Source organism: Pseudomonas orientalis (genome assembly GCF_022807995.1).
In the GTDB taxonomy this organism is placed as follows: Bacteria; Pseudomonadota; Gammaproteobacteria; order Pseudomonadales; family Pseudomonadaceae; genus Aquipseudomonas; species Aquipseudomonas orientalis_B.
Genome location: NZ_CP094351.1, coordinates 3,582,300 through 3,639,970, shown reverse-complemented (window position 1 = coordinate 3,639,970; position 57,671 = coordinate 3,582,300). Strand labels below are relative to the sequence as shown.

46 protein-coding genes and 4 tRNA genes (2 of these 50 cut by a window edge) are annotated in these 57,671 nt (G+C 61.0%); 23 read left to right on the top strand and 27 right to left on the bottom strand.

Annotation, left to right across the window (positions count from 1 at the left end; all coding sequences use genetic code 11):
- From MRY17_RS16085 to MRY17_RS16075, 3 genes are all read left to right on the top strand, one after another.
- On the top strand, positions 1-671 hold the 3' end of the coding sequence (locus MRY17_RS16085; protein WP_243352477.1) for a DASS family sodium-coupled anion symporter. The gene continues 808 nt to the left of window position 1, outside the view; the window shows 671 of its 1,479 coding nt (coding positions 809-1,479); its start codon lies off the left edge, out of view; its stop codon occupies positions 669-671.
- 658 nt (positions 672-1,329) lie between these two features.
- A complete protein-coding gene (locus tag MRY17_RS16080) occupies positions 1,330-2,976 on the top strand; it encodes an MFS transporter (RefSeq protein ID WP_243352476.1) in 1,647 nt (548 codons plus the stop codon).
- Positions 2,973-4,118, top strand: a complete 1,146-nt coding sequence (locus MRY17_RS16075) for an HlyD family secretion protein (RefSeq protein ID WP_057721668.1) — start codon at positions 2,973-2,975, stop codon at positions 4,116-4,118. The genes MRY17_RS16080 and MRY17_RS16075 overlap by 4 nt, the downstream gene beginning before the upstream one ends.
- Positions 4,119-4,178: 60 nt before the next feature.
- Here MRY17_RS16075 and MRY17_RS16070 read toward each other — a convergent pair whose 3' ends face one another.
- The 9 genes from MRY17_RS16070 to copC all read right to left on the bottom strand — a co-directional run bounded on the left by MRY17_RS16070 (position 4,179) and on the right by copC (position 12,908).
- Positions 4,179-5,084 carry an aldose 1-epimerase gene (locus MRY17_RS16070; RefSeq protein ID WP_243352475.1) on the bottom strand — a complete coding sequence of 302 codons (906 nt, stop codon included), beginning with the start codon at positions 5,082-5,084 and terminating at the stop codon, positions 4,179-4,181.
- 102 nt (positions 5,085-5,186) lie between these two features.
- Positions 5,187-6,467, bottom strand: a complete 1,281-nt coding sequence (locus tag MRY17_RS16065) for a TRAP transporter large permease (RefSeq protein WP_243352474.1) — start codon at positions 6,465-6,467, stop codon at positions 5,187-5,189.
- A gap of 1 nt (position 6,468) precedes the next feature.
- A complete protein-coding gene (locus tag MRY17_RS16060) occupies positions 6,469-6,996 on the bottom strand; it encodes a TRAP transporter small permease (protein ID WP_124424148.1) in 528 nt (175 codons plus the stop codon).
- Between the two features lie 71 nt (positions 6,997-7,067).
- The gene (locus tag MRY17_RS16055) at positions 7,068-8,030 is read right to left on the bottom strand and encodes a TRAP transporter substrate-binding protein (protein ID WP_191951961.1); all 963 of its coding nucleotides are present in this window, start codon (positions 8,028-8,030) and stop codon (positions 7,068-7,070) included.
- Between the two features lie 51 nt (positions 8,031-8,081).
- Positions 8,082-8,957 carry an SMP-30/gluconolactonase/LRE family protein gene (locus MRY17_RS16050; RefSeq protein WP_181284239.1) on the bottom strand — a complete coding sequence of 292 codons (876 nt, stop codon included), beginning with the start codon at positions 8,955-8,957 and terminating at the stop codon, positions 8,082-8,084.
- Between the two features lie 30 nt (positions 8,958-8,987).
- Entirely contained in the window at positions 8,988-9,803 is an 816-nt protein-coding gene (locus tag MRY17_RS16045; RefSeq protein WP_181284240.1) for an NAD-dependent epimerase/dehydratase family protein, read from the bottom strand.
- 347 nt (positions 9,804-10,150) lie between these two features.
- Positions 10,151-11,413, bottom strand: coding sequence for an OprD family porin (locus tag MRY17_RS16040; RefSeq protein ID WP_181284241.1), 1,263 nt, complete (start codon positions 11,411-11,413; stop codon positions 10,151-10,153).
- A 268-nt stretch (positions 11,414-11,681) separates the two neighbouring features.
- The gene (copD, locus tag MRY17_RS16035; protein WP_243352473.1) at positions 11,682-12,539 is read right to left on the bottom strand and encodes a copper homeostasis membrane protein CopD; all 858 of its coding nucleotides are present in this window, start codon (positions 12,537-12,539) and stop codon (positions 11,682-11,684) included.
- A 3-nt stretch (positions 12,540-12,542) separates the two neighbouring features.
- On the bottom strand, positions 12,543-12,908 hold the full coding sequence (gene copC, locus MRY17_RS16030) for a copper homeostasis periplasmic binding protein CopC (RefSeq protein ID WP_191951959.1): 366 nt from the start codon (positions 12,906-12,908) through the stop codon (positions 12,543-12,545).
- Between the two features lie 116 nt (positions 12,909-13,024).
- Between copC and MRY17_RS16025 the strand changes: the two genes are divergently transcribed.
- On the top strand, positions 13,025-13,645 hold the full coding sequence (locus MRY17_RS16025) for a TetR/AcrR family transcriptional regulator (protein WP_191951958.1): 621 nt from the start codon (positions 13,025-13,027) through the stop codon (positions 13,643-13,645).
- A 277-nt stretch (positions 13,646-13,922) separates the two neighbouring features.
- Here MRY17_RS16025 and preA read toward each other — a convergent pair whose 3' ends face one another.
- From preA to hydA, 3 genes are all read right to left on the bottom strand, one after another.
- Positions 13,923-15,197 carry an NAD-dependent dihydropyrimidine dehydrogenase subunit PreA gene (gene preA / locus MRY17_RS16020; protein WP_181285090.1) on the bottom strand — a complete coding sequence of 425 codons (1,275 nt, stop codon included), beginning with the start codon at positions 15,195-15,197 and terminating at the stop codon, positions 13,923-13,925.
- Entirely contained in the window at positions 15,197-16,564 is a 1,368-nt protein-coding gene (locus tag MRY17_RS16015) for an NAD(P)-dependent oxidoreductase (protein ID WP_243352472.1), read from the bottom strand. Before MRY17_RS16015 ends, preA begins: the two co-directional genes overlap by 1 nt.
- A 158-nt stretch (positions 16,565-16,722) precedes the next feature.
- On the bottom strand, positions 16,723-18,162 hold the full coding sequence (gene hydA / locus MRY17_RS16010; protein WP_243352471.1) for a dihydropyrimidinase: 1,440 nt from the start codon (positions 18,160-18,162) through the stop codon (positions 16,723-16,725).
- A 602-nt stretch (positions 18,163-18,764) separates the two neighbouring features.
- On the opposite strand from hydA, the gene MRY17_RS16005 reads away from it, so the two are divergent.
- Both MRY17_RS16005 and MRY17_RS16000 read left to right on the top strand, forming a co-directional pair.
- The gene (locus MRY17_RS16005) at positions 18,765-20,252 is read left to right on the top strand and encodes an NCS1 family nucleobase:cation symporter-1 (RefSeq protein WP_191956727.1); all 1,488 of its coding nucleotides are present in this window, start codon (positions 18,765-18,767) and stop codon (positions 20,250-20,252) included.
- Between the two features lie 160 nt (positions 20,253-20,412).
- Positions 20,413-21,696 (top strand): Zn-dependent hydrolase, encoded by a 1,284-nt coding sequence (locus tag MRY17_RS16000; RefSeq protein WP_181285086.1) that lies wholly within the window; start codon positions 20,413-20,415, stop codon positions 21,694-21,696.
- 122 nt (positions 21,697-21,818) lie between these two features.
- On the opposite strand, the gene MRY17_RS15995 is transcribed toward MRY17_RS16000, so the two are convergent.
- From MRY17_RS15995 to MRY17_RS15980, 4 genes are all read right to left on the bottom strand, one after another.
- Positions 21,819-22,277 carry an REP-associated tyrosine transposase gene (locus MRY17_RS15995; protein ID WP_243352470.1) on the bottom strand — a complete coding sequence of 153 codons (459 nt, stop codon included), beginning with the start codon at positions 22,275-22,277 and terminating at the stop codon, positions 21,819-21,821.
- Between the two features lie 205 nt (positions 22,278-22,482).
- Positions 22,483-23,901 carry an efflux transporter outer membrane subunit gene (locus MRY17_RS15990; RefSeq protein WP_243352469.1) on the bottom strand — a complete coding sequence of 473 codons (1,419 nt, stop codon included), beginning with the start codon at positions 23,899-23,901 and terminating at the stop codon, positions 22,483-22,485.
- Positions 23,885-25,054: an efflux RND transporter periplasmic adaptor subunit gene (locus MRY17_RS15985; RefSeq protein WP_243352468.1), complete on the bottom strand. Its 1,170-nt coding sequence runs from the start codon at positions 25,052-25,054 to the stop codon at positions 23,885-23,887. Before MRY17_RS15985 ends, MRY17_RS15990 begins: the two co-directional genes overlap by 17 nt.
- Positions 25,044-28,265, bottom strand: a complete 3,222-nt coding sequence (locus MRY17_RS15980) for an efflux RND transporter permease subunit (RefSeq protein WP_243352467.1) — start codon at positions 28,263-28,265, stop codon at positions 25,044-25,046. Before MRY17_RS15980 ends, MRY17_RS15985 begins: the two co-directional genes overlap by 11 nt.
- Positions 28,266-28,470: 205 nt before the next feature.
- On the opposite strand from MRY17_RS15980, the gene MRY17_RS15975 reads away from it, so the two are divergent.
- A complete protein-coding gene (locus MRY17_RS15975) occupies positions 28,471-28,881 on the top strand; it encodes a hypothetical protein (protein ID WP_181285152.1) in 411 nt (136 codons plus the stop codon).
- Here the strand turns inward: MRY17_RS15975 and MRY17_RS15970 are convergent.
- On the bottom strand, positions 28,878-29,039 hold the full coding sequence (locus MRY17_RS15970) for a hypothetical protein (RefSeq protein ID WP_164485100.1): 162 nt from the start codon (positions 29,037-29,039) through the stop codon (positions 28,878-28,880). The two genes, MRY17_RS15975 and MRY17_RS15970, sit on opposite strands and share 4 nt — an antisense overlap.
- A 212-nt stretch (positions 29,040-29,251) precedes the next feature.
- Between MRY17_RS15970 and MRY17_RS15965 the strand changes: the two genes are divergently transcribed.
- On the top strand, positions 29,252-29,914 hold the full coding sequence (locus MRY17_RS15965; protein WP_191951950.1) for a peptidase C39 family protein: 663 nt from the start codon (positions 29,252-29,254) through the stop codon (positions 29,912-29,914).
- Positions 29,915-30,029: 115 nt separating this feature from the next.
- Here the strand turns inward: MRY17_RS15965 and pbpG are convergent, their stop codons facing one another.
- Positions 30,030-30,953 (bottom strand): D-alanyl-D-alanine endopeptidase, encoded by a 924-nt coding sequence (pbpG, locus tag MRY17_RS15960; RefSeq protein WP_243352466.1) that lies wholly within the window; start codon positions 30,951-30,953, stop codon positions 30,030-30,032.
- A gap of 207 nt (positions 30,954-31,160) precedes the next feature.
- On the bottom strand, positions 31,161-32,015 hold the full coding sequence (gene folD, locus MRY17_RS15955) for a bifunctional methylenetetrahydrofolate dehydrogenase/methenyltetrahydrofolate cyclohydrolase FolD (protein ID WP_181285154.1): 855 nt from the start codon (positions 32,013-32,015) through the stop codon (positions 31,161-31,163).
- Between the two features lie 274 nt (positions 32,016-32,289).
- On the opposite strand from folD, the gene MRY17_RS15950 reads away from it, so the two are divergent.
- The 10 genes from MRY17_RS15950 to MRY17_RS15905 all read left to right on the top strand — a co-directional run bounded on the left by MRY17_RS15950 (position 32,290) and on the right by MRY17_RS15905 (position 41,716).
- A tRNA-Arg gene (locus MRY17_RS15950) sits at positions 32,290-32,366 on the top strand.
- Between the two features lie 32 nt (positions 32,367-32,398).
- Positions 32,399-32,474 (top strand) — tRNA-His (locus MRY17_RS15945).
- A gap of 57 nt (positions 32,475-32,531) precedes the next feature.
- Positions 32,532-32,616, top strand: a tRNA-Leu gene (locus MRY17_RS15940).
- Positions 32,617-32,693: 77 nt separating this feature from the next.
- Positions 32,694-32,769: transfer RNA gene (locus MRY17_RS15935), tRNA-His, on the top strand.
- 398 nt (positions 32,770-33,167) lie between these two features.
- A complete protein-coding gene (gene tig, locus MRY17_RS15930) occupies positions 33,168-34,478 on the top strand; it encodes a trigger factor (RefSeq protein ID WP_124358986.1) in 1,311 nt (436 codons plus the stop codon).
- Between the two features lie 91 nt (positions 34,479-34,569).
- Positions 34,570-35,205 (top strand): ATP-dependent Clp endopeptidase proteolytic subunit ClpP, encoded by a 636-nt coding sequence (clpP, locus tag MRY17_RS15925; RefSeq protein ID WP_003174822.1) that lies wholly within the window; start codon positions 34,570-34,572, stop codon positions 35,203-35,205.
- Positions 35,206-35,317: 112 nt separating this feature from the next.
- The gene (gene clpX, locus MRY17_RS15920; RefSeq protein ID WP_017136464.1) at positions 35,318-36,601 is read left to right on the top strand and encodes an ATP-dependent Clp protease ATP-binding subunit ClpX; all 1,284 of its coding nucleotides are present in this window, start codon (positions 35,318-35,320) and stop codon (positions 36,599-36,601) included.
- Positions 36,602-36,792: 191 nt separating this feature from the next.
- The gene (lon, locus tag MRY17_RS15915) at positions 36,793-39,189 is read left to right on the top strand and encodes an endopeptidase La (RefSeq protein ID WP_191951948.1); all 2,397 of its coding nucleotides are present in this window, start codon (positions 36,793-36,795) and stop codon (positions 39,187-39,189) included.
- Between the two features lie 148 nt (positions 39,190-39,337).
- Positions 39,338-39,610, top strand: a complete 273-nt coding sequence (locus tag MRY17_RS15910) for an HU family DNA-binding protein (RefSeq protein WP_003174819.1) — start codon at positions 39,338-39,340, stop codon at positions 39,608-39,610.
- A 231-nt stretch (positions 39,611-39,841) separates the two neighbouring features.
- A complete protein-coding gene (locus MRY17_RS15905; RefSeq protein WP_181282967.1) occupies positions 39,842-41,716 on the top strand; it encodes a SurA N-terminal domain-containing protein in 1,875 nt (624 codons plus the stop codon).
- Between the two features lie 113 nt (positions 41,717-41,829).
- Here the strand turns inward: MRY17_RS15905 and nhaA are convergent, their stop codons facing one another.
- Positions 41,830-43,173 (bottom strand): Na+/H+ antiporter NhaA, encoded by a 1,344-nt coding sequence (gene nhaA, locus MRY17_RS15900; protein WP_243352465.1) that lies wholly within the window; start codon positions 43,171-43,173, stop codon positions 41,830-41,832.
- Positions 43,174-43,408: 235 nt separating this feature from the next.
- Between nhaA and MRY17_RS15895 the strand changes: the two genes are divergently transcribed.
- Positions 43,409-44,248: a DUF2242 domain-containing protein gene (locus MRY17_RS15895; protein WP_243352464.1), complete on the top strand. Its 840-nt coding sequence runs from the start codon at positions 43,409-43,411 to the stop codon at positions 44,246-44,248.
- Position 44,249: 1 nt separating this feature from the next.
- On the opposite strand, the gene aceE is transcribed toward MRY17_RS15895, so the two are convergent.
- The gene (gene aceE / locus MRY17_RS15890) at positions 44,250-46,910 is read right to left on the bottom strand and encodes a pyruvate dehydrogenase (acetyl-transferring), homodimeric type (RefSeq protein WP_243352463.1); all 2,661 of its coding nucleotides are present in this window, start codon (positions 46,908-46,910) and stop codon (positions 44,250-44,252) included.
- A gap of 144 nt (positions 46,911-47,054) precedes the next feature.
- Between aceE and MRY17_RS15885 the strand changes: the two genes are divergently transcribed.
- A complete protein-coding gene (locus MRY17_RS15885) occupies positions 47,055-47,531 on the top strand; it encodes a MarR family winged helix-turn-helix transcriptional regulator (RefSeq protein ID WP_181282963.1) in 477 nt (158 codons plus the stop codon).
- Positions 47,532-47,546: 15 nt separating this feature from the next.
- Here MRY17_RS15885 and MRY17_RS15880 read toward each other — a convergent pair whose 3' ends face one another.
- From MRY17_RS15880 to MRY17_RS15870, 3 genes are all read right to left on the bottom strand, one after another.
- Positions 47,547-48,554 carry a transketolase-like TK C-terminal-containing protein gene (locus tag MRY17_RS15880; protein ID WP_243352462.1) on the bottom strand — a complete coding sequence of 336 codons (1,008 nt, stop codon included), beginning with the start codon at positions 48,552-48,554 and terminating at the stop codon, positions 47,547-47,549.
- A 333-nt stretch (positions 48,555-48,887) separates the two neighbouring features.
- Entirely contained in the window at positions 48,888-49,922 is a 1,035-nt protein-coding gene (locus tag MRY17_RS15875) for an AraC family transcriptional regulator (protein WP_181282961.1), read from the bottom strand.
- A gap of 4 nt (positions 49,923-49,926) precedes the next feature.
- A complete protein-coding gene (locus MRY17_RS15870) occupies positions 49,927-51,057 on the bottom strand; it encodes a carbon-nitrogen hydrolase family protein (RefSeq protein WP_243352461.1) in 1,131 nt (376 codons plus the stop codon).
- A 211-nt stretch (positions 51,058-51,268) separates the two neighbouring features.
- On the opposite strand from MRY17_RS15870, the gene MRY17_RS15865 reads away from it, so the two are divergent.
- Entirely contained in the window at positions 51,269-53,308 is a 2,040-nt protein-coding gene (locus tag MRY17_RS15865) for an NADPH-dependent 2,4-dienoyl-CoA reductase (RefSeq protein ID WP_243352460.1), read from the top strand.
- 57 nt (positions 53,309-53,365) lie between these two features.
- A complete protein-coding gene (locus tag MRY17_RS15860) occupies positions 53,366-54,277 on the top strand; it encodes a 1-aminocyclopropane-1-carboxylate deaminase/D-cysteine desulfhydrase (protein ID WP_243352459.1) in 912 nt (303 codons plus the stop codon).
- 176 nt (positions 54,278-54,453) lie between these two features.
- Here MRY17_RS15860 and MRY17_RS15855 read toward each other — a convergent pair whose 3' ends face one another.
- From MRY17_RS15855 to MRY17_RS15845, 3 genes are all read right to left on the bottom strand, one after another.
- The gene (locus MRY17_RS15855) at positions 54,454-55,047 is read right to left on the bottom strand and encodes a cytochrome b (RefSeq protein WP_243352458.1); all 594 of its coding nucleotides are present in this window, start codon (positions 55,045-55,047) and stop codon (positions 54,454-54,456) included.
- 112 nt (positions 55,048-55,159) lie between these two features.
- Entirely contained in the window at positions 55,160-55,987 is an 828-nt protein-coding gene (phnX, locus tag MRY17_RS15850) for a phosphonoacetaldehyde hydrolase (RefSeq protein WP_243352457.1), read from the bottom strand.
- 26 nt (positions 55,988-56,013) lie between these two features.
- Positions 56,014-57,123 (bottom strand): 2-aminoethylphosphonate--pyruvate transaminase, encoded by a 1,110-nt coding sequence (locus tag MRY17_RS15845; RefSeq protein ID WP_243352456.1) that lies wholly within the window; start codon positions 57,121-57,123, stop codon positions 56,014-56,016.
- A 111-nt stretch (positions 57,124-57,234) separates the two neighbouring features.
- Here MRY17_RS15845 and MRY17_RS15840 point away from each other — a divergent pair, with 111 nt between their 5' ends.
- A protein-coding gene (locus MRY17_RS15840; RefSeq protein WP_191951940.1) for a LysR substrate-binding domain-containing protein crosses the window boundary here: on the top strand, positions 57,235-57,671 show its 5' portion. 421 nt of this gene lie beyond the right edge of the window; the window shows 437 of its 858 coding nt (coding positions 1-437); the start codon lies at positions 57,235-57,237; its stop codon lies beyond the right edge, outside the window.

Genomic DNA, 57,671 nt, shown 5'->3' with positions numbered 1-57,671 from the left:
CGGTGGCGCAGTCGCTGGTGGAAATCGGGCCGATGACCGGGCCGCAGAAGCGGCTGTTGAGCGTGTCGGTCCTGTTGCTGCTGGCCTGGGCGACAGAAGGCCGGCTGCACAGTTTCGACACGACCTCCACGACCTATGCGGGGTTGGTATTCCTGCTGCTGCCGGGCATTGGCGTAATGACCTGGAAGGATGTGCAGTCGCGGATCCCGTGGGGCACGGTCATCGTGTTCGGCGTGGGTATCAGCCTGGGCACGGCGTTGCTGACGACCCAGGCCGGACAGTGGCTGGGCTCTACTGTTGTGGCCCACACGGGGCTGGATCAGGTGGGACCGTTGGGGGTGTTTGCAATTCTTGGCGCGTTCCTGATCCTGATTCACCTGGGGTTCGCCAGCGCCACGGCGCTGACCTCGGCGTTGCTGCCGATCCTGATTGCGGTGCTGCAGACCTTGCCGGGGGATTTCAGCCGGTTGGGCATGACCATGCTGCTGGGGTTTGTGATGAGCTACGGGTTTATCCTGCCGATCAATGCGCCGCAGAATATGGTGTGCCTGGGGACGGGAACGTTCACGGCGCGGCAGTTTGCCAAGGTGGGGGTTTTGGTGACGTTGATCGGGTATGGGTTGATGCTGGTGTTTGCGGCGACGTATTGGAGTTGGTTGGGATGGGTCTGACCGTGCATTCCATGTGGGAGCTGGCTTGCCTGCGATGGCGGCCTTCGAGCCGACTATATCCTGGGGCTGGAATGAGTACATATCCGTTATTCAGGTAACGGCTACTTATGGTTCCGCTCTTACAGCGGCTCACTTTTGGAAGGACCGGAATGCCGGCCCAGCCAAAAGTAAGCAAAAGGTCCTCGCCCCAACACTCGGTGCCTCGCCTAGGCTCGGCATGCCGTAACGAAGGCTTTGGAGCGTGGGCCGCCGCAATGGGCCATCCTTGGCCCAGTGCGGCTAACCCGGCGTCCTGCCGGGTTACCCACGCTCCAAAGCCTGCGTTCGGCCAGCGTGTTTGACGGGGCGCCCCAGATCAAAAGCAAAAGCAAAGCGCGGCGGCCTTGGAGCCGACCGGAATTGTCTGTTTTGATCGTTACCACGCTCTGCGTGGTAACGCATCCCGTGACGCTCTGCGTCACCTGTGCGCATTGAGTTGTCGGCGGGACGCGGAGCGTCCCAGGCGGCATTACCACGCGGAGCGTGGGAACGATCAAAGCCCCCTCTCACAGTTTTGACCGTGCACGCTTGATAGCTGGCGAGATGAACGTACCTCAGGTTACTGTTCTCTAAGTCATGGCTTCACCGGCCTTACGCGTCGGCTCATCAAGGTCACCGAATGGATAAATACACCCCACATACATGGCAACCCCACGAGCGGCCGAGCTTGCCTGGTTCGCCGTCGACGCCGCTGCACCCCACCCCCAAGCGCTGGCTGTTCGCGCTGGTCGGCGTGCTGGTGGCGATCACGGGCGGGTTGGGCAACGCCCTGGTCATCGCCAACCTGCAATACCTGCAAGGCGCCCTGGGCGCGACCACGGCGGAAATGGCTTGGCTGCCCGCTGCCTATGTGATGACCAACGTGTGCATGAACCTGCTGCTGGTGAAATTTCGCCAGCAGTTCGGCCTGCGGGCGTTTACCGAGGTGTTCCTGGTGTTGTATGCGCTGGTGACCTTCGGCCACTTGTTCGTCAATGATCTCAACTCGGCCATCGCCGTGCGGGCGGCCCACGGCATGGTGGGGGCGGCGCTGAGTTCGTTGGGCTTGTACTACATGATCCAGGCGTTCCCGGCCAAGTGGCGCTTGAAAGCCCTGGTGCTGGGGCTGGGCACTGCGCAGCTGGCGTTACCGCTGGCGCGGCTGTTCTCCGAGGATTTGCTGCAAATCGCCGAATGGCGCGGGCTGTACCTGTTCGAGCTGGGCCTGGCGCTGATCTGCCTGGGCTGTGTGTTCCTGCTCAAGTTGCCGCCCGGCGACCGGTTCAAGACCTTTGAAAAACTCGATTTCCTCACCTTTGCGATCCTGGCCACCGGCGTCGCCTTGCTCTGCGCGGTGTTGTCCCTGGGGCGCATCGACTGGTGGCTGGAGGCGCCCTGGATCGGCATCGCCTCGGCCTGTTCGCTGGTGCTGATCATGGCCGGCCTGGCCATCGAACATAACCGCGCCAACCCGATGCTGATGACCCGCTGGCTGGGCAGCGGCACTATGATTCGCCTGGCCCTGGCGGTGATCCTGATTCGCATGGTGCTGTCCGAACAATCCACCGGTGCGGTGGGTTTCATGCAGATGCTGAACATGAGTTACCAGCAGATGCATACGCTGTACGTGGTGATGCTGGCCGGGGCGATTGCCGGGCTGGTGGTCAGCGCCTTGACGATCAATCCGGCGCACTTGCTGATGCCACTGATCATCTCACTGGCGCTGATGGCGACGGGGTCGGTGATGGACAGTTTTTCCAGCAACCTGACGCGACCGCAGAACCTGTATATCAGCCAGTTCCTGCTAGGCTTCGGCGGTACCTTCTTTCTCGGGCCGACCATGGTGCTCGGCACCAGGAATGTATTGACCAACCCGCGCAACCTGGTGAGCTTTTCGGTGATGTTCGGGATTTGCCAGAACCTCGGCGGCCTGATCGGCGCGGCGTTGCTCGGCACGTTCCAGATCGTGCGCGAGAAGTATCACTCGAGCATGATCACCGAGCATCTGACCTTGCTCGACCCCCGTGTCGCGGCGCGGGTACAGAGTGGCGGCTCGGCTTATGGCGGCATCGTTGCCGACCCGGAGTTGCGCAACCTGATGGGCATTCGCAGCCTGGCCACGGCGGCCACCCGTGAGGCGAACGTCATGGCGTACAACGATGTCTTCATGTTGATTGCGATCATCGCGATCCTGACCATGATCTGGATCTTTATCCGCAGCCTGTGGCTGATGAGCACCACCAAAGCAGCAACCCCTCCCGTTCAACCTGTCGGCGCCTCTTCATGACCGAACCCACGACCACGACCACCAACGCCATCGCTTCCACGCCCGAGGGCACCACGCCGCCGGGCGCCGCCGTGACCGAACCGCGTTCATTGCGAGTACGCCTCCTTTCGTCCCTGGGCTTTGCCGCGGTTGCCATTGTCGGCGTGCTGATCGTGCTGTACGCGTGGCAACTGCCGCCGTTCAGCAGCGCCGTGGAAACCACCGAGAATGCTTTGGTGCGTGGGCAGGTGACGATCATCGGCCCGCAGCTCAGCGGCTATGTATTCGAAGTGCCGGTGCAGGATTTCCAGTATGTGAAAGCCGGCGACCTGCTGGTGCGTCTCGATGACCGCATCTACAAGCAGCGCCTGGACCAGGCCTTGGCGCAACTGGCGGTGCAGAAGGCTTCGCTGGCCAATGTGGTGCAGCAACGCAACAGCGCCGAAGCGACCATCAAGTTGCGCCAGGCTGCGCTGGTCGACAGCCAGGCTCAGGCGCGCAAAAGCACCGCCGACCTGCGCCGCAATGAAGAGCTGATCAGCGACGGTTCAGTGTCCAGGCGTGAGCTGGACGTCACCCGCGCTGCCAATGCCCAGACCGTCGCCGCCGTGGCCCAGGCCCAGGCCAGCCTGGAAATCGCGCGGCAGGACCTGCAAACGGTGATCGTCAATCGCGGCTCCCTGGAGGCGGCAGTGGCCAGTGCGGAGGCTGCGGTGGAATTGGCCCGGATCGACCTGTCCAACACCCGCATCACCGCGCCCCGGGATGGCCAGTTGGGGCAGATTGGCGTGCGCCTGGGGGCCTACGTCAACTCCGGCGCGCAGTTGATGGCGCTGGTGCCCAAGCAGTTGTGGGTGATCGCCAATATGAAAGAAACCCAGATGGACAATGTGCAGGTCGGCCAGCCAGTGACCTTCACCGTGGATGCGCTGAACCACCGCAGGTTTCACGGCACGGTGCAGCATATTTCTCCGGCGACCGGGTCGGAGTTCAGCCTGTTGCAGGCGGACAACGCCACCGGCAATTTCGTGAAGATCGCCCAGCGCGTGCCGGTGCGGATCACTGTCGACCCTGACCAGGCCGAAAGTGAACGGTTGCGACCGGGGTTGTCTGTGGTGGTGAGTATCGACACCGCCGGGCGCCTTAAAAATTCACCCCCCTGACCCTGACACAACAGGGAGCAAAATGTGGGAGGGGGCTTGCCCCCGATAGCGGTGTTTCAGTCAAAGATGCTCAGACTGACCCACTGCAATCGGGGGCAAGCCCCCTCCCACATTTGGAGTGTATTTCAGGTTGAAATTGAGGTGAATTGACTGACCTTGTTCCAGCAGCTTCAAGCCCGGTCTTCCCGGCAAGTGATGGGCATTTACCGGATGGCTTACCGGCTCGATGCAGAAAAATTCCAACCCCGGCGGGCAATACAACAGGAAGTAATCGGCGCCGGTAGCCTGGCATTCGAGGCTGTACCCAAGCTGCGGCTGCTCGATCAGGCAGTGCCCATCCCAGCCAACGAATCCATTGTCCACCAGGCTTTGCGGCAGCTTTCTGGTGTGGCTGAAATCCCAATCCTGCGACACCGCCGTCAATTGCGTTGGCAGCTTGGCCGCATCGCTCATCCACACCTGCGATGCCTGGGCCTGCAATCGCGTATCCGGACGACGCGGGAAGTACGGATGCAACCCCAGCCCATGCCACGCGGCTTTTTCGGCCAGATGAGTCACGCGCAATTCAATCGCCAGCACGCCATCGCGCAAGCGAAACCGTTGCTCGGCGCGGTACGCGAACGGTGTATCGCAAAGCAAGTGCAACACCACTTCATCTACGGTTTGGCTGCTCACCTGCCACGCCTGTTTCCAGGCCGAGCCGTGAATCGGCAGCGGGTCAGTGAGGCTGTTGGGCTTGAGGGCCAGCCAGCCGTCGGGGTTGTCGAAGCCTCCCTCGGCGACACGGTTGGACCAGGGCGCCAGTGGGTAGCAGCCCAATTTGCCCGGGAGACCGGTAGTGATCGCCTGCTCATCGCTATGGCGCAGCAGCGGCTGGCCGGTGGCGCGTACCGTCCAGTTCACGATGGCGCCGCCGATGGCCGGGGCGAGCACCAGATGGGTGAAGGGGTCCGAAAGCTCAATCACGATTGGCCTGCCCTAAGGAAATGGTAAATACCGCGCTGCTCAAAATGTGGGAGGGGGCTTGCCCCCTCCCACATTCAAGCATCCTTGTTCTTGAGATTGGGTTTACAGCACCACGCTTGGCAACCACAGCGACAGTGCCGGGATGTAGGTCACCGCAATCAGCACCAGAAACAGCACCGCATAAAACGGCAGCAGCGCCTTCACGGTCTTCTCGATGCTGACCTTGCCCACCGCCGCGCCCACGAACAATACCGCGCCCACCGGCGGGGTGATCAGGCCTATCCCGAGGTTCACCAGCATGATCATGCCGAAGTGCACCGGGTCGACGCCGATGCCGAGGATCACCGGCAGCAGGATCGGCGTGAGGATCAGGATCAGCGGCGCCATGTCCATCACGGTGCCGAGCAACAGCAGCATGACGTTGATGCACATCAGGATCACGTAGCGGTTGTCCGACAGGGTCAGGAACAGCGTGGTGATCTTCGCCGGGATTTGCATCAGGGTCATGATGTAGCCGAAGCTGGCGGCGAAGGCGATCAGGATCATCACGATGGAAATGGTGCGCACCGTGCGGTGCATCAGCTTGGGCAGCTCGCGCCATTTGTAGTCGCGGTAGATGAACATGGTCACGAAAAACGCCCACAGCACCGCAATCGCGGCCGACTCGGTGGCGGTGAAGATACCCGACAGGATGCCGCCGAGGATGATCACCATGGCCATCAGGCCCCATAGCGCATCGGCGGCGATCTTCAGCGCCTGCTTCAAGGGAATGACTTCGCCTTTGGGGTAGTCGCGTTTTTTCGCGAAGATCAGGCACAGCACCATCAGGCACGCGCTCATCAACAGGCCTGGCACCACGCCAGCCATGAACAGCGAGGCGATGGAAACGGTGCCGCCCGCCGCCAGGGAGTAGAGCACCGAATTATGGCTCGGTGGCGTCAGCAGCGCCTGCACCGAGCCGCTGACCGTCACCGCCGTTGCGAACTCACGGGGATAACCCCGGCGCTCCATCTCCGGAATCAGCACCGAACCGACCGACGCGGTATCGGCCACCGACGACCCGGAGATCGCGCCGAAAAAGGTCGAGGCCATGATGTTGACCAGGGACAGACCGCCACGCACAAAGCCCACCAGCACCCCGGCAAACGCCACCAGCCGCCGCGACATGCCGCCCTCGGCCATGATCGCGCCGGCCAATACGAAGAACGGAATCGCCATCAGCGAAAACTTGTTCACCCCGCCGGCCACCTGGATCATCAGGGCCTGGAACGGGATGTCGATCCACCACGCGCCGATCAGCGCCGACAAGCCCAGGGCGTAGGCCACCGGCATGCCGATCAGGATCAAGGCGATAAAACTGCCCAACAGAATCAATGCGTCCATATCAGGCGGCCCCTTCGCTTTCTTCAACCAGGTCAAAGCGCACCACGCGCCGGTTGCTCTGGTCGCCCAGCAGCAGTTTTTCCACCACGAAGATCAGGGTCAGCAAGCCGCCAATCGGGATCGGCATATAGGTGATGCCGACGCGCAGGGTAGGGATGGCGCTCATGAACTGGTTCCAGGTGGACAGGCACAATTTGGTGCCCCAGATCGTCATGAACAGGCAGATGGTGCCCATCAGCAGTTGCGAAACAATGCCGACGACGCGGCGTTGGGTGGCAGGCAGGCGGTCGGTGACCATGGCCACCGACATATGCGCACCGGCGCGGTAGCTGGCGGCGGCGCCGATGAAGGTGAACACCAGCATCAGCAGGATGGCGGTGGGCTCCGGCCAGCTTGAGCCGGTGCCGAGGATGTAGCGGGCGAAAATGCCCCAGGGAATGATCAGTGCGACCCCGAGGACCGAGAGGCCGGCGACCCAGATGCAGGTCATGTAGATGCGGTCATTGATGCGCAGCAGTAGATTCTTCATGGCGTTCACCGTAACCGGGCGCGGCTCGCTGAAGCAGCGGACCGCGCCGGGCCTTGTCTGGGAGGGGGGCGTTACTGAACGGCGTCGATACGCTTGATGATGTCGGCGTAAGGCGCACCGTACTTGGCGCGAACCTGTGCGGTGGCGTCATAGAAGGGTTTTTTGTCGACAGTGATGAACTCGACCCCGGCCTTCTTGAGTTTTTCTTCACTGCTGGCGGACTTGGCGTCCCACAATACGCGCTCGTCAGCCTGGGCGGCCTTGGCGGCTTTTTTGACCATGTCCTGCTGCGCGGGGGTGAGCTTGTTCCAGGTGATCTTCGACATCACGATGGGCTCGGGCAGGATCAGATGCTCGGTGAGGGTGTAGTACTTGGCGTTCTGGTAGTGGTTGTGCTCGAGCAGCGTCGGCGGGTTGTTTTCCGCGCCGTCGATCACACCGGTCTGCAAGGCGCTGAAAATTTCGCCGGTGTCCATGGCGATGCCATTGGCGCCCATAGCGTTGAAGGCATCAATGAACAGCGGGTTGCCCTGCACGCGAATCTTCATGCCCTTGAGGTCTTCGATCTTGCGCACCGGTTTCTTGGTGTAGAGGTTGCGCGTGCCACCGTCCATCCAGGCCAGTGCGACCAGGCCGAACTCGGAGTGGGTGATCTTGGCGAGGATTTCATCGCCGATTTCGCCGTCGATGACCTTGCGCATGTGCGCCTGGTCACGGAACACGAAGGGCAGGTTGAACACATTGACGTCGGGCACCACCGGGCCGACGATGCCGAGGCTGACGCGGGTCATCTGCACGGCGCCGACCTGGGCCTGTTCGACCACCTCTTTCTCGGAGCCGAGCACGCCGCCCGGGAAGTACTTGAAGGTCAGTTCGCCGTTGCTTTCCTTGGTCAGGGCCTTGCCCATGTTTTCTTCGGCGACGACGGTGGGGTAGCCGGCGGGGTGGATGTCGGCGAATTTGATTTCCAGCGCGTGGGCGGCGCTGCTGAGGGCGACGAGTGTGGCGGCGAGCAAGGTGCGTTTGAAGTCCATGGGGTTTCATTCCTGTCTTGTTATTGTTGTATTCAAGGCACAGCGATGCAGCTAGAGGATGAAGCGGGGTTCGGGCAGTCCCTGGACGCCGGGGTTGAGGGCGAACACGCCGCCGGACAATGACTGCTCACTCGGGTCGTCACGGATCGAGGTGACGTACAAGGTGTCCAGGCGACTGCCGCCAAAGGCGCACATGGTGGGCTTTTTCACCGGTACGTGGTGCGACTGGTCGAGGCGACCGTCCGGGGTGAAGCGGTGGACCAGGCCGGCATCGTTGGCACAGATCCAATAGCAGCCGTCCGCGTCGACCGCCGCGCCGTCTGGCCGACCGAGGTATTGATGCATGTCCACGAATACGCGGCGGTTGGACGGCGTGCCGGTATCGATGTCGTAGTCGAACGCCCAGATCTGCTGCACCAATGGGTGCGAGTCCGATGCGTACATCGTACGGCCGTCGGGGCTGAAGGCCAGGCCGTTCAGGGTAATGAAACCGTCCAGTTGGGCATGGGGCGCCGAGCCTGCTGCGTAGCGATACAAGATGCCTTCGGCTGCGTTCAAACCCATGTTCAGCACCATGCTGCCGGCCCAGAAACGGCCCTGGCGATCACAGCGGCCGTCGTTGAGGCGCATGTCCGGACGTGGATGCGTGACACTTGCCAGGGGCGTGGTGTCGAGGCTGCCGTTCTTGTGCGCGGTGAGCTGGAAGAAGCCGGTTTCCATCCCTGCGACCCAGTTGCCCGCCTCGGTGCGTGCAATACAGGCGAGCATTTGCGGGGCTTGCCACGTTGCGACCTGGCCTGTGGCCGCATCCCAGCGCTGCAGGCAGCGGTTGGGGATATCCACCCAGTAAAGGGCATTTTCCTCGGGCACCCACACCGGGCATTCGCCCACGGCGTTGCGGGCGTCGACAATCAATTCTGCACTCATCGCCACTCATTCCCTTGGGTTGCCGTGAACTCAGTCACCGAACGGGCCTGCCGCGCAGAACGCGCCGCCCTGGTAGATTTTAGCCGGGTCATCATCCGCCACCGGCGGCTGGGCCTCGACCTGGGCGCGGAACACTTCGGAGCTGTCCCTGGGTGCAAAGCCCAGGTGCGCGGCGTAGCGGTTGTCCCACCAAGTGTCGAGGTTATCCGACATGCCGTAGACCACGGTATGCCCCACGTCTGGGGTGTACAGCGCGCGTTCGAGCAGTTGGGTCAGGTCGTCGAAGCTCAGCCAGGTGTGCATCATCCGGCGGTTCTGCGGCTGCGGGAACGAGGAGCCGATACGAATGCTCACGGTCTGGATGCCGTAGCGGTCGAAGTAGAAACTCGCCATGTCTTCGCCATAGGACTTGGACAGTCCGTAGTAGCTGTCCGGACGGCGTGGGGAATGGGCATCAAGTTGTTCGCCCTGCTTGTAGAAACCGATCACATGGTTGGAGCTGGCGAAAATCACCCGCTTGACCCCATGACGGCGCGCGGCTTCGTAGATGTGGAAGACGCCACTGATGTTGGCACCGAGCACTTCTTCAAACGGACGCTCCACCGACACGCCGCCGAAATGCAGGATCGCATCGACGCCTTCTACCAGATGGTGCACGGCGTGTTTGTCGGAAAGATCGCAGGGCTGCACTTCTTCATGGGCGGCGGCGGGGGCCATGTCGGCGATGTCCGACAGGCGCAGTACCTTGGCGTAGGGGCGCATGCGTTCGCGCAGGACTTTGCCCAGGCCCCCGGCGGCGCCGGTGAGCAGGATGCGGTTGAAGGGAGTGGGCGTGATGGTGGTCATGGGCATTCCAATTTTTGTTGTAGGTTGTCGTATGACTATGAGGAAATAGTGTTAGGGATTCCCTGTATTGTCAACGTCCATCCAGCCTGTGAGATCAAATGTGGGAGGGGCGGTGCGACGATTCGACTTGCCCCCGATGAGGGACTGTCTGCCAATACATCTTTCACTGGCCACCGCTAACTTTTGTAGGAGCGAGCTTGCTCGCGAAAAATTCACAGGCACCGCGTTCATTCAGAAAGCACGCGTAATCGTTGACGTTTTTCGCGAGCAAGCTCGCTCCTACAGAGGGCGGTGTACAAGCCCCCTCCCACAATGGTTTTGCGCTGGCTGACAGACTGTCTGCTGCGTTAAAGCAGGGATATCGGATAGCTGACGAAGATCCGGTTCTCATCGAATTCGTTGTTGCTGAAATCCCGACGCATGGTCGAGTTCCTCCAGCGCACATTCAAATTCTTCAACGCACCACTCTGTACGGTGTAGGCCAGCTCGGACTCGCGGCCCCATTCCTTGCCATCGGTGATTGCGCCGGTGTGTACGTTACTGCCGCTGATGTAGCGGTTCATCATGGTCAAGCCGGGAATGCCGAGCACCACAAAGTTGAAGTCGTGGCGCAACTGCCAGGATTTTTCCTTGGCGTTGTCATAACTGGCGTTGTAACTGTCGTTGGCCAGGGTGCCGCCGCTGGTGCCGTTGATGCGCATCCACGCGCTGTCGCCGGTGAGTTTTTGCAGGCCGACGTAGAAGGTGTTGCCGCCGTACCTGGCCGAGAGCAGGGCGAAGGCGGTCTTGTTATCGAGGTCGCCGGCCAGCGCGCTGCCGTCTTCCTTGCCATTGAAGAAACCCAGGTTGGCGCCCAGGGTCCAGTCGCCCACCGGCTGGCTGTGAGTGAGGTTGAGGTACTGCTGCTGATAGATATCGGTGAGTTCGGCGTACCATAGGCCGACCTGGGTGCGCTTGTCATTGAACGTGTATTCGGCGCCGCCGAAGTTGAAACGGTCGGAGGTGAACGCGGCTCTGCCGTTCATGAACATGTCTTCCATGCTCGCGTCGTTGCGCGGGCTGTTGCCGCGGAACTGGCCGCCGTAGAGGGTCAGGCCGGCAATCTCGTTGGACGTCACCTGGCCGCCGCGAAAGGTCTGGGGCAGGGAGCGGCCGTCATCGGAGCGCAGGATCGGCAGTACCGGCATCCATTCGCCGACCTTCAATTCAGTCTTCGATAACCTGGTTTTCAGCGCCACGCCCAGGCGTCCGAAGTTATCGGCCGGGCGGCCGTCATCGTGCACGGGCAGCAACTGGGTGCCGGCGGTGCCTTTGCCGCCATCGAGCTTTTGCGAGTACAGGCCCAGTACGTCAATACCGAACCCTACGGTGCCACGGGTGTAGCCGGACTTGGCATCCAGGATGAAGTTCTGCGTCCACTCTTCGGCCTTGCCCTGGGGGTTGGTGGGGTTGGTGAAGTTGCGGTTGAAGTAGGCGTTGCGCAGGTTGAGCGTGGCTTTCGCGTCTTCGACAAACCCTTCGGCGTGGGCCGTGAGGGGCAGGGTGAACGCGAGGCTGCCGAGGCTGATGAGACCGAGGCGACAGGAGGAATTGCGGGCGAATTGACTCACAGTGAGGCTCCCTTTCTTTTGTTGTTTTTATTATTTGTCATACGTTGTCGTACAACATTAGGCGGGATATTTGCGGGGTTTTCGGGGCGTGTCAAGCAGAAGTTGTAGGATGACCAGGCGATCTCAATGGAAAGTGGGCACAGTCAAATGTGGGAGGGGGCTTGCCCTCGATGACGGTGTGTCTGTCAGGATTATTTTCAGCTGATACACCGCTATCGGGGGCAAGCCCCCTCCCACATTTGATCGAGTACAACCTGGGAAGCTGAGTTCAGCCGGCCATGACCATCGGCGGCAGGGTGCCCAACAGCGATACCGCCGCCACCGCTGCAACACCTAGTAACCATTCTGTCATCACACTGGCCTTCAAGCTGCTCACCCGCTGTTCGCACCGTTCCAGGCGCAACCGATTCAGCAAGGCCAGCGCCAACATGCCGCCCACGAGCAGCACCTTGATCAGCAGAATCAAGGCAAAGCCTTCAAACAGCGGGGTAGGCCACCATTGGCCGGTGAGCACGCGCACGTTGACCAGGCCGGTCACCAGCAGGCCGGCCACCAAGGCGTAACCCACGCCGCTGAAGCGCCGCAGGATTGGTCGCAGCGCAAGCGGCTGTGGCTGTCGGAGGATCAACACCAACAACAGCAACCCCCCCAGCCAGGCGCCTACGCACACCAGGTGCACCACCTGATTAAGGATCAATAATTGCCCACTCAACCCATTGAGCATGGCGCCATGGCCAACAGGCGCCAGGGTTGCCAGCAGCAGGGCGATCAACGGTAAGCGCAGGGCTGGCCAAGGCTTGATCAGCGCGATCACCAGCAGCAGGTTCAGCAGCAGATGCCATGCCCACACCTGGCCGAAGAAGGTCTTGCGCAACACCAGCTGGACCGTCGCCGGTTGCAGCGCCGCGTCCCAACCGCCGGCCATGCTGGCGGTGACCAACAGCAGCCACGCGACCCCCGAGCCAAGCCCCACCCAGGCCAGGCCTCGGGTGATGCGCAGCAGGCGCCGGTCAAGCGCCGGTTGCGCGCCTGCCCCGAGTAGCACAGGCCTGAACACACAGGCCCCGAACATCAGCAGCACAACGATGAAATGCAGGAAGCGGCACAGCACCAGCAGGGTTGCCATGACTTATTGGCCGACCTTGAAGCTGTATTCGCCGTTGCTCTTGTGGGTGTCGACCGACACCGCGTTCCACACCACCTTGTAGTTACCGGCCGCCAATGGTGCGGCAGGTGTCACCACCAGGGTTTTCTTGTCGGCGTCCGGGGTTTCCAGGCCCTTGATCGCGATTTCCGTGCCGTCCTTGCTCAGGGACACCTTGGTGAAGGTCGCCTCGACGCCTTCGCTGAACGTCAGTCGCAGGTCCTTCGGTGCGGCAACGCTGCTGTCTTTGGCGGGCGTGGAACTCTCAAGGTGCGCATGGGCAAATGCTGCAGACGCGCCCAGCAGTGAGACGAGCAGGGCCAAGGATGTCAGGGACTTCTTGATCAACATTGTTCAATACCAATCAGAGGATAGAAGTCGCCAGTGTACGAAGTTTCGGTTCGGCGTGTCGCCCCGATCTAGAGCCGGTGGTAGTCTCTAGGTCGTGTTGTTGTCAGGGAGCCCTTATGGGCAATCACAAGATCGGCATTCGGCGGGTCAACGTCGAGAAAATCCTGCTGGCGGCGGAGAAGGTCTTCGCTGAAAAAGGCTATGGCAGCACCGCCATGGCCGACATCGCCAAAGAGGCGCAACTGCCGCGCTCGAATCTGCATTACTACTTCACCACCAAGAGCGAGCTGTATAGCGCGGTGCTGTTCGACCTGCTGGACGTGTGGAAACAGGACGCTCTGAGTTTCGAAACCTTCGATGACCCGCGCGTGGTGCTCAGCAGCTACATTCGCGCCAAGATGCAGCGCTCGCGCACGCGGCCCTATGGCTCGAAAGTCTGGGCCAATGAAATCATCCACGGTGCGCCGACCCTCGGTCAGGCGCTGGATGAAAGCCTGTACGACTGGGCCAAGATGAAGGAAGCGAAAATTCGCCATTGGGTAGAAGACAAACGCATCCTGCCGGTGGAGCCGTCGAGCCTGCTGTATATGATCTGGGCGTCGACCCAGCACTATGCGGACTTCGATCACCAGGTGAATATCTTGAATGATCACCAGCCGTTGTCGGATATGCAGTTCGAGCGGGCGATTCAGACGGTGACCGGGGTGATATTGCGCGGGATTGGGTTGCAGCCTTGAGTCTTGTGGTGAGGCTGAAGGCCTCATCGGGGGCAAGCCCCAATGCCAGTCAGTTAAGGCTTTTTGTAGGAGCGAGCTTGCTCGCGAAAAACTCACAGGCACCGCGTTCATTCAGAAAGCACGCGTTATCGTTGACGTTTTTCGCGAGCAAGCTCGCTCCTACAGACGGCGGTGTACGCTTAACTGACTGGCATTAGGGCAAGCCCCCTCCCATATTTTGATTTGGAATACATTCAAGTGTGGGAGGGGGGCTTGCCCCTGATAGCGGTCTACAGGCCTACACCGCCTCCCGATAAGGATTCCTCGGATCCTGGGTCCAATTCAAAAACGGCTTGCCCGTGTCGATCGGCACCATCTCGATGCAGTCCGCCACCGGACAGGTGATCTGACACAGATTGCAGCCTACGCACTCGTCATCGATCACCTCATATTTATGCGTACCATCGACCTGCTTCAAACTGGCGATGGCCTGGTGCGACGTGTCCTCACAGGCGATATGGCAACGCCCGCAGCCAATGCACGCCTGTTGATCAATCTTCGCGATCACCTGATAGTTGATATCCAGGTATTTCCAATCGGTGGTATTGCCCACCGCGCGCCCGGAAAATGCCTGCAAACTGGCGTAACCCTGACTGTCCATCCACCGCGACAAGCCATCCTTCATTTCTTCAACGATGCGAAACCCATGCAGCATCGCCGCCGTGCACACCTGCACCGCGCCGCAGCCGAGGGCGACGAATTCGGCGGCATCACGCCAGTTGCCGATGCCGCCGATACCGCAGATCGGCAGGCCCTGGGTCTGCGGGTCACGGGCGATTTCGGCGACCATGTTCAAGGCAATCGGCTTGACCGCCGAGCCGCAGTAGCCGCCATGGGTGCTTTGCGTGCCGACCACGGGCAGGGCGACCATGCGTTCCAGGTCGACGCTGGTGATGGAGTTGATGGTATTGATCAGCGATACCGCATCCGCGCCGCCGCGATACGCCGCGCGCGCGGCCACGCGAATGTCGGTGATATTGGGCGTGAGCTTGACGATCACCGGCAGTGAGCAATAGGTCTTGCACCAGCGCGTCACCTGTTCGACATATTCCGGCACTTGGCCGACCGCCGCGCCCATACCGCGTTCGGGCATGCCATGGGGGCAACCGAAATTCAGCTCGATGCCGTCGCAGCCGGTGGCCTCGACCAGCGGCAGGATGTTTTTCCAGGACTCCTCGACACAAGGCACCATCAGCGACACGATCAAGGCGCGGTCCGGCCAATCCTTTTTCACCTGGGTGATTTCGCGCAGGTTGATCTCCAGTGAACGGTCGGTGATCAACTCGATATTGTTGATGCCCAGCACTTCGCGATTGGCCCCATAGTGAGCCGAGTAGCGCGACGACACATTGACCGCCGCCGGGTCTTCGCCCAGGGTTTTCCACACCACGCCGCCCCAGCCGGCCTCGAACGCGCGCACCACGTTGTAGGCTTTGTCGGTGGGCGGTGCGGAGGCCAGCCAGAACGGGTTGGGGGCTTTGATACCGGCGAACACAATCGACAGATCGGCCATTACGCGGCCTCCACATTAAGCATAAGTTGGGCATGCATGGCCTCGGCGGCCAGCTTGCCGTGTTGCACCGCCTGCACGGTGAGGTCCTGGCCGAGGCTGACGCAATCACCGCCGGCATAGATGCCGGGAATGCTGGTGCGCAGGTGTTCATCGACAAAAATGCGTTCACCCACGCGATGCAGTTGCCGGGCCAGTGGATCGTGCAGCGCTTCGTTATCAAAGCCTTGGCCGATGGCCTTGAAGATGGCATCGGCCGCCAGCTCGAAGGTTTCGCCGGTGGGCAGCAGGCGTGCGTTTTCCATGTGCGTGCGGGCAAAGCGCATGCCGCGGACTCGGCCCTCGTCGTCAAGCAAGACCTCTTCGGGCTGGGCCCAGGTCAACAGGCGTACCTGATTGGCCTTGGCAATGTCCTGCTCATGTTGGGTCGCGCCCATGTCGGCCACACCACGGCGGTACACGAGGTTGACGTCGCGGGCACCGAGGCGCGCCATTTGCACGGCCATGTCGATGGCGGTGTTGCCGGCGCCGAGCACGATGCAGCGGTCGGCCAACGGCAGTTGGGATAGGTCATCGGCTTGACGCAGCTCGCGGATATAGTCGGTGGCGGCGAGCACGCCGGGGGCATCCTCATGGGGCAGGCCGAGGTGTTTGCCGGCTGCCAGGCCGAGGCCGAGAAACACCGAATCAAATTGCGCGTGCAGCTCGCTCAGGCTGAGGTTGTCACCCAGGCGCTGGCCGTGACGGATCTCGATGCCGCCGATTTGCAGGAGGAAATCCAGTTCCTTCTGGGCGAAGTCGTCCACCAGTTTGTACTTGGCGATCCCGTATTCATTCAGGCCACCGGCTTTTTCCCGGGCTTCGAAAATCACCACGTCATGACCATGCAAGGCGGCGCGATGGGCACACGCCAGACCGGCAGGCCCTGCACCGACCACGGCGATACGTTTGCCGGTGGGCGCGGCGCGTTGGAAAGGGTGTTCGCTGAAGTGGGCGTTGTCCACGGCGTAGCGTTGCAGCAGGCCGATCAGCACCGGGGCGCATTCTTCGGCGTTATTGCGCACGCAGGCTTGCTGGCAGAGGATCTCCGTGGGACAGACGCGCGCGCAACTGCCACCCAGGATGTTGGCCGATAGGATTTTCTGCGCGGCGCCTTGCACATTTTCGGTGTGGATATTGCGGATAAACGACGGGATATCAATGTCGCTTGGGCACGCGTTCACGCACGGCGCGTCGTAGCAATACAGACAGCGCGAGGCTTCCAGTCGGGCCTGGCGGGCGTTGAGGGGCGGCGCCAGGTCGGTGAACTGACTGGCGAGGGTAGCCCCGTCTTCGCGGGGGTGGGGGAGATGGGTCAGGGTCTGGATCACGGTAGTGGCCTCACGGTTTTTGGTTTGCCTCTAACTGGGCATTTTTATTGCCTGTACTGGCCTCATCGGGGGCAAGTCGAATCGTCGCACCGCCCCTCCCACACTTGATCGGGTTCACATAGATCCAATGTGGGAGGGGCTTGCCCCCGATAGCGGTGTCAGCGTTTCACAGCCACTGGCTTGGAGAGCGCTGCCCGCTTGCTCAACTGCTCGAACACCGACGGATACGCCGGCCGCTGCACATACCGCCCGGCGCCACGCTCGGCGCGCAGGTCGCCATCGGCCCAGACCAGATTGCCCTGGCTGATGGTATGGCTCGGCACGCCGCGTACGGTCTTGCCTTCGAAGATGTTGAAGTCAACCTGCTGATGATGAGTCTTGGCGGAAATGGTGCGGGTGCCCTCAGGGTCCCACAGCACCAGGTCGGCATCGGCGCCCACGCGGATCGCGCCCTTGCGCGGGTAGAGGTTGAAGATCTTCGCGGTGTTGGTGGAGGTCAGCGCGACGAATGCCTGCATCGACAGGCGTCCGGTGTTGACGCCTTCGTGCCACAGCAGCGCCATGCGGTCTTCGATGCCGGCGGTGCCATTGGGGATCTTGCTGAAGTCGTCACGCCCGACGGCCTTTTGCTCGGCGCAGAAGCAGCAGTGGTCGGTGGCGGTGGTGTGCAGGTTGCCCGATTGCAAGCCGTGCCAGAGTGCCTCTTGATGCCCGCGCGGGCGGAACGGCGGGCTCATCACGTAGCCGGCGGCGGTCTGCCAGTCGGGGTGTTGATAGACGCTGTCGTCCAGCAGCAAGTGGCCGGCGAGCACTTCACCGTAGACCACCTGGCCCTTGCCGCGCGCATAGGTGATTTCGTCGAGGGCTTCCCGGGTGGAGACGTGTACCAGGTACAAGGGCGTACCGAGGGTCTCGGCGATGCGGATCGCACGGCTGGCCGCTTCGCCCTCCACCTGGGAAGGGCGCGACAGCGGATGCGCTTCCGGCCCGGTGATGCCCTGGGCGAGCAATTTGCGTTGCAGGTGGTAGACCAGTTCGCCGTTTTCCGCATGCACCGTGGGCACCGCGCCCAATTCCAGGCAGCGCTCGAAACTGGCCACCAGGGTGTCGTCCGCCGCCATGATTGCGTTCTTGTAGGCCATGAAATGCTTGAAGCTGTTGATGCCGTGATGGCTGACCAGTTCGGCCATTTCCTCGCGCACCTGTTCGCTCCACCAGGTGATCGCCACATGGAAGCCGTAGTCGGACGCCGACTTCTCGGCCCAGCCGCGCCATTGGTGGAACGCCTCCATCAGGGACTGCTGCGGGTTGGGAATCACGAAGTCGATGATTGAGGTGGTACCGCCGGCCAGACCCGCCGCCGTGCCGCTGAAAAAGTCTTCACTGGCCACCGTGCCCATGAACGGCAATTGCATATGGGTATGGGGATCGATGCCGCCGGGCATCAAGTATTGACCGCTGCCATCGAGTGTTTCAGTGCCGGCGGGAATATCCAGGTCTGTGCCAATTGCACGTATCAGACCGTCTGCACAAAACACATCGGCGCGGTAACTTTCATCATGGGTAATAACGGTGGCGCCACGGATCAACAGCGACATGTCGAGTTCCTCACAGGCTTGACCGGCTTGTGCCAGTTCTAAGTGTTGTAATACGGTTCACCGAGAATGGTTTTATTCCTGTCATCGGTGACAGGAATAGAAACTAGCCCGAGTTTTTCGATTGGGCAAGAATATTTTTATCAGTCTGGTTGTTTAGCTAACATATTGATTTTTATATATAAAAATCTAATTTCACCAAAATTGCGCAAGGGGATACCATTTTGACGCACTTGACAGGTTGTTGATTTGAGCAACATTTCTTATTGCAAATCAGCCGCTTGAGAGATGGCGCTTGACGGGGCCGGGAAATAAAAATAATTGTGTTGCACCAGATTGAGTCCTGAAGGTTCGAATAACTTTCATGCTGGCGCGCCTGAGTCGCACGGCAAGTTCCGAATCCGCAATCGGGCAATCGGATAAAGCTGATTAACATCAGCCAGTTATATATGCAGTGTGGGTCGCGAAGCGGTTGTCGGCACGGTTATTGAGTGCAGTGGCGGCTGGCCGGGCCTGAGATGTCATGTTGTTTACGAGGTACTCCGGCCACCTGCCTTAACCGCGCAGGTGAGCAACAATAATTTTAAAAAAACCGTGGAGCGGCCATGCAACAGAACAGATCGCAAGTCATCGAACGCAACGGCCTGTACGAACTCGACGCCGGCCCTGACGTCCTCGACAGCCCTCGCTACAACCACGACATGGCACCGACCAAGGTGCACGAACGCACCTGGAACAAATGGCATATCACGGCGCTGTGGGTCGGCATGTCGATCTGTGTGCCCACCTACACCCTGGGCGGTGTGCTCACCGCGTACTTCGGTTTGTCGGTGGGCGAAGCGCTGATGGCGATTTTGCTGGCCAACATCGTGGTGCTGATCCCACTGACCCTCAATGCGTTTCCTGGTACGAAGTACGGCATCCCGTTTCCGGTGCTGTTGCGCTCATCGTTCGGCATCCTTGGCTCCAACGTGCCGTGTCTGATTCGCGCACTGGTGGCATGCGGGTGGTTTGGTATCCAGACGATGTTCGGCGGGCTGGCGATTCACTTGTTCCTGGGGTCGATTTTCGACGGCTGGAAGTCCCTCGGCGGTACCGGGGAGGTGATTGGTTTCATGGTGTTCTGGTGCCTGAATCTGTGGGTGGTGCTGCGTGGCGCCGAGTCGATCAAGCGCCTGGAAACCCTGTCGGCGCCGTTGCTGGTCGCTGTGGGCATTGGCTTGCTGGTGTGGGCGATGCCGAATGTGTCGATCAGCGAACTGATGGCGATTCCGCCCAAGCGTCCCGAAGGGGCGAGTCTCACCGGTTACTTCATGGCCGGCCTCACCGCCATGGTGGGTTTCTGGGCCACGTTGTCGCTGAATATCCCTGACTTCAGCCGCTACGCCAAAAGCCAGAAGGACCAGATCCTCGGGCAGGTTTTCGGCCTGCCGCTGACCATGTTCCTGTTCGCCGCCCTGGGCGTGATCATGACGGCTGCCTCGGTGAAACTGGTGGGGGTCAGCGTGTCCGACCCGGTCACCCTGATCGGGCATATCCAGAGCCCGGTGTGGGTCGCCATTGCCATGGCGCTGATCATCATCGCCACCCTGTCCACCAACACGGCGGCGAACATCGTTTCGCCGACCAACGACTTTCAGAACATCGCGCCCAAGCTGATCAACCGCACCACGGCGGTGATTCTGACCGGTCTGGTGGGGTTGGCGCTGATGGCCCATGAGCTGCTGAAAAAGCTCGGGCTGATCGTGTCCGATGTCAGCCTCGAGACCGTGTATTCCAACTGGTTGCTCGGCTACTCCAGCCTGCTGGGGCCGATTGCCGGGATCATGGTGGTGGACTACTTCATCACCCGCAGGCAGCAGTTGGACCTGGCGGGACTCTACCGTGACGACGTGTACCCGGCCTGGAACAACAGCGGTTTTATCGCGTTCGGCGTGCCGGTGGTGCTGACCTTGCTGTCCTTGGGCAGCGACGCGTTCAGCTGGTTCTACAGCTACGGCTGGTTCACCGGTTCGGCGTTGGGCGGGGTGCTGTATTACGCGCTGAACGCCAGGCGCGCGATCACGCCAGTCGTAGCCAAATCATCCTTGTGAACACAGTCCAAAATGTGGGAGGGGGCTTGCCCCCGATTGCAGTGTGTCAATCAACTCACCTGTAACTGAACCACCGCTATCGGGGGGCAAGCCCCCTCCCACATTTTGACCAGTTTTCATTGTTGGAATCGTGTCAATTCAAGCCTGAGGAGAACCCCCCATGAACGCTGCCCTCGACGTTCTGCAATCGACCCATCAGCACATCAACCGCGACCGTTTGTGGCAGTCGCTGATGGACCTGGCCAAGCTCGGCGCCACCCCAAAGGGCGGGGTGTGCCGCCTGGCCCTCACCGACCTCGACCGCAAGGCCCGCGACCTGTTCGTGCAGTGGTGCGAGGCGGCCGGTTGCACGGTGACCGTCGACGGTATCGGCAACATCTTCGCCCGGCGCCCGGGGCGCAATCCCGACCTGCCGCCGGTGATGACCGGCAGCCATATCGATACCCAGCCCACGGGCGGCAAGTTCGACGGTTGCTTCGGCGTGTTGGCCGGTGTGGAAGTGCTGCGTACCCTCAATGACCTCAAGCTCGAGACCGAGGCACCGCTGGAGGTGGTGGTGTGGACCAACGAAGAAGGCTCGCGCTTTCCACCGTGCATGATGGGCTCCGGGGTGTTCGCCGAGAAATTCAGCCTGGCCGATACCCTGGCCAAGGTGGATGTGGACGGCGTCTCGGTTGGCGAAGCGCTGAACGCCATCGGCTATGCGGGAACGCGCCCTGAGAGCGGGCACAGAGTCGGGGCTTATTTCGAGGCGCATATCGAACAGGGGCCGATTCTCGAGGATGAGAAAAAAACCATCGGCGTGGTGCTTGGAGCCCTCGGGCAGAAGTGGTTCGACCTGAAGCTGCGCGGCGTCGAAGCGCACGCGGGGCCGACGCCGATGCACCTGCGCAAGGATGCGCTGGTGGGCGCCGCCGCAGTGGTCGCCGCGGTGAACGCCGCAGCGTTGGAGCACCAGCCGCATGCCTGCGGCACCGTGGGTTGCCTGCAGGCGTATCCCGGTTCGCGCAATGTGATTCCCGGCGAGGTGCGCATGACCCTGGATTTTCGTCACCTGGAGCCGGCGCGCCTGGATTCGATGATTGCCCAGGTGCGCAAGGTGATCGATGAAACCTGCGACAAACATGGCTTGAGTTTTGAACTGGAGCCCACCGCCGACTTCCCGCCGCTGTACTTCGACCCAGGCTGCGTGGACGCCGTGCGCGATGCGGCCAATGGCCTGGGTTTGTCGCACATGGACATTGTCAGCGGGGCAGGGCACGACGCGATTTTCGTCGCCGAGCTGGGCCCGGCGGGAATGATCTTTGTGCCGTGCGAGGGTGGGATCAGCCACAACGAAATCGAGAATGCCGCACCGGATGACCTGGCGGCGGGATGTGCGGTGTTGTTGCGTGCCATGGTGGCGGCTTCAGCAGCCATCGCCAGCGGCAAGCTCGCAGCCTGAGAATGCGGTAAAAAATGTGGGAGGGGGCTTGCCCCCGATGGCGGTGGGTCAGTCACAGATGTGCTTACTGACACTCCCTCATCGGGGGCAAGCCCCCTCCCACATTTGAACTGTGTTTGACGTCAGATCCAGATGGCATCCCACAAGGGGTAATCGCCAATCCGCTCCACCAACCTTGCCCGCAATGGATTGGCCACCACATAGCGGGCTATTTTCACCAGGTCATCTTCTTTGCGCAGCGCCCGGTCGTGGAAGCTTTCCTGCCATAGCCGGCCCTTGCGTCCGGTGGCGCCGTTGACGCAGCGCGTGCTCTTGGATTTCACCTGTCGCATCAGATCCGCCAGTGAGCCTTTTCGTAGCTCGATAATCCAATGAAAGCGGTCGGGCATTACCACCCACGCCAAAGAGTTCGCCAGCCCTTGGTACTGAGCCAGGCGAAACTGCCAGACCACCAGGCGACCGAGATGGAAATTGTTGAATATCGGTATGCGTTCGTGAGTGTTGGTGGTGATGAGGTAGATACGGTTGGGTTCGCTGAAACGTCCGATGCGCAGGCGGTGTGACGCGGGTAAATCTGCCATTCCCTGGCCCTCTCAACAAGTGTCTGGAGAGGCTAGGTCGCCGAGCAAGAGGTCGGCGGCCAGGCTTTTGGCAGGATGTGTCTGGAGGGCCGCTATCGGGGGCAAGCCCCCTCCCACATGGGTCCGGCTGTGTTCGTACATTTTGTGTCAGGCGCGGAACCAGTGTGGGAGGGGGCTTGCCCCCGATTGGATTTAAATCACAGCATCAGGCGCCAGGTTGCCACCCACCCCCCAACGCCGTCACCAGCCCCACGCTCGCCTGCAACTGCCGCGTCTGCACTGCCTGCAACGTCCTCTGCGCCTGCAAGGCCGCCGTCTGCGCGGTGACCACATCCAGGTAACTCACGGCTCCCGCCTCATAACTGTTCATCGCCAGCGCCTGGGTGTGCTGCGCCGCGTCCGCCGCTGCCTGTTCATCCTGGGCCTGTTGCTGCAAGTCGCGCAGTTGGGCCAGGTTGTCTTCCACTTCGCGCACGGCTTTCAGGACCTGGCTGCGGTATTGCGCCGATGCTTCTTCAAACTCGGCCCTGGCCTGGCGTTCGTTGGCACTCAGGCGCCCGCCATCAAGGATGGGCAGGTTCATCAGCGGCCCCAGCGCCCAATAGCGATTGCCCGCTGAAAGCAGATTGCCCACGCCCTGGGTCTGGCCGCCAATCAACCCGGTCAGACTGAAATCCGGATACCACGCCGCCTTGGCCACGCCGATAGAGGCATTGGCTGCGAACACTCGTCGTTCCGCCGCTGCGATATCCGGGCGACGTTGCAGCAGGTGGCTCGGCAGTTGCGCTGGGATCCCTGGCAAGGCCATTAACTGCGGGCTGGGCGGCAATGAAAAGTTGCTGGCCGCCACGCCCACCAATTCGCCGATGGCATGCTCGGTCAGGTTGCGCTGCCCACGCACTTCATCCAGTTGCGCCCGGGCCTCGGCCAGTTGATTTTGCGCACGGGTGAGGTCCAGTTCCGAGGCGATCTGGCCTTCATAACGGCTGCGGGTGAGTTGCAGTGCCTGGCTGAAATCCTCCAGCGAGTGCGTGAGAATCCGGCTCTGCGCATCCAGCCCATTGAGTTGCACATACAGCGTTGCCAACTGCCGTTGCAGGCTCAGGCGCGCCACGGCCAGGTCATCGCCGGATGCCTGGGCCTGGGCATCGCCGGCCGCGACCTGATTGCGGATCTTGCCCCACAGGTCCAGCTCGTAGCTCAACGAGAATCCGGCGGTGTCGCTGTTGTACGCCGACGGTTGCGTCGTGCCGCGCAACGGCCTCGAATCCGATTGCCGCTGGCGCAACGGCTGGGCGCTGGCGGTGAGCTGCGGGAACAGCCCCGCATGCAGTTGACTGGCGTACGCCTGGGACGCATCGAAATGCGCCAGCGCCGCAGCCAGGTCCGGGTTGGCCTTGAGCAGTTGTTGTTGCAGCGCATCGAGCGTTGGGTCGTTGTACAGTTTCCACCACTGCGGCGCCAATGAGTCGGATGGTTGCGCGCTGTGCCACGGGCCGTCGCTGGTCTGTTCGCGATAACCGGCCGGCAGGTCAACCGACGTCACCCGGTAGGTGGGCGCCATGGAGCAGCCTTGCAAGGCCAGCAGCATCAATGCCGCAAACGGGTTAAGCCTTGGGCGCATGGGCACCCCCGGTGGCGCCGGCCAGTTGTACCGGGTCGCCTTCGCGCAGGGCATCGGGCGGGTTGTCGATGATGCGGTCGGCGGGTTTCAGGCCCTGGTCGATCACCAGGCGTTCGCCCAGGTCCAGGCCGATATGAATGGCTTGCAGGTGCACATGGTTGTGCCCGTCCAGCACCGCGACCTGGGTGCCCTGGGCACGGAAGATCAACGCGCTGGCCGGGATGCTCACGCCATGGGTATCCGCCGGAATCGGCAAGGTCGCCTCGGCATAATCGCCGGGCAGCAGTTCTGCGTTCGGGTTGTCGACGACGAACTGCGCGAGCAGGGTGCCGGAGCGTCGGTCGATGGCGGTGGAGTCGCCGATCAGGCGCGCCTTGAAGTGTTCCGCCGGATGTTCGGGCACCGTCAGCTCGGCTTCCAGGCCTGGGTGGATCACCGCTGCGTAGTTCTGTGGCACCGGCACGTACAGGCGCAACTGGTGGGTGTCGGCAATGCTGAATAGCTCCGGATCGCTGTCGGTGTCGGCCTTGATCAACTGGCCGATGTCGGTGTTGCGCGCAGTGATCGTGCCGGCGAACGGCGCGCGCAGGGTCTTGTAGCTTTCCAGCGCACACAGCCGCGCATAGTCGGCGGCGGCTGCCTGGGCATTGGCTTTGGCGGCGGCGGCATCCGAGCTTTTCTCATCGGCTTCCTGGCGCGACACGGAATGGCTGGCCAGCAGGTGTTGCCAGCGCGTGGCCGTGGTGGCGGCCAGGCGCGCATTGGCCTGTTCCTGGACCAGGTGGGCGTGGGTCTGCGCCAGTTGCTGGTCAAGGTCCGGGCTGTCGATTTGCGCGAGGATTTGCCCGGCCTTGACCTGGCTGCCGATATCGACTTTCCAGTCTTTCAGATAACCGCTGACCCGCGCATGGATCGGCGCCTTGCTCCAGGCTTCCAGGTGCGCCGGCAAACGCAGCGTATCGCCGACGGCATTCTGTTCGGGCTGGAACACCATGACCTGCGGGATGGCCGCGGTTTCAGTCCAGGCGGTCACCGCTTGTTCATGCAGCGTGCGGGCGTGCAAGCCGTTGGCGACCAACAGGGCGGCCAGGGTCAGGCCGCCGACACCCATGAGCATCAGACGCTTGCGCGAGGGTTTTTGATCAGACGACATGAGAGGTTTCTCCACCAATAGCGCGAGTAGGGTGACGACCGTGGACCAGGCTGAAGACCACGGGAACAAACAACAAAGTGGCGATGGTGGCGAAGATCAGGCCGCCGATCACGGCACGGCCCAGGGGCGCGTTCTGTTCCTCGGACAGCGCCAGGGGCAGCATGCCGATGATCATCGCCAGGGCAGTCATGCACACCGGGCGAAAGCGCGTGTAACCGGCCTCCATCGCAGCTTTCAAGGCATCGCCATGTTCTGCCAGGCGTTCACGACAGAAGCTCACCACCAGGATCGAGTTGGCGGTGGCCACGCCCATGCACAAGATCGCGCCGGTCAGGGCCGGCACCGATAACGAGGTGCCGCTGAGAAACAGCATCCACACGATCCCCGCCAGTGCCGCGGGTAACGCGGTGATGATCACAAAGGGGTCGGCCCAGGACTGGAAGTTGACCACGATCAGCAGGTAGATCAGCACCACGGCGCCGAGCAGGCCGAAGCTCAAGCCGCTGAACGCTTTGTGCAGCGCGTCGATCTGACCGTGCAGGCTGATCGTCGCGCCTTTGGGACGCATGGACGCGGTGTCATCCAGGACTTTTTGCACATCGCGGGCGACGCCGCCGAGGTCGCGGCCCTGCACGTTGGCGTACAGGTCCAGGGTGGGTTCGATGTTGTAGTGCGTCACCACCGCCGGGCTTTGTACGCGCGAAATAGTCGCCACGCCGCCGAGGATCTGGGACTGGCCATCGGCACCGGTCACCGGCAGGGCCTCCAGCGAGGGCAGGCTGTCGAGGCGGTATTGCGGCGTTGCGGCCACGATCGAGTAGGACACGCCATTGGCCGGATTCAGCCAGAACGTGGGGGCCACCTGGGAGCTGCCGGCGAGGGAGGCGACCATGCTGTTGGTCACGTCTTTCTCGGTGATGCCCAGGCCGTTGGCGCGCAGGCGATCCACATTCACCTGCAGCGACGGGTAACCGGTGGACTGCTGAATACGCAGGTCCGCGATGCCGGGGACGTGTTGCAGGCGCCGTTCGAGTTCCACGGCATAGGCGCGGTTTTCTGCATCGTTGCGCCCGGAAATCTTCACGTCCAGCGGTGCCGGCGCGCCGAAGTTGAGGATCTGGCTGCTGATGTCTGCCGGCAGGAACGCAAAGTGGCTGCCGGGGAAGCTTTGCGGCAGGGCCTCACGCAGTCGTTTCACGTAATCGGCGGTGGGCGCGTGGTCCTTCTTCAGTGTGACCTGAATGTCGCCGTCCTGCGGGCCGATGGTGCCGCTGCTGCTGTAGGCCATGTCGATGCCGCTGAGCGGGATACCGATGTTGTCGACGATCGTGTCCAGCTCCTGCGCCGGGATCACCTCGCGAATCCGCGCTTCGATGCGGTCGAACGCGGCGGCGCTTTCCTCGATACGCGTACCCAGCGGCAAGCGAACATGCAGCGCCAGTGCGCCGGCATCGGTGGCCGGGAAAAAATCCTGGCCCAGGCTTGACAGCAGCACGAAGGAGGCCAGTACGCAGGCGAGAAAACCGACGATAAAGCGCTTGCGCGCGCCGAGCGCGAGCATCAGCAGGCCGTGGTAAGTGTCGCGGATGTTCGAGAAATGCCGTTCGAACCCTTGCTGGAAATTCAGTACCCCTTGCAGTACGGCATGGCGCGGCTTGCGGTGCTGTTCGCCCTCGTGGTGGTTGATGAATGGATCTTCCGGATGATGCCCCGGGCCTTGCTCCGGTACGTGGGGCTTGAGCAGAAACATCGCCAGCGTCGGCACCAGGGTGCGCGAGAGAATGAACGAACTGGCCATGGCAAAGATCACCGCCAGCGCCATCGGCCGGAACAGGTACCCGGCGATGCCTTGCAGCAGGAACATCGGCACGAACACGATGCAAATGCACAGCAGCGAGACGAACGCCGGACCGACGATTTGTGCGGCACCGTCGAGGATCGCGGTCTTCACCGACTTGCCTTGTTCCAGGTGCCAGTTGATGTTTTCGATGGTCACCGTGGCGTCGTCCACCAGAATACCCACCGCCAGTGCCAGCCCGCCCAGGGTCATCACATTCAGGGTTTGCCCGCTGACCGCCAGCAGCGCGATGGCCGAGAGTACTGCCAGCGGAATCGACGCGGCGATGATCAAGGTAGAGCGCCAGCTGCCGAGAAACAGCAGGATCATCGCACTGGTCAGCAGGGCGGCGATGATGCCTTCCTGGGCCACGCTGCCCACCGACTGCTTGACGAACACCGAGGCGTCGCCCAGCAGCGAGGTCTTGAGCGACGGCGGCAGGGTTTCGTTGATACGCGGCAGCATCTGGCGGATGCCGTCGATGATCGAGAGCGTAGAAATACTGCCGTTCTTCAACGCCGGCATCAGTACCGCGCGGTGGCCGTCGACGCGCACGATATTGGTCTGCGGTGGCGAGCCGTCCCGCACGTGGGCCACTTGGCCGATGGTGATGATCGCGCCGTCGACGTTCTTGATCGGCAAGTCGTTGAGCTCATCGATGGCCTTGGGGCTGTTGTTCAGTAGGATCGTGTATTCGTTGACGCCGAGCTTGGCGGTGCCCACCGGGATGATCTGGTTCTGCAGCGCCAGGGCGTTGCCCACGTCCTGGGCCGACAAACCTTTGGCCGCCAGGGCCTGGGGATCGAGGTCCAGGGTGATCTGGCGTTGCTTGCCGCCCATCGGCGTGGGCATCGCCAGGCCGGGCAGGGCGCCCAGCGGCAGGCGGATATTGTTCTGCACCAGGTCGCGGATCCTGGCTTCCGACAGGCTCGGGCTGGAGAACGCCATTTGCAGGATCGGTACCGTGGACGCGCTGTAGTTGAGGATCAGCGGCGGAGTGATACCCGGTGGCATCTGCTTGAGCACGGTTTGTGACACCGCCGTGACCTGGGCATTCGCCGTGCGGATATCCACGCCGGGCTGAAAGAATATCTTGACGATGCCCATGCCCGGCAGGGATTGCGATTCGATATGTTCGATGTCATTGACGGTGGTGCTCAGGGAGCGTTCGTAGGTGTAGATCACCCGTCCGGCCATGGCGTCCGGCGACAGGCCGTTGTACTGCCAGACCACGGCGACCACGGGGATACCGATATCGGGGAACACATCCGTGGGTGTACGCAAGGCCGCCATGGGCCCGATGATGCAGATGAATATGGCCAGCACGATAAACGTGTACGGCTTGTGCAGTGCGGTCTTTACCAGCCCGAGCATGCGTGAGTCTCCGAGAAAAGCGGGATTGCAAACCCCGGCAGTCTTGTCCGACCCACCTAACACGCACCTTTCAGCCAGGTGAAGGAAGATTTAGGTTCCGCCTGAAGATCGTTTCATTTGTATTCATTTGTTCTACAAACGGCGGCTCTTCAAGCTTGCCAGCCATCGGATACGCTTTTTTACTGATGTGCTTTGGAGCCCTGCCATGTCACCGAAAACCCTGTTATTGATTCCCACCCTTGCGGCTGTTGTATTGCTGTCGGCCTGTGCCGGCCCGATCCCCAAGGCCGACCCGAGTGAAGCCTGGATCGGCTTGAAGGAGGAAGCACCGAATGACCTTCTGGCCGAGCGCGTCGACGGCCAGCGCGTGGACGACGGGCGCTACTTTGAAGTGAGCCCCGGGGACCATCGCCTGGACGTGACGTTGTTCGAGGAAGAGCCCGGCGACGATAACCAGCAGGACTGCCAGGGCCGGGTCGAGTACAAGCATTTCAAGGCGGGTGAGCATTACACCCTGGAGGAGTCGAGCCTGGGCACTACCGTGCGCGCAGCGCTCAAGGATGGGCACGGCAAGGAAGTCGCCGCCACGCAAGACTTCAATTGCATGCCCGGCTAGGCATGATGCGCCGTCGCCTTGTTCGGCTTGGCCGGCGCAGCGGGTTTGACGTGGGGGTGATGATGCCGGCGAGTCACGCGCATGACCCCCCACAACATGGCGGCGGCCACCGCCAGCCAACCGCAGATCAACAGGAAAATCGTCGTTGCAAGGCTCATTCAGGCCTCCCTTCACCCCGTCCGGGGTATACACAGTCTTCTCAATGGACAGTCTAGCTACCTGGCGGTTGCCTGCTATTGACCAATGGTCGTGTCCGTCCAACGTGTTTGCTCTAAGGCGGGCGTTTTATCGACACTTGAGGCTATACCCCTGCCCAAGAGCATCCTATGATCGGGGCCCTCACCGGCAGTTGATCAAGAGAGTCAAAACATTGCGCCTACGGTCGAACCTCACAACAACCCTCCTGCTGGCCTGTGCCCTGGGGCTGACGGCCTGTTCCAGCCAGCCTTCGAAACTCCCCGGCCTGCCGGAGCGGGTTGAACTCAACGGCGTGCCGACCTTTCGCAGCGAGGCTTATCAGAGCGGTCCTACGGCTCTGGCCAGCATGCTGTCGCAACAAGGCATTGTCATGACACCGGGGCTGCTCGATAAGCCGCTGCGCCTGCCGGGCGCCGAGGCTGACCTTGAAGGCAACATGCAAAAGCTGGCGCGTGAGTACGGGCTGATGGTGTATCCATTGGATGCCAGGCTCACCGCTGTGTTGGCGCAGGTGGCGGCCGGTTATCCGGTGATGGCGCGAATCAACTCCAGCTTCTGGTCCGGGTCACGCTATGTCGTGGTGGTGGGGTTCAATCAGCAGAAGAGCACGGTGCTGCTGCGTTCCGGCAGGGAGCGGCGATTGATGATGGGCTTCAGTGACTTTGAGTCGGCGTGGAAGAGCGCCGGCCATTGGGCGATCCTGACCCAGCGTCCAAGCCAGTTGCCGGCGGATGTGGATGCGCAGCGTTGGCGGGAGGCGGCGAGTGCTACGGCGCAGGCCGGGCAGGAACAGGCGGCGGCCCAGGCGCTAAAAGTCCTGACAGAACACAAGTAACCCATGTGGGAGGGGGCTTGCCCCCGATGGCGGTGGATCAGTCACTGATGTTGTGAGTGACACACTGCTATCGGGGGCAAGCCCCCTCCCACATTTGATTTCTGTTGTGAGTGAGTCAGCGGCGCACTTCCGTCACACCCGCACGGTTCTTCAGATTCTTGTCAGCCTTGTAGCGCAACGCCACATCCGGCACCGCGCCGCCCTTGCCGGTCTCGACCCAGCTGCGAATACGGCTGGCATCGGCAAAGTGGGTGAACTTGCCAAAGGCATCCAGGATCACCAGCGACACCGGACGGTTACCCATGCTCGTGACCAGCACCAGGCAATGCCCGGCCTGGTTGGTAAAGCCGGTCTTGGTCAGCTTGATGTCCCAGTTGGCGCGATTGATCAGGTGATCGGTGTTGGAGAAGCCCAGGGTGTAGTTGGGCTTGCGGAACGCCACGGTCTTTTCCTTGGTGGTGCTCAACTGGCTCAACATCGGGAATTTGCGCGCATAGGCCAGCAACTTGCTCAGGTCGCGGGCGGTCGACACGTTATGGATCGACAGGCCGGTGGGCTCCACGTAATGGGTGCTGGTCATGCCCAGTGCCTTGGCCTTGGCGTTCATCGCCGCAATGAACGCCGCGTAGCCGCCCGGGTAATGGTGGGCCAGGCTCGCGGCGGCGCGGTTTTCCGAGGACATCAACGCGATCAGCAGCATTTCCTTGCGCGGCATCTGGCTACCGATCTTCACGCGAGAGAACACGCCTTTCATCTCCGGCGTGTCGGTGATGTTGATGTCGATGTATTCATCCATGTTCTGCTTGGCTTCCAGCACGATCAGGCCGGTCATCAGCTTGCTGACGGAAGCGATGGGCACCACCACGTCCGGATTGCTGGCGTAGATGACTTTGTTGGTCTGCAAATCCACCAGCATGGCGCTGCCGGACGCGATTTGCAGTTTGGAAGCGTCACGCGGGGCCAGGGTGGATTCGGCGGCGTGGGCGAAGGTGCCTGTGAAAGTAAAAAACAGGCTGACTAGAGAAAGACGAATTTTCACGCGGATGAACTCGCTAAAAAGTAAGGAAATACCGTGTGGACACGGGTTTTATGAAAAATGACGTTACATTCTAGGAGTATGGATCAGAAACTGTCGAATGTTCTTCCAGAACCAGACGAAAGTGCTTAAAAACTAAGAAAAAACAGTTTTTCTTCGGGCAATAAAAAGCCCTGCGATAAGGCAGGGCTTTTTCAGTACGCCTGGTTATTAGCTGTGCAGGGTTTCGGCGGCGTACAGGGTATTTTCCAGCAGGCACGCCCGGGTCATCGGGCCAACACCGCCCGGAACCGGCGTGATCCAACCGGCTCGGGGCAGGGCGGTCTCGTAGACCACGTCGCCCACCAGCTTGCCGTCGTCCTGGCGGTTGATACCCACGTCAATGACGATGGCGCCTTCCTTGATCCACTCACCTTTTACCAGGCCCGGCTTGCCGGCGGCGACCACGACCAGATCGGCGCGGCCAACGTGGCCGGCGAGGTCCTTGGTGAAGCGATGGGTGACGGTCACGGTGCAACCGGCCAGCAGCAGTTCCATGGCCATCGGGCGGCCGACGATATTCGATGCGCCCACCACGACTGCGTCGAGGCCATACAGATCAACCCCGGTGCTTTCCAGCAGGGTCATAATGCCTTTGGGCGTGCAGGGGCGCAGCAGCGGGATGCGCTGGGCCAGGCGACCGACGTTGTAAGGATGGAAACCATCGACGTCTTTGTCCGGGCGGATGCGTTCCAGCAGTTGGGAAGCGTCCAGATGCTCGGGCAGCGGCAACTGCAGCAGGATGCCGTCCATGTCCGGGTCATCGTTGAGGCTGTCAATCAGGTCGGTCAGGGCCTGTTGAGTGGTGTCCGAAGGCAAGTCGTAGGCTTTGGAAATGAAGCCGACCTCTTCACAGTCTTTACGCTTGTGCGAGACATAAACCTGAGAGGCAGGATCGCTGCCGACCAGGATCACCGCGAGGCCAGGCGTGCGCAGGCCTTGCTGGCGACGCTCGGTGACGCGTTTGGCGATCTGCTGGCGCAGGCTGGCGGCGATTGATTTGCCGTCGATAAGTTGTGCAGTCATTACGCGTGATTAACCATCGAGAGGGGGAAGAAAAGTGCGCGCATTCTCGCATGCCAGGGCGCGAGGGCAAAGGCGCTTGGTCTGCAAATTGGCCTAAGCCCTTAAATAAAATCAGTTTTTTTCAAAAAAGATTTGACGGGTTTCAGGTCGCTCTATACTATTCGTCGCACTTGTCGGGCACAGCCTAGCACTGGTTAGAAAGTCGAGCAGAATTGTTGTCCTGCAAGGCTGGAAACACTTAGTTTGTAATCCTCCAAGAGTACAGATTAATCAGGCGCCCGTAGCTCAGCTGGATAGAGCATCCGCCTTCTAAGCGGATGGTCGCAGGTTCGAGTCCTGCCGGGTGCGCCATTAGGCAGCTTTGGCACAAGTAGCGCTATATGGTGGGCGTAGCTCAGTTGGTAGAGCACGGGATTGTGACTCCCGTTGTCGAGGGTTCGATCCCCTTCGTCCACCCCATATTTTGAAAAGGCGCCAGATTAACCGTCTGGCGCCTTTGCTTTAAGAGCTTCAAGCGCGGATGTGGTGGAATTGGTAGACACACTGGATTTAGGTTCCAGCGCCGCGAGGCGTAAGAGTTCGAGTCTCTTCATCCGCACCAAATAAAGCTCGGTCCCGTCGAAAGGCAGGGAAGGGTTCAACAAAGAAGTGGTTTGGTTTCTTTGTTAACGCAATATGGTGGGCGTAGCTCAGTTGGTAGAGCACGGGATTGTGACTCCCGTTGTCGAGGGTTCGATCCCCTTCGTCCACCCCATATTCGAAAGGCGCCAGATTTAACAGTCTGGCGCCTTTTTTGGTTTTGGCGGTTTGATAGTTCGGCGGTCGCGGTAGTGGGCCCCATCGGCAGCGCGTTTCGTCGCATTTGTGTATCTCGATGATGCCGCGTTGCCTGCTCGCGCCGTTCGCGGAGCGCGCCGTCAGGGAGATGAATGGCTGCTCTTTCTTTATATGGAAGGGTGGCGCAGAGCCCTGGCGCAATTGGCTGTATTTGTCACCGGGGCGAGGTACTTCAGTGCCTTCGTACCGATAAATTGCCGGCTGTTTTCGGGTGTATTTTCAGTAGGGTGACTTCTTGAGTTCGACCCACTAGAATGCATGCCCTTGATTGGGGTCGGAAATGGCCGGCTAATGTCTGTGCAACGAGGAATATCCATGCAAGTTTCTGTTGAAAATACTACTGCTCTCGAGCGCCGCCTGAGCATCACCGTGCCGGCAGAGCGTATCGAGACTGCGGTCAACAAGCGTCTGCAGCAGACTGCCCAGAAGGCCAAGATCGCTGGTTTCCGTCCAGGCAAAGTGCCGATGAGCGAAATCAAGCGTCGTTTTGGTGCCGATGCGCGCCAGGAAGCTGTAGGTGACGTGATCCAGGCTTCCTTCTACGAAGCCGTTGTCGAGCAGAAGCTGAACCCGGCGGGCTCGCCTTCGATCGAACCCAAGTCCCTGGAAGCTGGCAAGGATCTGGAATACGTTGCGACTTTCGAAGTCTTCCCGGAATTTGAAGTGGCCGGTTTTGAAGGCATCGAAATCGAGCGCCTGAGCGCCGACGTCGCTGATTCGGACCTGGACAACATGCTGGAAATCCTGCGCAAGCAGAACACCCGTTTCGAAGTGGTCGAGCGTGCCGCCCAGAACGAAGACCAGCTGAACATCGATTTCGTTGGCAAGGTTGACGGCGAAGTATTCGCTGGCGGCTCCGCCAAGGGCACTCAGCTGGTGCTGGGCTCCAACCGCATGATCCCGGGCTTCGAAGACGGTCTGGTCGGCGCCAAGGCCGGTGAAGAGCGCGTTCTGAACCTGGAATTCCCTGCCGACTACCAGAACCTGGACCTGGCCGGCAAAGCGGCCGAGTTCACCGTGACCGTCAATAGCGTTTCCGAGCCTAAGCTGCCAGAGCTGAACGAAGAGTTCTTCGCTCAATTCGGCATCAAGGAAACCGGCATCGAAGGCTTCCGCACCGAAGTTCGCAAGAACATGGAGCGCGAGCTGCGCCAGGCCATCAAGTCCAAGGTCAAGAACCAGGTCATGGACGGTCTGCTGGCCGCCAACCCGATCGAAGTGCCCAAGGCCCTGCTGTCCAACGAAGTGGATCGCCTGCGCGTACAAGCGGTTCAGCAGTTTGGTGGCAACATCAAGCCTGACCAGCTGCCGGCCGAGCTGTTCGAAGAGCAAGCCAAGCGTCGCGTTGTGCTGGGCCTGATCGTGGCTGAAGTGGTCAAGCAGTTCGACCTCAAGCCGGACGAAGACCGTGTTCGCGAAATGATCCAGGAAATGGCCTCGGCGTACCAGGAGCCTGAGCAGGTCGTGGCTTGGTACTACAAGAACGACCAGCAACTGAACGAAGTACGTTCGGTTGTGCTTGAAGAACAAGTTGTGGATACTGTTCTGCAGAAGGCTAAGGTGACCGATAAAGCGGTCTCTTACGAAGAAGCAGTCAAACCGGCAGAAGCAGCACAAGCCGACTGATTGTCCAACTCGTTGGAAATTCAACCATAAGCCAGCCTCGCGCTGGCTTATGCGTTTTCAAGACATGACTATTTGGGAGTAACTGCAGAGCATGTTCCGTAATTCCTATATTCAGCAGAACTCTGATATCCAGGCCGCAGGCGGCTTGGTCCCGATGGTTGTCGAGCAGTCCGCTCGTGGCGAACGCGCCTACGACATCTACTCGCGCCTGCTCAAGGAGCGAGTGATCTTTCTGGTCGGCCCGGTAGAGGACTACATGGCCAACCTGATCTGTGCGCAGCTGCTGTTCCTTGAAGCGGAAAACCCGGACAAGGACATCCATCTCTACATCAACTCGCCGGGCGGTTCGGTAACGGCGGGCATGTCGATCTACGACACCATGCAGTTCATCAAGCCAAACGTGTCGACTACCTGCATTGGCCAGGCCTGCAGCATGGGTGCATTCCTGCTGACCGCCGGCGCCGAGGGCAAGCGCTACTGCCTGCCTAACTCACGCGTGATGATTCACCAGCCACTGGGCGGTTTCCAGGGTCAGGCATCGGACATCGAAATCCATGCCAAGGAAATCCTCTTCATTCGTGAGCGTCTCAACACGCTGATGGCCAAGCATAGCGGGCACACCCTTGAAGAAATCGAGCGTGATACCAACCGTGATAACTTCATGAGTGCTGAAGCCGCCCGTGAATACGGGTTGATCGACGCAGTGATCGAAAAGCGCCCCGCTTAATATAAGCCGCTCAAAATAGGGCTGGTCGGCATGTCCGACCACTGACGGGCTTGAAAAAGCCCGCGTAAGCCTTCATCTTGTGTTGCAAGCCTATCGGATTTGGATCGAACGAATGACTGACACCCGCAACGGCGAGGACAACGGCAAGCTGCTCTATTGCTCCTTCTGTGGCAAAAGCCAGCATGAAGTACGCAAATTGATTGCCGGCCCCTCGGTGTTTATCTGCGACGAATGCGTCGACCTGTGCAATGACATCATCCGCGAGGAGGTGCAGGAAGCCCAGGCCGAGAGCAGTGCGCACAAACTCCCATCGCCGAAAGAAATCAGCGGCATCCTTGACCAGTACGTCATTGGTCAGGAGCGTGCAAAGAAGGTTCTGGCCGTAGCGGTGTACAACCACTACAAGCGCCTGAACCAGCGTGACAAGAAAGGCGACGAGGTCGAACTCGGCAAGAGCAACATCCTGCTGATCGGCCCCACAGGCTCGGGTAAGACCCTGCTTGCGGAAACCCTCGCTCGCCTGCTGAACGTTCCGTTCACCATCGCCGACGCCACCACCCTCACCGAGGCGGGCTACGTGGGCGAAGATGTCGAGAACATCATTCAGAAACTGCTGCAGAAGTGCGACTACGACGTAGAAAAGGCCCAGATGGGTATTGTCTACATCGACGAAATCGACAAGATTTCGCGCAAGTCGGACAACCCGTCGATCACTCGGGATGTTTCCGGTGAAGGCGTACAGCAGGCCCTGTTGAAGCTGATCGAAGGCACGGTCGCTTCGGTGCCGCCGCAAGGTGGCCGCAAGCACCCGCAGCAGGAATTCCTGCAGGTCGATACGCGTAACATCCTGTTTATCTGTGGCGGTGCGTTCTCCGGGCTGGAAAAAGTCATCCAGCAGCGTTCCACCCGTGGTGGCATCGGTTTCGGCGCGGAAGTGCGCAGCAAGGAAGAAGGCAAGAAGGTGGGCGAGTCCCTGCGTGAAGTCGAACCTGACGATCTGGTCAAGTTTGGTCTGATCCCGGAATTTGTCGGTCGTCTGCCGGTCCTGGCGACGCTGGACGAGCTGGATGAGGCGGCGTTGATTCAGATCCTCACCGAGCCGAAAAACGCCCTGACCAAGCAGTACGCCAAGCTGTTCGAGATGGAAGGTGTGGACCTCGAGTTCCGTACCGACGCGCTCAAATCAGTGGCCAAGCGCGCCCTGGAGCGCAAGACCGGTGCACGTGGTCTGCGCTCGATTCTTGAAGGCGTGTTGCTCGACACCATGTACGAAATCCCCTCGCAGTCCGAGGTGAGTAAAGTGGTGATCGACGAAAGCGTTATCGAAGGCAAGTCCAAGCCACTGTATATCTATGAAAACAGTGAGCCGGCTGCCAAGGCTGCACCTGACGCGTAAGCGTCTTTGCAGTGGCGGTACAAGCAAGGGGCCTTTTGGGGCCCCTTGTTTTTTTTGGGGTGTTTTTGCGTGACGGCTGATTAAATCGCGTTTATTCATGCGTTTAAGTGCTGGCATTGAGCTTGTTTTTTTTGCATGCAACCCCCATCTTGGTTTCATGCTTATTTTTGAACTGTCATAGAGGCGAAATCATGAAGACAACCATCGAATTGCCTCTCCTGCCGTTGCGTGATGTCGTCGTCTATCCGCACATGGTTATCCCGCTGTTCGTGGGGCGCGAGAAGTCTATCGAAGCCCTCGAGGCCGCGATGACGGGCGACAAGCAGATCCTGCTGCTGGCCCAGAAGAATCCTGCTGATGATGATCCGGGCGAAGACGCCCTGTATCGCGTCGGCACCGTGGCGACTGTGCTGCAATTGCTCAAGCTGCCCGACGGTACCGTCAAGGTACTGGTGGAGGGCGAGCAGCGCGGCGCGGTAGAGCGTTTCATGGAGGTGGACGGCCACCTTCGCGCCGAAGTGGCGCTGATCGATGAAGTCGAAGCGCCTGAGCGTGAATCCGAAGTCTTCGTGCGCAGCCTGCTTTCGCAGTTCGAACAGTATGTGCAACTGGGCAAGAAAGTCCCGGCTGAAGTCCTGTCGTCCCTCAACAGCATTGATGAACCGAGCCGCCTGGTCGACACCATGGCTGCGCACATGGCGCTGAAAATCGAGCAGAAGCAGGACATCCTCGAAATCATCGACCTGTCGGCCCGTGTCGAGCATGTGCTGGCATTGCTGGATGGCGAAATTGACCTGCTGCAGGTCGAGAAGCGCATCCGTGGCCGCGTGAAGAAACAGATGGAGCGCAGCCAGCGCGAGTACTACTTGAATGAGCAGATGAAGGCCATTCAGAAAGAGCTTGGCGACGGCGAGGAAGGCCATAACGAGATCGAGGAGCTGAAAAAGCGTATCGATGCCGCCGGCCTGCCGAAGGACGCGCTGACCAAGGCGACGGCCGAGCTGAACAAGCTCAAGCAAATGTCGCCGATGTCGGCCGAAGCCACCGTGGTTCGCTCCTACATCGATTGGCTGGTGCAGGTGCCGTGGAGAGCACAGACCAAGGTGCGCCTGGACCTGACCCGCGCCGAGGAAATCCTCGATGCCGATCACTACGGCCTTGAAGAGGTCAAGGAGCGGATCCTCGAATACCTTGCCGTGCAAAAGCGCGTGAAGAAAATTCGTGGTCCTGTGTTGTGCCTGGTCGGTCCTCCCGGGGTGGGTAAAACCTCTCTGGCAGAATCGATTGCCAGCGCGACCAACCGTAAATTCGTGCGCATGGCCCTGGGCGGTGTGCGTGACGAAGCGGAAATCCGCGGCCATCGCCGGACTTATATCGGTTCGATGCCAGGAAGATTGATTCAAAAGATGACCAAAGTGGGCGTGCGCAACCCGCTGTTCCTGCTCGATGAAATCGACAAAATGGGCAGTGATATGCGTGGCGATCCGGCCTCGGCGTTGCTGGAGGTGCTCGATCCCGAGCAGAACCACAACTTCAACGACCATTATCTGGAAGTCGATTACGACCTTTCCGACGTGATGTTCCTGTGCACGTCCAACTCCATGAACATTCCACCAGCCTTGCTGGACCGGATGGAGGTGATTCGTCTGCCGGGTTATACCGAAGACGAGAAGATCAACATCGCGATCAAATACCTCGCGCCCAAGCAGACGGCGGCCAATGGCCTGAAGAAAGGCGAGATCGAGTTTGACGTCGAAGCGATCCGAGACATTGTGCGCTACTACACCCGCGAGGCCGGTGTACGAGGCCTTGAACGCCAGATCGCGAAGATCTGCCGCAAGGCAGTCAAGGAACATGCGCTGGAAAAACGCTTCCTGGTGAAGGTGACGGCCGATGCGCTGGAACATTTCCTCGGTGTGCGTAAATTCCGCTACGGCCTGGCCGAGCAGCAGGATCAGGTAGGGCAGGTGACCGGCCTGGCGTGGACCCAGGTGGGCGGCGAGTTGCTGACCATCGAAGCGGCCGTGATCCCGGGCAAGGGCCAGTTGATCAAGACCGGCTCCCTCGGCGATGTGATGGTCGAGTCGATCACCGCCGCGCAGACCGTGGTGCGCAGTCGCGCCAAGAGCCTGGGTATCCCCCTGGACTTCCACCAGAAGCACGACACCCATATCCATATGCCGGAAGGGGCGACCCCGAAGGATGGCCCCAGCGCGGGTGTAGGCATGTGCACGGCCCTGGTGTCGGCATTGACCGGCATTCCGGTGCGTGCCGATGTGGCCATGACCGGTGAAATTACCCTGCGCGGCCAGGTATTGGCCATCGGTGGCCTGAAAGAGAAATTACTCGCCGCACACCGGGGTGGAATCAAGACCGTGATCATTCCCGAAGAGAATGTCCGCGACCTGAAGGAAATTCCTGACAATATTAAACAGGATCTTCAGATCAAACCGGTTAAATGGATTGACGAAGTCCTGCAAATTGCGCTGCAATACGCGCCGGAGCCCTTGCCGGATGTGGCTCCGGAGATTGTCGCGAAGGACGAAAAACGCGAGTCGGATTCCAAGGAAAGAATTAGCACGCATTAAAGTGTTGGAGCCTGGGGGGCTTCCTTGACAGCTTTTTAGAGCCCTTGTTATAAAGCGGCTCTTAAGTGTCTGTAGGCCATCCAGCACTGGTTTTTGCTTTTACCAAAAAACTTAGAATCATACTCATAGATATATAAGGGGACTTAGAGTGAACAAGTCGGAACTGATTGATGCTATCGCTGCATCCGCTGATATCCCGAAAGCTGCTGCCGGCCGTGCGCTGGACGCAGTAATCGAATCCGTCACTGGCGCTCTGAAGGCCGGCGACTCCGTGGTACTGGTAGGCTTCGGTACTTTCTCTGTGACTGACCGCCCAGCTCGTACTGGCCGTAACCCACAGACCGGCAAAGCACTGCAAATCGCTGCTGCCAAGAAACCAGGTTTCAAAGCCGGTAAAGCCCTGAAAGAAGCCGTTAACTAAGCTTCGATCAAGCCTTTGCTTACCCGGGTCGGACGCAGGTCTGGCCTGGCAGCGGAGCGGTAGCTGGCCCGAATATCCATCGGGTTGCCACGCCGGGGGTCAGAGTTCAAACCCCCGTCCGCTCCGCCAGTTACGAGAAGGCGCATCCTCGGATGCGCCTTTCTTCTATCCGGATTCTACCCACGCTCCACGGTTGCCAATTTTTGATGTTCAACCGTTTCTGGGGGACGCATGCTGCAAAATATCAGGGACAATTCACAAGGCTGGATTGCCAAGACCATTATCGGGATCATCGTCGCATTGATGGCTTTTACCGGTATCGAGGCTATTTTCCAGGCCTCGGGTAATAACAAGCAGGACGTGGCCAAGGTCAACGGTGAGGAAATCACCCAGACCGAATTGAGCCAGGCTGTCGATATGCAACGGCGCCAGCTGATGCAACAACTGGGCAAGGATTTCGATGCTTCCCTGTTGGACGAAAAACTGCTGCGCGACGCTGCGCTCAAGGGCCTGATCGATCGCAAGCTGCTGCTGCAAGGCGCCGCAGATTCCAAGTTCGGCTTCTCGGAAGCGGCTTTGGACCAGGTGATCCTGCAGACGCCCGAGTTCCAGGTGGATGGCCAGTTCAACGCCGAGCGCTTTGACCAGGTGATCCGTCAACTGGGCTACAGCCGCCTGCAATTCCGTCAGATGATGACCCAGGAAATGCTGATCGGCCAGGTACGCGCAGGCATCGCCGGCAGTGGTTTCGTGACCGATGCCGAGGTACTGGCATTTGCTCGTCTGGAAAAACAGACCCGCGATTTCGCCACCGTCAACATCAAGGCTGACCCGGCGGCGGTGAAACTCACCGACGACGAAGTCAAGGCCTACTACGACCAGCACGCCAAGGAGTTCATGACCCCGGACCAGGTCGTCATCGACTACCTGGAACTGAAGAAGTCGTCTTTCTTCGACCAGGTCACCGTCAAGGACGATGAGCTGCAGGCCGCCTACGAGAAAGAAACCGCCAACCTCGCCGAACAGCGTCGTGCCGCGCACATTCTGATTGAGGTCAACGACAAGGTCACCGAGGCGCAAGCCAAGGCCAAGATCGAAGACATCCAGGCGCGCCTGGCCAAGGGCGAACAGTTTGACGCCCTGGCCAAGGAGTTCTCCCAGGATCCGGGCTCGGCCAACAACGGCGGCGATCTGGGCTTTGCCGGTCCCGGCGTCTACGATCCGGACTTCGAAACGGCGCTGTATGGCTTGAAGCAGGACCAGGTGTCCGCACCGGTGCGTAGCGCCTTCGGTTGGCACTTGATCAAGCTGTTGGGCGTTGAAGCGCCAGAGGTGCCGACGTTCGCCAGCCTGAAAGACAAGCTGACCCGCGAGCTCAAGACCCAGCAGGTTGAACAGCGCTTTGTCGAAGCGACCAAGCAGTTGGAAGATGCGGCATTCGAAGCGTCCGACCTGGCCCAGCCGGCGTCCGATCTGAAACTGACCGTACACACCTCGGCGCCGTTCGGCCGTGAAGGCGGCGAAGGCGTCGCGGCCAACCGTGCCGTGGTCACCGCTGCGTTCAGTCCGGAAGTGCTGGATGAGGGTGCCAACAGCAGCGCCATCGAGCTGGACCCGGAAACCATCATCGTGCTGCGCGCCAAAGAACACCTCAAGCCTGCCCAGTTGCCGCTGGAAAAGGTTGAGGCGGCGATCCGCACGCAGATGACCAAGGAGCGTGCGAGCGCTGCCGCCAAAACCCATGCCGACGAGTTGATCGCCAGCCTGCGTGATGGCAAGACCGCACTGGACCAGCCGATTGACGGCCAGGCATGGAAGGTGACTGAAGCTGCCACCCGTGCCCAGGAAGGCGTCGACCCTGCCGTGCTGCAGGCGCTGTTCCGTATGCCCAAGCCTGCGGCCAAGGACAAGCCGACCTTCACCACCGTCACTCTGCGCGACGGTAGCCTGATGATCGTGCGCTTGAACGGCGTCAACGAAGCGGCAGCCCCTACGGACGAAGAAAAGGCGCAATACCGCCGCTTCCTCGCTTCCCGTATCGGCCAGCAGGACTTCGCGGCGTATCGCAAGCAGCTGGAAACCCAGGCAGACATCAAGAAGTTCTGATGTTGGCTTGAATAAAAAGACCCCGTCCTGAAAAGGCCGGGGTCTTTTTTTGCGCGTGTTAAAGCCTGTAGCTTGATCGTTCCCACGGCGTGGGAACGATCAGCTTGGGATTCTTACGTCTTCTTGCCCGAGAACTTGAGTTTGCCCCAGGTCAGCCCGATGACTGCGGCCAGGGTCGAGGCTGTCAACACGCTCAGTTTTGCCGCCGACAGCAAAGCCGGGTCGGAGAACGCCAGGGACGAGATAAAGATCGACATGGTGAAACCGATCCCCGCCAGCAGACCCACCAGAGCGACACCTGCCCAGGTCACGCCGTCCGGCAGCTTGCACAGGTTGAGCTTGACCAGCGCGACACTCGCCAGCATCACCCCCAGGGGTTTGCCCAGCACCAGAGCAAAGATAACGCCTATGAACACGCCGTGGGGCAGGGGATCGTCCAGGTTGAAGCCGCTCAGGCTTACACCGGCGTTGGCCAGTGCGAACAGCGGCATCACGCCGAACGCCACCCACGGGTGCAACGCCGATTGCACCCGCTGCACGGGCGGTAACAGCTCGCGCTGTGCCTGGCGCAGTTGCTTGAGTGGCTGGGCAACGTGTCGAGGGTCTTCAGGCGCCCGGGAGAAGCGCTCCATCAATTCGTCGAACGTACGGCCGATGGTGTCCAGCGGGCGCTCGGTGGCGGGTTTGGAATTGACCGGCGTCATCAGCCCCAGAATCACGCCGGCGAGGGTCGGGTGAACGCCGGTCTTGAGCAGGCCGAACCACACGATTGCTCCGGGCAGCAGGTAGATTACGGCCTTGCCGATGCCCATGCGCTGGAAAACCAGCACCAGCGCCAGCCCGGCCGCGGCAATCACCAGCCCCATGTAATCGAGGCTGGCGGTGAAGAACACGGCAATGATCAGGATCGCCATGATGTCATCGATGATTGCCAGGGCCAGCAGCAAAATGCGCACGCCACTGGGAATCGACTTGCCCAACAGGGCCAGCACGCCGACGGCAAAGGCGATGTCTGTCGCGGTGGGCACGGCCCAGCCACTGGCGGCGGCGGTGCCGTGGTTGAGCAGGGTGTAGATGATCGCCGGCATCAGTACGCCGCCCAGCGCAGCACCCAGCGGCAGGGTGGCCAGCTTCAGGTTGGCGAGCGCACCGTCCTTTATTTCCTGACGGATCTCGGCGCCCACCACCAGAAAGAAGATGGTCATCAGGCCGTCATTGACCAGAAAGTGCAGGGAGCGCGACACGCTGTAGTCGCCCAATCCAAGGGTCAACGGCGTATTCCAGAAGTGCTCATAGGTGTCGGCCGCCGGGCTGTTGGCCCAGATCAAGGCCACGATGGCGGCCAGCAGCAGGACGATGCCGCTGACGGCCTCAATGTGTGAAAAGCGTTCAAGGGCAGACAGGGCGCCCTCGGTCAAACGCTGGGGGCGAGGAATGGCAGGCTGTTTATCAGGCACGACAAGTCTCCATTGGCGGCCCGACCAATGCTCATCATTTAACCTGCGCTGTGCCGTATGCAGCAACGCACCCAATGCGATGATAGGAAGTTGCGGAATAAGTTGTAAACAAACTTGTCATAGTCCGCAGCGCTGCTATTACAAAAGTCTGTGACGTTTTACCGACAGGAATGCGCGCGCCAACACCTCGTTCTGTTGCACAATACCGCCCGGACTGTTTTTCTCAGGATTTTCGATGTCGACATCATTTCACTTGCGAAACCTCGGGTTGGCGCTGGTGCTGGCGGGCGCGGCGGGCTGCTCGTCACCCAAGACCGCTATCTACGAACATGAGAATTTCGACGACTCCGGTACGTTTTCCCGCGACTACCCGGTGAGCGATGTGGCGGCCTGTGAAGCGGCGCGTCGTGCGCTGCTGAGCCAGGGCTATATCATCACCAGCAGTGACCCCAAGCTGGTGGCGGGTAACAAGAGTTTCCAGCAGACCGGCGAGACCCACCTGCAGATCAGCTTCAACGTGGTGTGTGCCGCTGATGGCAAAGGCAGCAATCACTCGACGATGTTTGCCAACGCCTTGCAGGACCGCTATGCGCTGAAGAAGGTCAACAACTCCGCAAGTCTGGGGGTCGGGGTGCTGGGTTCGGTGTCGATGCCCATCGGCTCCACCGATGACTCGATGGTCAAGGTGGCGAGCGAGACCGTCTCGGCGCCCAAGTTCTATGAGCGTTACTTTGCCTTGGTCGATGTGTTCCTGCCCCAGGAAGTGAAGCAGGCGGCGCATATACCCGAGAAGCCCAAGGATGAGCTTGGCATACCGGAACCGAAAGCCGCGCCGGCCGCCGAGAAGCTTGGGACACCGCAGGAGACGCCGGCAACCCCAGCTGCTGCGCAGCCACTGGCGCCACCACCCGAGGCTGCACCCATCGCGCCTGGCGTACAGCCAGCACCGCAAGCGACACCAGAGACACCAGAGACACCAGAGACACCGGCTATTGAGTCCGCCCCCGCGCCGACCAACCCCAGCCTGCCGGCGCCGACAGAGGCAATTCCTGCCCTGCCAACGCCGGTCCAGTGACTCAGACCGTTACGGGGTCAGTCTTGTCGACGTTGATCCCGTAGCGGTTGATAGCCTCTGTGAGTTTGTCCCGACCGATCACACCGTCATCCGCCAGTGCCTTCAGCGCCGCCAGCACGATGAAGTGGCGGTCCACTTCAAAAAACTCGCGCAACGCTTCCCGGGTATCCGACTGCCCGAAACCATCGGTTCCCAGTGCCACAAAGCGGCGGCCGTGTACGAAGGGGCGAATCTGATCAGCGAATAATTTCATATAGTCCGTGGTGACCACTACTGGCCCGGTTCTACCCGCCAGGCAGTTTTCCACGTAGCTCAGGCGTGGCTCGCTTTCCGGATGCAGCAAGTTCCAGCGCTCTACAGCATGGCCGTTACGGCGCAACTCGGTCAGGCTGGTGACGCTCCACACATCGCTGTTTACAGCGAAGTCTTCCTGGAGCAGTGCCGCTGCAGCGATGACTTCGCGCAGGATCGAACCACTGCCCATCAACTGCACCCTGGCATCCGGGTGTGAGCTCAGCGGATACATGCCCTTGAGAATCCCATCCTCCACGCCTTCGGGCATGGCCGGGTGCGGGTAGTTCTCGTTGAGCAGGGTGATGTAGTAGTAAATGTCTTCCTGTTCAACATACATGCGCCGCATGCCCTCGCGAATAATCACCGCCAGCTCGTAGGAAAAGGTTGGATCGTAGGCCACGCAGCACGGAATCACCGACGCCAGGATATGGCTGTGCCCGTCGTCATGCTGCAACCCTTCACCCATCAGGGTGGTGCGCCCGGCCGTGGCACCCAGCAGAAATCCGCGGGCTCGCGCATCACCTGCCGCCCAGGCCAGGTCGCCGACGCGCTGAAAGCCGAACATCGAGTAGAAAATATAGAACGGTACCGTCGTCAGGCCGTGGTTGCTGTAGGACGTACTTGCCGCGATCCATGAGGAAATGGCACCCGATTCATTCAGGCCTTCCTGCATGATCTGTCCGTCCTTGCTCTCTTTGTAGTAGCTCAGTTGCCCGGCGTCCTGGGGGGTGTAAAGCTGGCCGACGGCGGAATGGATGCCGATCTGCCGGAACAGGCTCTCCATGCCGAAGGTGCGCGACTCGTCCGGCACGATGGGGACGATCAGCTTGCCCAGATGCGGGTCCTTGAGCAGCGTGCCGAGGATGCGTACAAACGCCATGGTGGTGGATATGGCGCGCTCGCCGGTGTCCTTGAGTTGAGTGGCGAATGCGGACAGGGGCGGGACAGTCAACGGGGCAACGTCAGTGTGCCGGGCCGGCACATACCCGCCCAGCGCCTGGCGCCGGGCATTGAAATAGCGGGCTTCTGTGCTGTCGGCCGCCGGCTTGAGGTAAGGAATTTCGTCGAGCAGGTCATCGTCCACTTCCAGCCCGAAGCGGTCGCGGAAGGCTTTTACCGCGTCGGCGCCCATCTTCTTCAATTGATGATTGATGTTCTGGCCTTCGCCCGCTTCGCCCATGCCGAAGCCCTTGACGGTCTTGGCCAGGATCACCGTGGGTTGGCCCTTGTGGCGCACTGCGGCGGCGTAGGCGTTGTAGACCTTGAGCGGGTCATGGCCGCCCCGTGAGAGTTTCCAGATATCGTCGTCGGACATGTGCGCAACCAGTGCGAGCAACTCCGGGTATTTGCCGAAGAAATGCTCGCGCACATAGGCGCCATTCTGGGATTTGTAATTCTGATAATCGCCGTCCACGCATTCCATCATGCGCTGGCGCAGCAGGCCGCTCTGGTCCTTTTCCAGCAGCGCGTCCCAGCCACCGCCCCAGATCACCTTGATCACGTTCCAGCCGGCGGCGCGGTACACACTCTCGAACTCCTGGATCACCTTGGCATTACCGCGCACCGGGCCGTCCAGGCGCTGCAGGTTGCAGTTGACGACGAAGATCAGGTTGTCGAGTTTCTCGCGACCGGCCAGGGAGATGGCGGCCAGGGATTCCGGCTGGTCCATCTCGCCATCACCGAGGAACGCCCATACCTTGCGACCCTGGTGTTGCTTGAGGCCGCGATACTCCAGGTAACGCATGAAGCGCGCCTGGTAAGCAGCCGTGATCGGACCCAGGCCCATGGACACCGTAGGGAATTGCCAGAAGTCCGGCATCAGCCGTGGGTGAGGGTAGGAAGACAGCCCTTCGCCACCGGCTTCGCGGCGAAAGTTATCCAGCTGGGCTTCGTCGAGGCGGCCTTCCAGATACGCGCGGCCGTAGATGCCAGGGGAGGAGTGGCCCTGGATGTACACCAGGTCGCCGTCGAAGGTGTCGGTTCGGCCACGGAAGAAATGCTCGAAGCCTACGTCGTACAGCACCGCGGCTGACGCATAGGTCGCGATATGCCCACCCACGCCTGAGTGTTTGCCGGCACGCAATACCATCGCCATGGCATTCCAGCGAATAAACGCATTGGTCCGACGTTCAATGTCCAGGTCACCGGGGTAGGGCAGTTCGCGTTCGGTGGCAATGGTGTTGACGTAAGGGGTGGTCACCCGCCCGTAAAAGTCGCCGTGGCGCGCGACGTCGAAATCCAGCAGCTGGTCGATCAGGTAATGGGCGCGAGGGCGGCCTTCGGCAGACAGCACCGATTCGATGGAATCCAGCCACTCGCGGGTTTCCTGCGGATCATGGTCCAGGGATGCTGCGTTATTCGGGTTCATATGAGACTCCAGGGTAGGCGGATTCCGGGCGGCGAGCGCCTTGTGGGCGGGCTGCGATATGGTTGCAATTGCAACTACATGCCGGAATTTAGCTCGGGATGAGCTACTATTGCAACCTTCTTGAAATTCCCCGGATGGTGTTGCATGTCGTCGAAAGAGCCTGATGTCTGGTTCCGTTTTGTCAGGGCCCACAGGACGGTCATCCGTGAGATCGAGCGCCGGTTGAGCGAGGCGCAGCTGCCGCCGTATGCCTGGTACGACGCGTTGTGGGGCCTGGAAAGCGGTCCTGAAGGCACGCGCCGTATGCATGAATTGGCCGATGTGCTGGCCATTGAGCGCTACAACCTCACGCGTTTGGTCGACCGCCTGGAAAAGGACGGTCTGGTGGTGCGCTCGCGTTCCGACGGTGACGGCCGCGCGGCGTTTGCCTCGATCACCGAAGCAGGCCGTACGCTGCGCAAAAAAATGTGGAAAATCTACGAAAGCACCGTGGATGAGCTGTTCCTGTCGCAGATTGAGCCTGAGCATCGCCAGGCCTTTGCCGATGCACTCGAGCGTACGGCGGGGTTGGCGATGGGGGCCGGCGTGCAGACCCGTAGTCGGCGCAAGACGTCAATGTGATGAACCGTGGCCAGGTCATTTCAGGTCATACCTCTGCAGGGCACCTTCCAGTCTTTGTGTATCGAAATGCCCTTCATCGGCCAGGGCTTTTAAGGCCAGCACTGCAATCCAGTAGCGGTTCGGCGCGGCTGGCTGCACCGAGCCCGCGCCCAGCGCCACGAAGCGTGTGTCCACATGGGCGGCCAACTGGTCGACAACCACTTGTGGGTAGCCGGTGACGGCAATCACCGGTGTTCGGCTCCCCGCCAGGCAGTCGCGCAGATGGCTGCTGCGTCTGGGCGCGCATGGATGCAGGCGGTTCCAGCGCTCAGCGGCCGCCGCCTCGCGCGCCAGTCGGGTGTAACTGGGGCAACTCCATACGTGCGCTGTGATACCCCATTGCTGCTCCAGCAACTGCGCGGCCTGTATGACCTCTTCCAAGGCTCGACCGGCACCCAGCAAGCGCACGTTTGCCACGCCGGCAGGTCGCCGGACTGGATACATGCCCTTGATCGCACCCTCGCGGTCCAGCGCCTGCGGTGCGAGGGTGCTGTGCTGATCATGCAGCGCCAGGTAATAAAAGCCCGGCTGGCCATCCACGTACAGCGTACGCAATCCGGCCAGCACGACGGCCCGTGCCTCTTCGCCCGAGGCAGGGTCATAGGGCGTACAGCGTGGATGGTTCGCCAGCCATAATGGCAGCGACGGTTGCGCACCCTTTGGCCAAGGAGATGGATGGGTTTCGCTGTCATTGCACAAAATACCGCGCTGAGCCGTCTGGTCTGACAATGCGCACAATTGGGCCGACGATGTGGCGCTGTGCAGGTAGAGCAGCGGTTTCTCCCCGGTATTGCGCGCAAACCAGGTAGGCCAGTTACCCGGGCGCCGACTGCGCGACTGGCCGCGAATCACCCAGGCCTGGCGGCTGGATTCCAGCGTGCCGGCCATGCTCATGACCGTGTACAGCGGCGAGCTGGGCGAGTCTGCGCAGGTGTCAAGTGCATCGATGCACAGCTGCGCGGCGTGTTCGTTAGAGGCGGGCATGGGGGCGTGGCTCCTGGCGAAAGATTTGCCTACCCTAATGGAACTTGCCTTTTGATTGCAATTGCAATGATTGCAATAGTGCCTCGGTCTCCCGACTAAATCAGTCCGCCGCTGACGCGTTTAATTTTCAAGTGCAGGAACGTCACGGCGCCGACATTTTTTCGTCATGACGGCACTTTAGGCTGGTTGGGCTGGTCATTAATTGCGCTGGCGCGTTTAACTCAAAAAGGAGTCCACCATGGACGATTACCAGGAAGAACTGTTGGAGTACCAGGCATTCGAGCTCGACCCGTTGGATCCGGTCGACGATGCCACCGAGCTGTAAGCCCGACTTCAGGCGGAATGCCGCTGACTGCGGCGAAATTCGCCTGGGGTCTGGTTGTTCCAGCGCCTGAAGGCGCGCTGGAAGGCTTGGGCCGAGGCAAATCCGAGCAAGTAAGCGATCTCGCCAAAGGCCAGTTCCGTGTCGCGAATGTAGGTCATGGCCAGATCGCGGCGAGTATCGTTGAGAATCGCGCGAAATTGCGTGCCTTCGTCGGCCAGTTTGCGGCGCAGGGTCCAGGTGGGTAGCTTCAAGCGTGCCGCCACTTCTTCCAGGTCGGGTTCCCGGCCACCATTGAGCATTGGCCCCAGCAGACGAGTAATGCGCTCGCGCAGGCTGCGGGTGCGGGTCAGTTGCTCCAGTTCCCTTTCACACAGCTGTAACAACAGGTGCCACGTGCTCGGGCAGTGCTGCGGGTTGCGCAGGGCCAGGGTGGCCTGGGTCAGGCGCAGTTGATTGCTGTCGGCGCCGAACTGCACCGGCGTGTCCCCCAGCACGGCATACAGATGGCTGTATTCGGGGGCCTGGAATTCGATTTCGATGCGTTGGGCCTGCACCGGCTGTTGCGCCAGGCTCGACAGTTGATGCAGCCAGCCGGCGATGATCGAGTCCACCACGAAGCGGTTATAGGCATTGTAGGGGCTGATGGAATAAAACCTGAGCCAGGCGCCTTCGGCGTCTTCATGAAAGCTCGATTGCCCACGGTAGTTGGAACCATACAGTGGTTCGAAGCGCGTCAGCGTGCGCGCGGCTTCGCGTACGGTCGGTGCCTGGGCGGCGGTGACACCGGCGAGCCCGGCCTGGCTCAGGCGACTGAGCTGACCCATGCGCAGGCCCAGGCCTGGATCGCCGGTCAGTTGAATCGCCGCATGGCCCAGGCGCATATAGCGCGGGATCGACAAGCGCGCACCTGCTTCGGCCAGGCGTGCCGGGTCCAGGCCGTATTGCAGCAACAAGGGTTGCGGATCCAGGCCGTGGCTGTGGACGGCATCGGCCAGGGTGTGCACGAAACCCACCGACAGATCCCCCAGGCGTACCGGCTTCATGCGGTTATAGCCAGATATTCAGCAGGCGTGCGCCACGGGCATCGCCGTCGGCAAACAGTTGCCCGTTGCGGCTGAGAAAGCTTTGTCCGGCGCTGCCCAGGTCCCAGAACTGGCCACGCAAAAACACGCTCATACCCGCCGTGGCCTGGCTGATCGGTGGCTGGCCGATCAGGGTCAGGCGGCGCCAGGCTTCGCCCTCGCTGGTTTCTTCGGGCTTCAGACTGACTTCGGACGGGGTCGACACGCTCTTGAAGCCGCGCCACGGGCGGTCCCAGGTGTCACGCCCGGTCACATAGGCCGGCACGGCAATCAGTTGGGCGCCTTGTTCGTTGAGCTTGCGGTAGTTGTCCGGGTACCAGCTGTCGCTGCCGATCAGCACGCCCAGGCGCCCGGCCGGGGTGTCGACCACGCTGACAATGTTTTCATCGCCGGGTTCGATAAAGCCGCGTTCGTCGTAGATCGGATACAGCTGGCGCTGCGGCTGGCCCAGGGGCAACCCATCGGCGGCGAAGACCACGCTGACGTTGTACAGCGCACCATGGCCGACCTGCAGTTGCCCCAGGCTCACACTGGGGTTGGGCAGGGCGATGGAACCGGCCACCAGGGTCACGCCGAATTCCTTGGCCAGGCCGCCAAACAGCACTTGGTAATCGCGCGCCATGCCGGGAGCTTTCATGCGCAGGTAGGCATCGTCCATGCGGTTGTCACCGGTCGCGCTGATCCAGGCACGCAGGAACTGCAACGGGTTGCTGATCGACAGCCAGTTCATCGCGTCCTTGAGGTGGGTGGCCTGGTACAACTCATTTTTTTCGCCGGCCAGCATCAGCCAGGTGCCGACATGTTCCGGCAGCACGACGACGGTCTTGTCGTTGATCAGGCCCTGTTCGCGGGCCTTTTGCAGGTAGGCCGAGAGCTTCAGGTGCAGGCGCTCCAGGCTCTGATAGTCGGCAGGGAACAGCTCCGGCTGGATACCCAGCAGGTTGCCACGCTCGGCCGGCTGACCTTCATTGACCGCGAGGGTGATGCGCAGGTCCGACAGGTAATGCGCCACAGGGCGCTCCTGGGTCCAGACCAGATACGCGGCGAGGGCGGCAACCAGGGCCATGGTGACGGTGAACACAAGTAATTTACGCATGGGGCAACAGACAACAGACCGGGGGCGGGGTTCGCCGCTAGGGTAGGGCCCCTGGCCGTGATTGCCAAGGGCTGCTGTGCATTTGGATCAATAAGTTGTCAGTTTCAGTCATTGAGCGGTAGGTGATCGCCTCTTAGTCTGTGGGACATAAACCGATGGGGTGCCATTCGAGCCCTCCACGTCCCGTGATGATCCGTTGTGGAGCTGTACCATGAGCGCTGCTGCCTACCCGCACCTGCTGGCCCCGTTGGACCTGGGTTTTACTACTCTGCGCAACCGCACCCTGATGGGCTCGATGCACACTGGCCTGGAAGAAAAGCCCGGCGGTTTCGAGCGCATGGCGGCCTATTTCGCCGAGCGCGCCCGAGGCGGCGTCGGCCTGATGGTGACCGGCGGCATTGGCCCGAATGATGAAGGTGGCGTGTATGCCGGCGCGGCCAAGCTGACCACCGACGAAGAGGCGCAAAAGCACCGAATCGTTACGCGGGCCGTGCACGATGCCGGTGGCAAGATCTGCATGCAGATCCTGCATGCCGGGCGTTATGCCTACAGCCCAAAGCAGGTAGCGCCGAGTGCGATCCAGGCGCCGATCAACCCGTTCAAGCCCAAAGAGCTGGACGAGGAGGGCATCGAGAAGCAGATCCAGGACTTTGTCACCTGCGCGCGGCTGGCCCAGATTGCCGAATACGACGGCGTGGAAATCATGGGTTCCGAAGGTTACTTCATCAATCAGTTCCTGGCCGCCCACACCAACCATCGCACCGACCGCTGGGGTGGCAGCTTTGAAAACCGTATGCGCCTGGCCGTGGAAATCGTGCGCCGGGTGCGCGAAGCGGTCGGCCCGAATTTCATCATTATTTTCCGCCTGTCGATGCTGGATCTGGTCGAGGGCGGCAGCGTCTGGGAAGAAGTCGTGCAGTTGGCCAAGGCCATCGAGCAGGCCGGCGCAACCATCATCAACACCGGTATCGGCTGGCACGAAGCACGTATCCCGACCATTGCCACCAAAGTGCCGCGCGCGGCGTTCAGCAAGGTCACCGCCAAGTTGCGGGGCGCGGTGCAGATTCCACTGATCACCACCAACCGTATCAACACCCCGGAAGTCGCCGAACAGATCCTCGCCGAGGGCGATGCCGATATGGTCTCGATGGCGCGGCCGTTTCTCGCCGACCCGGAGTTCGTCAACAAGGCCGCTGCCGGGCGCGCTGACGAGATCAACACCTGCATCGGCTGCAACCAGGCGTGCCTGGACCACACCTTTGGCGGCAAGCTGACTACCTGCCTGGTCAATCCGCGTGCGTGCTATGAGACCGAGCTCAACTACCTGCCCGTGCAGCAGATCAAGAAAATTGCCGTCGTCGGTGCAGGTCCTGCCGGGCTGGCTGCTGCTACGGTGGCTGCCGAGCGTGGGCACCAGGTGACCTTGTTCGATTCGGCCAGCGAGATTGGCGGCCAGTTCAACATCGCCAAGTGCATACCGGGCAAGGAAGAGTTTTTCGAAACCCTGCGCTACTTCAAGCGCAAATTGCAGACCACCCACGTCGAGCTGTGCCTGAACACCCGTGTGGATGTGGCGCAACTGGTGGCGGGCGGTTACGACGAAGTGATCCTGGCCACCGGTATCGCGCCGCGTACGCCGGCGATCCCGGGTGTGGAGAATCCCAAGGTGCTCAATTACCTGGACGTGATCCTGGAGCGCAAGCCGGTCGGCAAGCGCGTAGCGGTGATTGGCGCGGGCGGTATCGGTTTCGACGTGTCGGAATTCCTGGTGCATCAGGGCGTGTCCACCAGCCTGAATCGCGAAGCGTTCTGGAAAGAATGGGGCATCGACACCCGACTCGAAGCCCGTGGCGGCGTGGCCGGGATCAAGCCCGAGTGCCATGCACCGGCGCGTGAAGTCTTCCTGCTGCAACGCAAGGCCTCCAAGGTCGGCGACGGCCTGGGCAAGACCACCGGCTGGATCCACCGTACCGGCCTGAAAAACAAACAGGTGCAGATGCTCAACAGCGTGGAATACTTGAAGATCGATGATGAAGGCCTGCATATCCGCATCGGCGCCGAGGGCGAAACCCAGGTGCTGGCGGTGGACAACATCGTCATCTGTGCCGGCCAGGACCCGCTGCGCGAGCTGCATGACGGCCTGGTCGCCGTCGGGCAGAACGTGCACCTGATCGGCGGTGCCGATGTGGCAGCCGAGCTGGACGCCAAGCGCGCCATCAACCAGGGTTCGCGCCTGGCTGCCGAGCTGTAAGTCGCCGAAGAGGGGCGGTGGTAGACTACCGCCTCTTTTTCATTCAGATACCTCTCGATGGGCCCTTTCGACTGGCTGCCCCGCGCACCCCTTGAACCTGTGCAGCTCGATTGGCTGAACGGGATCGAGTTGGCGGTGCTGCGCCTGGACCGTATCGATCCGCTGATCAGCGGCAACAAGTGGTTCAAGCTCACCGAACACCTGAACCAGGCACGACACGCGGGGGCCACCGGGGTCATCAGCCTCGGCGGATCTTACTCCAACCATCTGCACGCACTGGCGGCGGCAGGCAAGCGCTTTGGCTTTCCAACGGTCGGCCTGTTGCGCGGCCATCCTCAAGACACACCCACCGTGCTCGACCTCAGGGCGTTCGGCATGCAATTGCATTGGCTCGGATACGGCGGCTATCGCGCACGCCATGAGCCGGATTTCTGGTTGCCTTGGCGCGAACAGTATCCCCATCTCCATCCGGTACCCGAAGGCGGCGGCGGGCTGGCCGGTGCGCTGGGCTGCGGGGTGCTGGTCGAGCAGGCGCAGGCGCAGTTGAGCCAGCTCGGTTGGGCGGATTACGACGCCTGGTGGCTGGCAGCCGGTACCGGGACGACCCTGGCCGGCTTGGCACTGGCCGAGGCGGGCAGGCATATTGTGTACGGCGCCTTGGCAGTGCCGGACGATCACGGTGTCGCGCAGAACGTAAGTGCGATGGTGCACAACGGTTACGAACTGATCGACGCCAGCCGAGGCGGCTTTGCCAAGGTCGATCCGCTGCTGCTCGATTTTATCGAACGCACCGAACAGGCCAGCGGTGTGCCGCTGGAGCCGCTCTACACCGGCAAAACGCTGCTGGCATTGAAGCAACAGATCGAGGCCGGACGCTTCGCCCCCGGCGCTCGCTTGATCTTCATCCACACCGGCGGCCTGCAAGGCCGCCGAGGTTTCAATGCCTTTGCGGGAGGGGCCTTGCCCTGATGCCAGTCAGTCAAGCGAACGTCGCCCTCTGTAGGAGCGAGCTTGCTCGCGAAAGACGTCAACGATAACGCGTGCTTCCTGATTGAACGCGGCGCCTGTGAGTTTTTCGCGAGCAAGCTCGCTCCTACAAAAAGCCTTAACTGACTGGCATCAGGGCTTGCGCCCGATAAGGTGTATCACTCGATGAATGTGCCCGCTGACTCAACGCCACCGGAAGCAAGTCCCCTCCCACCCGGCATCATTCTCAGCGCTGTGTTATCGCGCAGCACGTAGTGATGAAAGATTCCCGCCAACGCATGCAGCCCGATCAGCCAGTAACCAATTTGGCCAAACAGCACATGCCAGCCTTCGATCTCCTTGGCCAGTGACTTGTTTTCAGCGATCAGCGGCGGCAATTCCATCCCATAGAACATCACCGAATGCCCCTCGGCACTGACGATCAGCCAGCCGGCAATCGGCATGCCGATCATCAAGGCATACAGCGCGAAGTGGGTCAGGGTCGCCAACAGGCGCTGCCATGGCGGCGGCGCCGGCACGATCTTCGGCGCCACGCCCAGGCTGCGGGCGAACAGGCGCAGCCACACCAGCACAAACACGGTGAGGCCGAACATAAAGTGCATCTCGACGATCAGCGTGCGTGCACCGCTGCCTTTGGGGAACTGGCCGCGCAACTCAATGCAGGCGTAGACCACCGCCAGCAGCACCACCATCAACCAGTGCAATGCAATCGACATGGTGCTGTAGCGCGTATCGGAATTTTTCCACGGCATCGTTGGGTTCCTCACTCATCAGGGGCATACCTCCGCTCTTTGACGGAGTGGGTTAACTGTATGCCTGTTTTAAGCGCTTCGCCTGTTGTGAATGCCGCTGCATTGACCTTCATCAGTGGCTTTGCGGCATTTCTCCGCGAGCCAGGCGTGCGTTGATATCAGCGATCACCTGCGGCAGATCGGTAATGGTGTCGATCAGGTAGTGCGGGCGTGAGCCTTCGAACATCGCTTCGATACGCTGGCGCTCGATGGCCAGTGTGGCGCTGTCCAGCGCCCGGAATTGCTCATGGTTCAGGCCCAGGGCGTTGCCGGAACAGGTCAGCGCCACCGTCCACATGCCTGCGCGTCGGCCTTCGAGGATACCCGGCACCGTGTCGTCGACTTTCACGCACGCCGCCACATCGTCAATGCCCAGCGCGATCACGTTAGCCAGCGCCTGCGCCGGCCACGGGCGGCCATTGGGCACTTCGTCGGTGGCAACCACATGGTCGGCCACGTAGCCGTTGCTGGCGGCCAGGGCGACCACCTTGTCCATCACTTGTTTGGGGTAACCGGAGCAGGAGCCGATCTTGATGCCCTGGGCACGCACGCCGGCGAGGGTGTCGAGGGCGCCTGGGATGAGGGCCGAGTGTTCGGCGATTTTTTCGATCTGCAGCGGCATGAAGCGTTGATAGATCGCGCTCACGTCTTCGTCGGTCGGCGTGCGGCCGAAGGCCTTGCGATATCGCTCGGCGACCTGCGGCTGGTCGCAGAGGGTGCGAATGTGGTCCCACTTGCCCATGCCCATCGGGCCACGGGCTTCTTCGATGGACACCTGTACGCCAAACTCGGCGAAGGCTTCGACAAAAATCTGCGTCGGGGCAAAGGAGCCGAAGTCGACCACGGTGCCGGCCCAGTCGAGGATGACGGCCTGGAGGGTGGTGGGGTTCTGATAGTTCATGATGCGGGTCCTGTGTAAGGGGGCAATCAAATGTCCAGCACGTCCATTTCCTGCAGCGCCTCGGCGATGGCCTCGACCGCCGCGCGCATGCCGGTCGTATCGACATGGCCGATACAGCCCACGCGGAAGGTGTCCACCTGGGTCAATTTGCCCGGATAGAGGATGAAACCCTTGGCCTTGACCCGTTCGTAAAAGTCCGTGAACTGGTAGCGCGGGTCTTTCGGTGCGTGGAAGGTGACGATGATCGGCGCCTGGATCGCCGCCGGCAGGAAGCTGCGCAGGCGCAGTTCGGCCATGCCGTCCAGGAGCGTGCGGCAGTTGGTGGCGTAGCGTTGGTGGCGGGCGGGCAGGCCGCCTTCTTCGTGGTATTGCAACAGCGCTTCGTGCAGGGCGGCGACCACGTGGGTGGGCGGGGTGAAGCGCCACTGGCCGGTGCGCGCCATGTAGCTGTGCTGGTCGAACAGGTCCATTGCCAGGGAATGACTGTTACCTTGCGCTGCGGTCAGCACGGTCTTTTCGGCGAAGATAAAGCCCATGCCCGGCACGCCTTCCAGGCATTTGCCGGAGGCTGCGATCAATGCGTCGAAGGGCACTTGGCGCGCATCGATCGGCAGCGCGCCGAAGGAACTCATGGCGTCGATGATCAAGCGCTTGCCGTGGCGTTTGACCACCTCGGCGATCTGCGCCAGCGGATTGAGAATGCCGGTGCTGGTTTCGCAGTGGATCAGCGCGACATGGGTGATCGCCGCGTCGGCGTGCAGCAGACGGTCCACATCGGCAGCGGTGGTGGGTTGGTCTTCCGGGGTTTCAAAGATGCTGTACGTGCGGCCGAGCACTTCACAGATCTTCGCCAGGCGCTTGCCGTAGGCGCCGTTGATCAGCACCAGCACCTTGCCGTTACGCGGCACGAGGGTGCCGATGGCGGCTTCGACGGCAAAAGTGCCGCTGCCTTGCAACGGCACGCAATGGTGGCTGTCGGCGCCATGGATGATCGCCAGCAAATGCTCGCACACGCTGGCGGTGAGTTGGTTGAAACGCTCATCCCAGGAACCCCAATCCACCATCATCGCCTGACGGGTACGGTTGGACGTGGTCAGCGGGCCTGGGGTCAGCAGAAGTGGTGCGGCAGGGGTCATCTCGGGTCCTCGTAAAACAACGGGTCGACTCTACGGCGCCTAAATTGCAGTTTGGCTTGTCATCAATCAAATTGTTTGTTGTTATGCGAGCTATCAGTGAGGCCGATGATTATGAACCTGTTCCAACTGCGCGCATTCGATGCGGTGGCCCGTGAGGGCAGTTTTACCCGTGCGGCCGCCCGGCTGTTCATCAGCCAGCCGGCGGTGACCGGGCACATCAAGGCGCTGGAGGAGCACTACCAGATCCCGTTGCTGCGCCGCACCGCGCGGCGGGTCGAGTTGACCGAGGAGGGCGCCCGCCTGGCGGCCATCACCCGGGCCATCTTCGGCCTGGTGGATGAGGCCCAGGCCATGCTCGAAGCCAACCGCCAATTGCTCACCGGGCGTCTGGAAGTGGCGGCGGACGGCCCGCACCTGGTGATGCCGATGATCGCCCGGCTGCGCGCCCACTATCCGGGCGTCACGGTGAATCTGCGCCTGGGTAATGCCCAGGAAGCGCTGGCGGCATTGCTGTCCGAACATGCAGACGTGGCGGTGCTGACCGAAGT

Coding starts and splice junctions, on each gene's coding strand:
- MRY17_RS16080 (WP_243352476.1), top strand. CDS start 1,330: ATGGATAAATACACCCCACATACATGGCAACCCCACGAGCGGCCGAGC.
- MRY17_RS16075 (WP_057721668.1), top strand. CDS start 2,973: ATGACCGAACCCACGACCACGACCACCAACGCCATCGCTTCCACGCCC.
- MRY17_RS16065 (WP_243352474.1), bottom strand. CDS start 6,467: ATGGACGCATTGATTCTGTTGGGCAGTTTTATCGCCTTGATCCTGATC.
- MRY17_RS16060 (WP_124424148.1), bottom strand. CDS start 6,996: ATGAAGAATCTACTGCTGCGCATCAATGACCGCATCTACATGACCTGC.
- MRY17_RS16055 (WP_191951961.1), bottom strand. CDS start 8,030: ATGGACTTCAAACGCACCTTGCTCGCCGCCACACTCGTCGCCCTCAGC.
- MRY17_RS16050 (WP_181284239.1), bottom strand. CDS start 8,957: ATGAGTGCAGAATTGATTGTCGACGCCCGCAACGCCGTGGGCGAATGC.
- MRY17_RS16045 (WP_181284240.1), bottom strand. CDS start 9,803: ATGACCACCATCACGCCCACTCCCTTCAACCGCATCCTGCTCACCGGC.
- copD (WP_243352473.1), bottom strand. CDS start 12,539: ATGGCAACCCTGCTGGTGCTGTGCCGCTTCCTGCATTTCATCGTTGTG.
- copC (WP_191951959.1), bottom strand. CDS start 12,908: ATGTTGATCAAGAAGTCCCTGACATCCTTGGCCCTGCTCGTCTCACTG.
- MRY17_RS16025 (WP_191951958.1), top strand. CDS start 13,025: ATGGGCAATCACAAGATCGGCATTCGGCGGGTCAACGTCGAGAAAATC.
- preA (WP_181285090.1), bottom strand. CDS start 15,197: ATGGCCGATCTGTCGATTGTGTTCGCCGGTATCAAAGCCCCCAACCCG.
- hydA (WP_243352471.1), bottom strand. CDS start 18,162: ATGTCGCTGTTGATCCGTGGCGCCACCGTTATTACCCATGATGAAAGT.
- MRY17_RS16005 (WP_191956727.1), top strand. CDS start 18,765: ATGCAACAGAACAGATCGCAAGTCATCGAACGCAACGGCCTGTACGAA.
- MRY17_RS16000 (WP_181285086.1), top strand. CDS start 20,413: ATGAACGCTGCCCTCGACGTTCTGCAATCGACCCATCAGCACATCAAC.
- MRY17_RS15995 (WP_243352470.1), bottom strand. CDS start 22,277: ATGGCAGATTTACCCGCGTCACACCGCCTGCGCATCGGACGTTTCAGC.
- MRY17_RS15990 (WP_243352469.1), bottom strand. CDS start 23,901: ATGCGCCCAAGGCTTAACCCGTTTGCGGCATTGATGCTGCTGGCCTTG.
- MRY17_RS15985 (WP_243352468.1), bottom strand. CDS start 25,054: ATGTCGTCTGATCAAAAACCCTCGCGCAAGCGTCTGATGCTCATGGGT.
- MRY17_RS15980 (WP_243352467.1), bottom strand. CDS start 28,265: ATGCTCGGGCTGGTAAAGACCGCACTGCACAAGCCGTACACGTTTATC.
- MRY17_RS15975 (WP_181285152.1), top strand. CDS start 28,471: ATGTCACCGAAAACCCTGTTATTGATTCCCACCCTTGCGGCTGTTGTA.
- MRY17_RS15970 (WP_164485100.1), bottom strand. CDS start 29,039: ATGAGCCTTGCAACGACGATTTTCCTGTTGATCTGCGGTTGGCTGGCG.
- folD (WP_181285154.1), bottom strand. CDS start 32,015: ATGACTGCACAACTTATCGACGGCAAATCAATCGCCGCCAGCCTGCGC.
- tig (WP_124358986.1), top strand. CDS start 33,168: ATGCAAGTTTCTGTTGAAAATACTACTGCTCTCGAGCGCCGCCTGAGC.
- clpP (WP_003174822.1), top strand. CDS start 34,570: ATGTTCCGTAATTCCTATATTCAGCAGAACTCTGATATCCAGGCCGCA.
- clpX (WP_017136464.1), top strand. CDS start 35,318: ATGACTGACACCCGCAACGGCGAGGACAACGGCAAGCTGCTCTATTGC.
- lon (WP_191951948.1), top strand. CDS start 36,793: ATGAAGACAACCATCGAATTGCCTCTCCTGCCGTTGCGTGATGTCGTC.
- MRY17_RS15905 (WP_181282967.1), top strand. CDS start 39,842: ATGCTGCAAAATATCAGGGACAATTCACAAGGCTGGATTGCCAAGACC.
- MRY17_RS15895 (WP_243352464.1), top strand. CDS start 43,409: ATGTCGACATCATTTCACTTGCGAAACCTCGGGTTGGCGCTGGTGCTG.
- aceE (WP_243352463.1), bottom strand. CDS start 46,910: ATGAACCCGAATAACGCAGCATCCCTGGACCATGATCCGCAGGAAACC.
- MRY17_RS15885 (WP_181282963.1), top strand. CDS start 47,055: ATGTCGTCGAAAGAGCCTGATGTCTGGTTCCGTTTTGTCAGGGCCCAC.
- MRY17_RS15880 (WP_243352462.1), bottom strand. CDS start 48,554: ATGCCCGCCTCTAACGAACACGCCGCGCAGCTGTGCATCGATGCACTT.
- MRY17_RS15875 (WP_181282961.1), bottom strand. CDS start 49,922: ATGAAGCCGGTACGCCTGGGGGATCTGTCGGTGGGTTTCGTGCACACC.
- MRY17_RS15870 (WP_243352461.1), bottom strand. CDS start 51,057: ATGCGTAAATTACTTGTGTTCACCGTCACCATGGCCCTGGTTGCCGCC.
- MRY17_RS15865 (WP_243352460.1), top strand. CDS start 51,269: ATGAGCGCTGCTGCCTACCCGCACCTGCTGGCCCCGTTGGACCTGGGT.
- MRY17_RS15860 (WP_243352459.1), top strand. CDS start 53,366: ATGGGCCCTTTCGACTGGCTGCCCCGCGCACCCCTTGAACCTGTGCAG.
- MRY17_RS15855 (WP_243352458.1), bottom strand. CDS start 55,047: ATGCCGTGGAAAAATTCCGATACGCGCTACAGCACCATGTCGATTGCA.
- phnX (WP_243352457.1), bottom strand. CDS start 55,987: ATGAACTATCAGAACCCCACCACCCTCCAGGCCGTCATCCTCGACTGG.
- MRY17_RS15845 (WP_243352456.1), bottom strand. CDS start 57,123: ATGACCCCTGCCGCACCACTTCTGCTGACCCCAGGCCCGCTGACCACG.